This is a genomic window from Rhodococcus sp. MSC1_016, assembly GCF_023667485.2.
GTDB classification, from domain to species: Bacteria; Actinomycetota; Actinomycetes; order Mycobacteriales; family Mycobacteriaceae; genus Rhodococcus_F; species Rhodococcus_F oxybenzonivorans.
Genome location: NZ_JAMOZI020000003.1, coordinates 1 through 56,373, shown reverse-complemented (window position 1 = coordinate 56,373; position 56,373 = coordinate 1). Strand labels below are relative to the sequence as shown.

Genomic DNA, 56,373 nt, shown 5'->3' with positions numbered 1-56,373 from the left:
GGCGCATGCGGGTAATCACTCCTGACGACCAAGAACTCGCGAGTGTGATCGTCAACTTCACGCCCCTCGTAACTAACCAGAACCGAACGGGCGGGTCGAACCGCGGCCGAGACGAATCAGGCGTCCTCGAAGTCGAGATCATGTCCACGCTCACGCCGCCGTACATGATGAGGCAACGCTTCACTCGAGGACCCATCAACGGACGGTTCCCCGACGAGGTTGAGCAAGCTGTGGCATTCGTAGCGAATTGCCATCCGCCGAATCGGATCAGTGTTGAGGCAGTACGCGGGGCCCACCGGGCGGCAGTACAGGAGTGCCCCACCGACGCCGACTTCGGTGTGCAGAAGACGTTTCTCACCTATCTCCGCAATCTCCAAGTGATCCAGGAGCACACGAGCGAAGAGATTCGGATTCCGGAAGAGCTGGATGACGCGCATCTGGCCGACGTCCACCATGTCGCTCAGCTCCTCCGTCGCGAACCAGCTCGAGGAACATGGTCGCCATTTTCGATCACGGTGCACGACGGCAGCAACATCGTGGAAGATGAGGAGCGTCCGTACATTATCGACGCCCGCCTAGAGGTCTCAATCGGTGACGTATCGGTCGATCTCGGATTGCAGCGAATGCTGCTTGAAAGCGCCCGAATCGAAGACATCGTGCGAGATGATTCTGGTGAACCCGTTGCCGTGACCCTCACACCTGGAGAGTCAAACACCGCCCAGTTTGTTTGGCACGGCCCGACGTCGATTGGACAGCGAGACGGCTGAGCCGAAGGCGATTTTCATGAGACCGGCGTAATCGGCTAGGCCAACTGTCCGAGGGGGTGGCCGGTCGCGGTTCCTACTTACCTCTCGGTTCCAGTACGCGAACTGGGCTGCACACTACGGCTGTGGTCTCGTGGCGGATGGAGCCTTGCCGGAATCGGCGCGCCGGGCACCTTCCCAGGTGCGACAGGGAAGTCTGTTCCCGCCTGCCACTTCACCTCCGCCGTATCAGCATCGATGTCCATGATCGACGTCTCAGCCGGAAGGGCCTCAGTTGCCACAGCACTCGTCCCCATTCGAGGAAGCTGGCGGTGAACGGCGTCCAGTCGCGTACGTGCAAATGTTTCGAGTTCGGCTGCGCGGGACGCGTCACCCGCAGCACGGTGTGCGTCGGCGATCGCCTCGGTCGCCTTGATCAGCTGACGGAGCAGAAGTGTGTAGGCGACGGTCTTCGACAGATTGGGGCTGGCCTGCATGACGATCAGCGCGGCACCGCCGGCTGACATGGCGCCGGCCTTCTTCGGCCAGTGTTGGTGTGCTGGCACCTGCGCCGACCGGGCGAGCTGACGTGATGCTTCGGCAAGGGGTCCCGGCTTCCCCTCCAGTTGGTGCGACCATGCGGCGAACACGCCTGCGGTACGCCCCGCTGCGCGCGCCCACTGCGCGCGATCGGTGACCGGAATCGAGGTGAGGTACTTGTTCCATGCGGTGATGTCTCTTGCTGCGCGATCGAGCATCTTCGGGTCAGCGACGACCTTGGTTTCGCGTCCTGGTGCGACGGGCTTCTGCCCGCGGCGCGCGGCGTTCCACTCAGCTACAGCAGCGTTGGAGGCTTCCGGGGAGTCGGTCCATTCGTGCCGCAACCGGGGGAGGGTGAGGTCCTTCGCGAGGTGTCCTCCGCCGTAGAACACCGGCGCGGCGGCACGGTCCTTCGGCCGCACCGCCACCTTGTAGCCAACCACGACGTCGCTTCGTCCGGAAGCCATGCGTGGGCGCACGATCAGTCCTTGGCCGCGTAGTCGGCGCACGAACTCGGCTTCGTCGCGAGACGCGGTCGCGCACGCGCGGACCCGCCGCGAGAGCAGCTCCCTATCGAGTTCACTCGAACCCTCACGGGCGGCGCGATACTTCTCGGCGCGGTGGTAGCCGCGCTCGCCGGTCTTGGCATTGCGGGACTCGATGACCGCTAGTCCGTGCTTGCGTTCGAGCATGTTGACTGCTTCGCTGGCGCGCTTCCAGTCACGGTACAGGTCGACCTTAGTTCCGTCCTCGCGCACTGCGGAGGCGGCGATGTGGATGTGATCGTTGCCGTTGCTCGACAGGCCGTGGCGCACCGCGACCCAGCGAGCGGGGGAGCGTCCGGAGGACTCCGTAAAGCCCATCTCGTCCATGAACTCTTGCGCTATTGCACCCCACTGGTCGTCGGTGAGCTGGTCTTCGTCGGCGTGCAACGAGAGCGAGCAGTGCCAGACATTGCCATCGCGGAACGGGTCGATCGGGTCGCGCAGCTTCTTACCGTGTGAGTCCAGAACATCGGCACCATTCGCGTCGCGCATGTAGTTCGGAACCTTGACCTCGGTTCCGAAAACACGGCGGGGTTGGTCAATCTGACGGGCGATCTCGATCGCAGCTTCATGCGAGAGTTCGTTGTCGTCGTGCCACGCCATGATCGCTGAGTCACCGGCCACCAAGTGGGGATCGGTGTGCTCGTTCGCCCGGCCGGGACCCTGGAGATACGACAGGAGACCGGTCATCTTCTCACCGCGCACGATCTTCGCGATCATCCGGCATCGAACCCGTCGAGCAGACCGTCGATCCGCATCGCCAGCCGGCGCACCTCACCAAGCGTCACACCAAGCCCGTCGGGCAGCTCGCCGGTCGCGTTGGTGGCCTTCGCCATTTGGTTGATGTTGTTCGACAGCGCCGACAGAAACCGGAAGGCACCGAATAGCTGGATCGCCAGTTCCTGTCGATCCGTAGCGGTCTCACGGCCATCCGCCATCGCCGCCTCGACCAACAGTCGGGGCACGCTCACCCGCGCCTGCTGCGCCTTCGCGAGCAGCAGCGACTCTTCCTCCGGAGTGACCTTCACGATGTGCCGATGTTGTCGGCCGCCAAGGACGTTGGCGCGCCTCTCACGCCGAAGTCGGCGCGGACGTTCAGTCGATTCATCACTCAACGTCCTCACCTCTTTCCCGGCCCAGCGCAGCGCCCCCACCAATGTGGGGCTACGCGACAGTGTCTCAGATTCGGCGGGCACCGCCGAATCTGACACGCCGGATTAGGTCACCTAATCCACTATCTTGCTCCACCGGTGTTCGATCCGTTGGCACGCAGCGCCTGCGTCGTGTGCCCGCTTTTGAAAGAAGCACAGGACGAGCGCAGCGAGTTCCTTTGCCCGGTTTTCCGGCCGTCCCCACCTGTGGTGCGGACCCGATTGTGGGTGCCCGAGATCGAGCGGAGCGGGACAGGGAATCTCAGGCATCCACATGAGGACCAGGGCGCTCCACACTTGTGGTCGGCCGGCCCCGAACGGGCTGGCATAGGGCCGCGCTCCGCGCGTCCGACGCGACGTCACAGCGGGGGAGTTGTCCCCAAGTGGGTACCGGGCTTAACGGCATTGGGCACACACGACATCACTCCGCTCCGCTGTGTCGTGTGCACACAACGCCTACCCGGACACCCACCCGGGGACAACAGAATCCGAGCGCGCCGCACCTCACGTGGTTGGCCGCGTGTACGGCTCGAGATTCGCGCGCAACGCCTATACGATCGTGCCCATGGAAACCCAGCCACTGGAAACCGAATTCGCCGCTCTCGATGAACAGATCCGCCGAGAAGCCGAGAAGAAGATGCAGGCGATCCGCGTGGTCGCCACAGCACACAAAACTCTCGCCGACACCCGCGAAGAGTTCGCCCGCGCCGACACCGCGAACAAGAAGGCGTTGGCCGACGCACTCGCCGTCGCGCGCAGCGCCGGATTCAGCGAGTCCGATCTCAAGCGGTGGCAGACCGACGACAGCAAGCCGAGCCGACGCGGACCGCAACGCCGGCCCCGCAAGAGCACTCAGAAGGAACAGCAGGGGGCACCCACCAACACCGAAACGGTCGACGCCTCACCGCGACCGGGGGAGGAAGCCCTCGCCGCGTCGGCCTGACCGAGTAGTTCAAACCCGTGCCACTGACACCCCTGTCAGTGGCACGGTGCGTACCTCAGACGCTAGGTGTCGGCAACTCCGCCTACGATCCCCAAGTGAACGAAACTCCCGAGACTCTGCACCACTACACAACAGCAAGCGGCCTCCAGGGAATTTTTGCACCGAAGCCAATCAACGGCTTCCCCCGGGTTCCGACGGAACGTTCCCTAACACTATGGGCAAGCGATGCGCGGTACCTGAACGACTCACAAGAGTTGAGCTTCGCTGCCAACACACTGGCGGATGCGATGCTCGACTGCGTTGCACGCGACGATGCCAATCACAAAGACCGCATCACCAACCTTGCCGAACGGATTCGGGTTGGGAACTTTACTGACCCCAACCCCGGCATCGACCAAACCGCTCACACCGCATACATCACCAGCTTCTGCAGCAGAGCCGACCTGCTTAGTCAGTGGCGCGGATACGGCGCCAACGGATACTCCATCGAGTTTCCTGTAGACGTACTCAAGTCGTTCTTAGTCCCTGCGATGCGGGCAGGGAACGAGTCCATCGGCTATCTCGGCGCAAGCCAACTCTTCCCGGTCCACTACAAGCTCGACGAGTCGATCATTGAAGCCGCGGCCGAGGCGATCGTGCACCCTGCGAGCTATAGCGGCGCCGCCGTCGAGAAGGCCGTCGAATGTCTGGCACAGTTCAAGCACGACGCCTTCGAAGAAGAGCAGGAGTGGCGTCTGATCTACTCAGCTGGCCACCAGTACACAGCGTGTGACTTTCGGCCGTCGCCGACGGGGATGTTGATCCCATACATGCAGTTGCGCTATACACCGTTCAACCTGTACGAGCCCGAGAGAGACACTGCCTACCCCGGAAAACTAGTCGAGTCGGTCTGGGTAGGACCGAGCCCCGAACAAGAGCTTCGCGTCGAGTCAGTTACGCGGATGCTGAACCAACTGACATTCGGCGACATTCACGTCACACACTCACCCACTCCGTACCGCGGCTGAGGCGAATCCATTCGCCGCTGATCGACGGCCATCCACGCGCATCAAACGTGTCGGTCTCCACGCATACCCTCTCGGTAACAGCACTCAACAGCGATCGAGCGGAGAACACGTGGGCGTCACCGGCAGCGTTCCCGCGCTGCCCGGAATGCCCGAAACCCCGGTGGTTGCAGACGTCGAGCAACTCACCCTGATCGGTCAGCCACAACCGGTTCGCGTTCCGGCACAACTGTGGCGGTCCTGGCTCTCCGAGCCCACGATCGTGGCCCGCTTCGAGGCCAAACGGTATCGACGCAGCGGGAACCTGTGCACGCCATGGTTGGCCGGGGTCTCATCAACTGGGCACGGGTCCTTTCGGGCCGCGAGTCTCCCCGGTGCGTCTCGACGCGGCACCGTGCCCGCCCATCTGTTCGCCTATCAACTCGAATACGGAGTGATCCCCAGATTGGGGTGGTCGGGTGCCGATGACGCGGTGTTGTGTCATCAATGCGACTTCGCCGGATGCGTCAACCCGCACCACATGCGCCTGGGCACCAACGCCGTCAACCGCACCGAGTACCACCTGCGCCGACGAAACCTCGCGAGTCCACTCGCCGACGTCCGTGGTCCCGCCGGGCGCACCCGAGCTATCGCCGCCGCCGTCCGCGCCGGCCTCGCGAACGGCGACGGACCCGACAGCATCGAGTTGCGGATTCGCCGCGCCGAATCCGCCGGCCTGCCGCTCACTCTCTGGTGATCTCTGGTGATTCTCAGCGCGTCGCACAGCACGTCGTGCGCACAGACCGCTGTGCGCAGAGGGTGTTCGGGCTCGATGCCCGAACACCCTCCATGCTCTCCGGTCAGCGCCCCCGGAACTCCGTACTTCCGGGGGCGCAGTCCAGCTAAGTGATGTCGATGTCCTCGGGCCGCAGCTCGCCGCTGATCACCTTCTCCACATTCGAGAGGGTGTGACCGTTCTCGGTGAGCATCCCGAGGTACTCGCTCACGTACTGCGGCCGCGACCGCCATGCGTCCTTCGCCATCCGCGACTCCATCGCCGCGACGGTGACCGCGAACGTGAGCATCCAGGCGCGGGACTCACTGGCCGCCGTCGCGGCGGCCGCGATCTTCTTCTTCGCGTCGTATGCCGCCCAGGTCTTCTCACCCATCAACTCCGGCAGCAGATCGGACGAGTGGTATTCCGACAACTGGTGCGGTGCGAGCGCGATCATCATTGCCGTCCACGTGGCCGCGTTCTTCGGGGGCTTGGTCGCCGACAACATTTCGCGGATGAGCTCGCGGCGCACGTCGGTAGCGGACTCGGCCAACTTGTTCAGCTCCCGTACCCGGCGCCGCTGCACCCGCTTGGTCTCCTCCGCCGCCAGGAGGGCGGCCTCGCGGGCTTCCTCGTTCTCCGGCAACGGGTTGGCCGGGTTGAACCCGGCGAGTTGAATCGCCCGGTTGAACTGGTAGCGGCCGCCGTTGACCGGGACCAGCCCGGCCTCCTCGGCACGCAGCACGTCGAGGAAGTAGAACTGCGGCACATACACGTCGCGTTCCTCGACCGAGTTCGCGTGCCGCAGTCCTTCCTCAGGTTTGACGTCCGGGTCGTCGAAGGTGTCCCAATCGATGTCGCCCTCTTCGACCGGCTCTCCGGATTCGACGTCGACGTACATCGTGTCGGTGGTCACCCACACACCCCACAGGTCCGGCCGTTGCCGCACCTGCTCCTCGGTGATGTGTGCGCGCGGGTCCGCCTCGGCGTCCTCGGCGGTGGCGATGTACCGCCAGTGGATCTTCGAGTCATCCTGGTAGCCGGGTTCTCCGTCGAGCACGGTGAATCCGGCGTCGGCGTACGGGGCGGTGCGTTCGGCCCGGGTTGCTTTCTCCTGCCGGTCCGCCAGCAACGTGCGGGCCTGGTAGTCGAACGAGTTGCGATGGCATGACACCAATACCTGCACGGCCTCGGTGTCACCGTCCGCCTCGAACTTCGCCACGACCGCAGCCTGTTCGATCGTCAAGCCCTCCTCCAGGATCGCCCTCGCGGCCTCGCGGCGACCGACCGCACCGAGCAGCTTCACCGTCTTCCGCTTCACGCTCAGCTCCTTGGAGACCCGTTCCACCGGCACCCCGAGGTCGAGCATCTCGGCCACCCCGGCGGCGTTCTGCGCGGTCGTCAGGCCGGTGCGGTGGTTGTTCGAGTTCATCTGCTCGCTGATCCGGGCGAGTGCACGCTCGACCTCGTCGGCCGTGTCCTGCGAGCGCACCAACACCGGGATGGTGTCGCGGTCGGTAGCACGCGCGGCAAGCAGCCGCCGCTGTCCGTCGATCACCACCAGGACACCGTCCTCGCGGCGGTTCGCGGTGATCGGATGCAGCACACCGTGCTCGCGGATCGACGCCACGAACCCCGGTGTCGCGTCCAGGTCGACTCGGTCACGCACGTTCTTGCCGACGTCGAGAGTGTGTGGATCGACCTCGATCAGCTCGACGCCCACCGGTTGCTGTGTTGCGGTCATGATGTTCTCTCTCCTGTACTGTCTCGGGCGAGAACACCGGGCAGATAGTTGCTGCCCGGTGTTCTCTTGTTTCCGGGTGTGGTTCAGCGGAAGGTGATGGACTCGCGCGTCGGGTACACCCGCGTGAATCCGGCTCCCGCGACGGCGTAGGCGTAGGCGTAGGCGAGTTCGCCGTAGAACAGGACATCGCCCTTGCTCAGCGACCGGTTCCGCTCGGCCCGGTACCGGCGGACCACCTCGAACTGGGCCAGTCGGGGACCGGGTTCGTTGAGCGCCTCGAAAACTTCCTCGAGATTGGCCTCGAGGTCGCGGCGTGGGTCCATCTCGAACCGGATCACCTCGCGCAAGGGGTCGCCGTCGGTGTAGCCGATGAGCATCGCGTCGCGTGCCTCGTTGTGCAGCACCCGCATCGGCACACTCGGCGCTCCCGGTGTCACGTTCATCTGTGATTCCTTTCGGTGGTGATGGCGGGGCATTCCGGCCCCAACGTGTGTGAGTGGTGTCCGTCGTGTCGGTGGGAACCGGGCAGATAGTTGCTGTCCGGTTCCCACCGACGTTTCGGATCGGATTACTTACGCCGCCTGGGCGGGGCTGTGGCGGCTGTGGCTGGCGATCAGTGCCTCCGCGACCGGTTCAAGGATCGGTTCCGGGTTCTCGTCCCATCCGGCGACGAGAACGGCGCGGCCACGAATCGGGCGGTCGGTGCCCGGTCCGTACCGGCTCATGATCGCGGTGGCCACCGGGTTGACCGGGACAGCAGGCACACCCTGATGGTTCGCCCCCGCGAGCAGGCTCGCCGTGCCCTGGTGCGGGCCGCGCCCGAGAACGAACCCGGCCGCGCCGACGTCACCAACAGCGTCCAGGGCCGCACCGATACCGGCCGGGACACGCAGCCTCGCCCACAACGGGTCTACCGGCAGGTGCTGGGCGGTCATGGTGCCGTCGATCTCGATGACGATGGCGGAAAAGGTGGTGCGCATGCTCTGTCTCCTTCTGAAGATTGGGTGTGGTCAGAGGCCGAAGTCGGCCGGGACCAGCCGGATCTCGGCCGCTTGGATGTACGGGTCGTCGGGGACAAGACCGAAGACCATGCCCACCAGCTCGGCACGCATGTCCGTGCCCAGGTCGTCGAAGTCGGGGTCTTCCTCGACCCGAAGGTCGGCGTAGATCGCGCGTGCGACGGCGATGGGGTCGATGACCTTGTCGAGGACGATGGTGCTGCTCACATGAACCTCCGATGCTCTGCCGGACCACTTCCGTGGCCCCTGGCGTTCTTTTTGCCCTGCTGGCAAAGGAGAGTCGGATCGGCGGTATCAGGACGGGGTGCAACCCCTGGGCCGAGAAGTTTCTCAGCGAGCGAAGCGAGTACGGGTTGAGAAAGTTCTCGGAGCCTTGTGCCGGCGCTTGCGCCGCCAGGGGTTGTTCCCCGGCCGCCGTCGATCAGGATCGGAAGGCCAGCAGGTCAAAAGAACGATGCTCTTCAACAGAGCGGAGCGCAGCGGAGCATCTGTAGGGTCTCGAGAACCGTGGCGGAATCTCACGGTGAGTGGCGGGCAGATGGCGGATCCGCCATTGTCGTGAGACACGCCCACGCCGAATGTCGGGTCAGCGGATCACCAGGGTTGATGATTGATGGTGAAGGGCTGCGGTGGTGCGGCCCGCTTCGGTATCGAGGTTCCCTGATGGCCGTTGATCTTGATGCGCATCCGACCTCTGTTGTGGCGTGCGTCCGCCGTAAGGCGGATGGTGTTGAATCAGAAGTTGATTGGGGCGATGTCTCGCCGGAGGAGCTGGTCGATGCCGCTACACCGTGGCGAACGTTCCGCTGGTATCACGGTCAGAAGCACTATTCGGGCGCCTACTGGTCCAGTACGGAGCGGGCGCTGGTGATCTACGAGTCGCGGCTGGAGTTGGCTCGCCTGCTGCTGGCAGATTTCGATCGCTCGGTGCGGCGCATTCTCGCTCAGCCGTTCCTGCTCGAAGCTGACGTGGCGGGCGCGCACGACGGCACGTGCCGGACTATCTGCTGTTGAGCGATGCGGGTCCGGTTGTTGTTGATGTGAAACCCACTCGGCGGCTGGCGAAGCCGGATGTTGCGCTGACGTTTGCGTGGACGCGGCTGGTGGTGGAGTCGCGTGGTTGGCGCTACCAGATTGCCAGCGAACCGGCGGAGCCGGAGTTTAGCAATGTCCGATTCTTGGCCGGCTATCGTCGTGACTGGCTGTTCGACGAGGACTTGCTGGCGGGCCTGCGATCGGTCGACCTGCACGGCGTCACGCTGGGTGAGGCCGTCCGGTGCCTGCCCGAGCAGCCGGAACCTGTCGTGCGATCGGCTGTCCTGCACTTGTTGTGGCGACACCATTTCACGCTCGATTTGAGCAAGACCCTGAGTTCGTGCAGCGTGCTGGGAGTGCGTTCGTGACGGGCGCGGGTGTGCGGGTCGGTGTCGGGACACGGTTCCTCTACGACGGCGAGACCGTCGAGGTGGTGGAGATGGTGTCGACCGCGGCGGGGAACGAGGTCGTCGTCAAGGACGCATCCGGCCGGCAGTATCGACGCGTCGCGTTGAAGGAGCTCCTGGGGTGCGGGTGTGCCCGGGTGATCCCGGACGGCTCCGGCCCATCGAGCGATGACGATCAGGAAGTCGCCGCCGTGGTGCTGGCCCAGTTGACCACGGCCGAGCAGGAGCAACTCACTGTGCGAGCAGCCCATGTGCGCGAGGTGCTTACCGGATATCGGTCCGGAAACCCGCTAATCGCGGGCCCGAGCGAGCCGCGCCCCCAGTTCGGCGAGGATGTCGCGTTGTCGGACCGATATGCCGCCAAAGCGGCCGAGTTGGGGGTCGGTGTTCGCACAATCGAGCGCTGGGTCGGCAAGTTCCAGAAGTTCGGCGAGGCCGGGTTGGCGGTGCGGCGCGATTCTGGCACGAGTTCATCGAAAAAGGATGACCGGTGGGTGGAGACTGCCCTGGAGGTGATGGTCGAGCACACCGATCAGTCGCGGCCGTCACGGACGATGGTGATCGAGCGGGCAAACGCCCGGGTCGTGGCCCGGTTCGGTGCCGGTGTGGTGAAGCTGCCGTCGCGGGCCACCGCGTTCCGGATACTCGAGGATCTGGAGCGGGGGCATCCGACGTTCCGGTTGAGCACCAAACGGAATCGGGATATCGCTTCCCGCCCGGAGGGGCCGTACGGGAAGCTGCGGCCGACCCGGCCGGGTGAGTACCTGTTGATGGACACCACCCGGCTGGACGTGTTTGCCCTGGACCCGGTGACGTTGCGGTGGGTGCAGGCGGAATTAACGGTCGGGATGGATTGGTACACACGCTGTGTCCTCGGGATCCGGCTCACGCCGGTGTCGACGAAGGCGGTGGACGCCGCGGCCACGCTGTATCAGGCGTTCCGGCCGCGTCCGGCGGGCAAGGATTGGCCCGCGCACGCGGTGTGGCCCGAGCACGGGATTCCCCGGTCCCTATTGATCGACACCTCGGCGATCGACGGTCCGATGGTCGGGGCGGCGTCTCCGGCGCTGGCGCCGGAGACCATCGTGATCGATCACGGAAAGATCTACGTCTCCGAGCATCTGACCAGTGTGTGTCAGCGGATGGGGATCTCGATCCAGCCGGCCCGGTTGCGGACCGGTCGCGATAAGGGCCCGGTGGAGCGGTTCTTCCGCACCATCCGGGAGGACCTGTTGCAGGCGCTGCCCGGGTACAAGGGCCCGGATGTGCATTCGCGTGGGGTGGCGCCGGAGTCGGAGGCGTTCTTCTACCTCGACGAATTGGAGGCGATCATCCGGGAGTGGGTGGCGGTGGTGTATCACCACCGGCCGCACGAGAGCCTGCTCGATCCGCATCTGCCGGCGGTGAAGATGTCGCCGGCGGTGATGTTCGAGCACGGCATCGCCCGCGCCGGCTACATCGAGGTCCCCCGCGACCCGGACCTCGGGTACGAGTTCCTCAAGGTGGAGTGGCGCACCCTCCAGCACTACGGGTTCGAGGTGCACGGCCGCCGCTACCACGGCAACCTGCCGCCCGGGTGCCGCGACGGTGCCAGCCCGTACCCGGACCGGGGAAAGGGCAAGGGCCGGTGGTGGCCACTGCACGTCGACCCGGACGACATCACCCGAATCTACCTGCGGGATCCGACCTCCCGGCGGTGGTACCCGCTCGAGTGGGAGCACGCCCGGTCGATGCAGATGCCGCTCAGCGAGGACGCGTTGGCGTTCGCCCGCCGGTTGGCGAAGGCGAAGTACCTCTACCCCGACGACCGGATCGCGGTCGCCGACCTGCTCGAGCGGTGGAATCTCGGCCTCGGGTCGAGCATGACCGAGCGGCGCATGGCGTTGCGTATGGCACGTGAGGACGCGGCGCTCGACCTCGACCCGGACGGACCGACAGACCCGACCGGACTGCTATCGATGACGCGTCACGGCACACCGGCGACGGTCGACGCCGCGCAGACCAGCGAGGACATCGGTGATGACGACGCCGAGGACGAGCCGGACCGGCCCGACGACGGCGACGATTTCTACGCCGATGCGCTGGAGTACCTGTGACGATCGCACTGATCCGGCAGCACTTGCAGGACTACGCGCCGCTGGGCAATGTGGCGCTCTCCCGTAAGGAGGGGTGGCGCGATTTCGCCGACGCCCCTTCCCTGGTCGCCCCTCAGGTGCTGACCCGCCGACAGCTGCGGGCGCTCAGCGAGGGCGACGCCGAGGTCTACAACCATTTCCGGCAGCTGTGGCACGCGAATTTGGGGCCGATCCGGACCCCGCAACTGACCGCCCTGCACGAGCAGCTCTCGACCGTGGTCGACAGCAACCTCCAGTTCGGCGACAAGGCTAAGGGTGCGGTCGCGATCGACGCCTACCCCGGCCTGGGCAAGACGACATCGGTGCTGGCGTTCGCGAAAGCGTTCCACCGCCGCGAGATCCGGATCAAGGGCACCCACACCCGTGACGGGCACCAGCGGTGGCCGGTGTGCCGGGTCGGGTTGACCGGCAACACGGGCCTCAAGGAGTTCAACCGGGCGATGCTCGAGTTCTACGCCCACCCCGGGACCGCCCGCGGCACCAGCGCCGACCTGTCCCGCCGCACACTGGACTGTGTGACCTCCTGTGAGACAAGACTTCTGGTGGTCGATGATCTGCATTTCCTGCGCATGCACGCCACCAGCGGCGTGGAGATCAGCAACCACTTCAAGTACATCGCCAACGAGTTCCCGGTCACCGTGGTGTTCATCGGCGTCAAGTTGGCCGAACGCGGCCTGTTCGCCGAGGCGCAGACGGCGCGGCGCACCACGCTGGTGGGGATGCGGCCGTTCGTCATCGACACCGACACCGGCCGCCGTGAGTGGCGGACCATGCTGTTGGCGATCGAACAGGGGCTGGTGCTGGCCGACAAGTACCCGGGCATGCTCGCCGACGACCTGTCGGACTACCTGTTCGTCCGCAGCACCGGCCACATTGGGTCGCTGATGGTGCTGGTCAACCGCGGCTGCCACCGCGCGGTCGCCACCGGCCGCGAGCGCCTCGATGCCGAGGTGCTCGATACCGTCAGCAACGACGAGGACGCCGAGACCGCGCGGCGAGAACTCGCCGCCGCCCTCGACGCGCGGCGCATCACCACCCGGCCGACGCGTCGCCGCCGGTGACCGGGGTGCGGTCCCTGCCGATCCGGGTGGCCCCGCTGCCCGGTGAGGCAATCGATTCCTGGCTCGAGGCCATCGCGCACCGCACCGGCACGACGTTCGTCGACCTGGGCACGGCCCTGCACCACGAGGACCGGACTGCCGCGGAAAGGGTTCAGCGCCCGAGCATGTGGCCGATGCACCTGCCCCCAGGAGAAGTGGACACCATCGCCGCGGCCACGGAACTGTCCGCGGCCGCCGTCGAGGCGATGACCTTGGTCCGCTACGACGGCGTCGCGCTGTCGCTCAAGGTTCGGAAGGGACGGTCCGGGGGCTGGCCCTGGGGTAACGGGCGCCGATCCCGGTACTGCCCAGACTGTCTGGCCGAGTCCGGTGGACGGTGGCAACTCCACTGGCGGCTGGGGTGCGTCTTCGCCTGCACCGAACACCGCTGCCTGCTGGCCGACACCTGCCCGTACTGCGGGACCTTCCAGCGGCCGCGTCGTCGACCCAGTGGTGTGCTCGTTCCCAGTCCGGGCCGCTGCCCACACCCGAGTAGGGACACCGCTGGGCGGAGTCGGCTCGCCCGGTGCGGAGCCGACCTGGCCTCGGCACCGGTGATGCGGCTGTCGCCGGGGCACCCGGCGCTGCGGGCCCAGCACCTGGTGCTCGATGTCCTCGCGGCCGGGCACGGGACGTTCGGGGTGTACGCCGACCATCGCCATCCGGCCCGGGCGGTGCTGGCCGATCTGCACGCCATCGGCTCTCGCGTCATCACCTACGGCACCGCCGAGGAGATCGCCGACAGGGTTCCCGCCGACCTCGCCCATGCGCTCACCCAGCTTCGATCGTCCGCATCGTCGACCCCGGTGCCGGTACGAGGATCGTCGCAGCTGTCGGCGGCCGGCGGGGCGATCACAACGGCCGTCGCGGTAACGGCGGCCGCGGCCGTGCTGGATCGGCCCGACATCGCCGACGCCGGCGAGTCGTTGCGGTGGCTGGTGCACGGTGGCCGGCGACTGGGCCGGCAGATCGACGCCGGCGTCATGGGCGACTGGGGCAGCGCCACCAGCGAGAGATTGGCTGCCATCCAACTCGCCGCGTTGCGGCCGCTGTTCGTCCGCGCCGTCGATCAGCTGCGATACCGCAGCGCCGCCGCCGTCCCGAGCCGCCCCTCGGCGAACGCCACCGCGGTGGACGCCGCCGCCCGCCGCCTCCCGACCCGGCTCTGGCCGCAATGGTCGCTGCGGTGCACGGTGCCGCCGTGCAGCCCGGCGCAGGTCCGACCGGCACTGTCGGCGGCACTTCTGCTGGTGGGCACCCCGCTCACCATCGGTGAGGCCATCGACCGCTTGGGATCCGCGGTCCGTGCGGACGGGGTCACCCGCACACTGGCACACCTGCGGAACGCCCCGCACTGGGACGACACCCTGACCGCGCTGACCCGGCTGGCGGACCACCTCGGCGCCGAGCCGCCGCCGATCGACTACGACCGACGCCGCCATGTCGACTACCGCGGCCTGCTACCCGACGAACGCTGGCAAGAGATCTGCCGCCGGACCGGCACACCCCCAGGTGCCGGCCAGAAGGCGGACTTCGCCCGCTGCCTGCTGTTCGAACGACTCAGCGGGCTCCCCGCGTCCCGATCCCCATTCCTCCAGGGAGGCTACGACGTCCGCGCGAAACTGTCCGGATTCCCACGCACCCTCACCCCCGCCCAGGCCGCGCTGCTCAACCAGGAGGCCCGCCGCTTCCTCGACGACCAGGGGTTGGGCGCGGAACCGGTTGCCTGGCACCCACCCCTGCATCTGCTCGACGGGCTCGCCCTGCCCGGACCCGATCCCACCGCCGTGGACCTCGCCGCCCTGCATGGCCTGACCCGCGGCGAACACACCGCACTGTCGGAGATCGCGCGGCAACTGGGTACCACCCTCGACGTGATCCGCCACCTCCTCGAAAACCATCCCGCACCTGAATCACATACTGTTGCAGAACGACTCAGGCGGCGCACGGCCCAGACCGCCGCAGAGGAAACGTTGAGTCGGGCGCAGTTCGTCGAACTCTACTGCGTCCAACGCCGCACCCTCGCCGAGATCGCCGCGATAATCGGAGCCAGCAGGAAGGTGACCGGTCGGCTGGCCCGACACCACGGCATCACGCCGAGCGCCGGAGGCCCACCGGTCGATCCGGCATGGTTTCACCACCAGTACGTCAATCAGCGGCGAACCCTGCGGGACCTCGGACACGAGGTGGGGCGCAGCGTGTCGCGGATGAGCCGAATCGCAAAGGACTACGGCATCCCGATTCGGCCGCCAACCGACGCCGGCAACCCGCAGTCCGTAGCGATCAGGCGGCTGGCGCACTGATCGGTCTCGGCCGTCGTGCGGTGCACGCTCGAGTGGTGCACAGTGCAGGGCCCGGGCAAAACGTTGCCCGGAGAACAAGACCGCAGGTGACTGCGCCGCTGGTCCCGACGCTCGAACGCGCGTTTAACGTTGTGCGTTATTAACGCAGTACGTTATAGTGGTGAGGTGATCGAATCGTTCGCCGACAAGGAGACCGAGCGAGTCTTTCGCCGGCAGTTCTCGAAGAAGCTCCCGCAGGACATTCAGCGGATCGCGCGGCGGCGTCTGTTGTTGATCGAGGCGGCCACCGACGTCAACGACCTGCGCGTGCCCCCAGGCAACCGCCTGGAGAAGCTCTCCGGAGACCGGGTGGGCCAGTACAGCGTCCGGATCAACGATCAATACCGCATCTGTTTCATCTGGCGCGCCACCGCCGCATACGACGTGGAGATCACCGACTACCACTGACCACCCGGAACCGACACCTCCGACCACGGAAAGGAACACCGACAATGACTACAGACCTGAGCCCCATTCACCCCGGCGAGATCCTCCGCGAGGACTTCCTCGAGCCTTTCGGCATCACGCAGAACCGCCTGGCCACGATCATCGGTGTGCCGCCCCGGCGGATCAACGAGATCGTGCTCGGCAAGCGGTCGATCACCGCAGACACCGCGCTGCGGCTGGCCAAGGCGTTCGGCAACAGCGCCCAGTTCTGGCTCAACATCCAGGACCGCTACGAGCTCGACCTTGCGGCCGACAAGCTAGGCGACACCCTCGCCAAGATCACGCGCCTCTCGGCATAGATCGGCAGGTATCGGACTCGGTGCCCCGCGGACGATCCGGCGCACTCGCCGAGCTGCGGTTGCCCCAGCGCTTCACCGTTGGGGGCCACCGCTGGTGAGCATCAACGTTTGCGGGGTTCGATATCGAGTCGCCGTCGCGTGTTGTGGTTGCCGCAGACGAGTTCTGGAGTAGTGGTCCATTCGTGACGTTCGAGCCACGCCAGGACCGGTGAGGGTGGGTCGTCGCCGGAGGAGCCGGTGAGCAGCGGGCCGTCACCGCACCTCGAGCAGCTGACCACCACGACGTGGCCGTGCGGTTGACAGCGGGCACAGTGCCGCGCCTCGTGCAGGTGCTCGCGTTTGTCGAGGTGCAGCCAGACGGTGGCGAGGTCGGCGCGGTGCGGGACCAGTTCCCGACGCGTGGTGGGTTGATACCCGCAGGTCGGGCATGCCGATCCCGTCGTCGGGGGCGGCGGCGCCGCCGGATCCGGTGACGGCGAGGGCTTCTCCTCGTCCGGGTCGGTGTAGGCGGTAAGCGTCTCGGACTGTCGGGGCGGCAGATGCCGGTATAGGGTCGAGCGGGTCAGTCCGGTCTTCGCGGTGATCTCGGCGATGGTGGCGCCGCCCTCGCGTAGCTGGGTGGCGTAGGCGAGTTGGGCGTCGCTGACCACGCTGGGCCGGCCGGTGCGGCGGCCCTTCTCGGTGGCCACGGTGCGGGCGTGCGCGGCTCGCTCGACCGCGTACGTGCGTTCCATCTGCCCGAACAGCGCCAGCAGCACCACCGCCAGCTGGCCCATCGGGTCGTCCGGGTTCGTCGAGTCGATCCGGACCGGGTCGGCCAGATTGCGGAAGCCGATGTCGCGCTGGTGCAGGTCGTGGATCAGGTTCAGGGTGTCGCGGACGGTGCGGCCGAGCCGGTCGAGGGTGTGCACCACGATCACGTCACCGCCGCGGGCGTATTCGAGCAGCGCCTGTAGTCCGGGCCGTTCGGTGGTGGTCCCGGATTTCTTGTCCACGTAGATGTTCGCCGGATCAATTCCCGCCTTGGTGAGTGCGTCGATCTGCCGGGTGAGGTCCTGCTTGCTCGTCGACACCCGGGCGTATCCCAACTCCACACCCGGAGCGTACCGAAAGTAATGTTCGAACGGAACTTGTGACACACAATTATGGAATTAACTTCTGGGACACTCCGACGTGGGCTTCCACAGGATCCCGACGGGGTTTGGATGGCGTCCCATTTCCAGGGATGTGAAACGACGACACTTCCGCTCATCGCGGCATACGCTCCCCCGCTCGGAAGTGCACCGGACTCGAGTTCGACATCGCTGGTTGACACTCAGCGAGTCTGCTGACACTGCAGCAGGGTCGGGACAGCTCCCAAATTGGAGGGCACGCCATGCGCGGTGTTCAGATTCCTCGTTCGTCGGTCGCCTGGACCGTGGCAGCCGTGACCATCCTCACCGCACCGCTCGGCTCGTCCGCCTGGGCGAGGGCGAACCCGCCGTCGGTCCCGTCCGCGACGACCACAATGTTCCAGGCCCCAGTGACCTTCGTCTCCGCATGCAGCACGGTGGGGTTCAGGTGCTGGGTACCGTACCTGCTGTCCGCCGTAACTCCGTCAGCAACAACGAGCGCACCCGGCATGGTGACCTTTTCGGCAACGCCTCCGACCACCATCTCGATCACCACGCTCGACTGCATCGATGTGTCGGTGAACTGGCGAAACCTGAGCACCGGCGCCGCCGGCACCACCGTGCTCGAAGCGGTGCAGCCCGTCGACTTCAGTCGCCCCCGCACGTCAGACGAGTGGTGCCGATACACCCCCGAGACAGTGGCCACCGGCGGCGGCACGGTCGTCGCGACCGCCGACGTCAACGCCCACGTCCTCCCGCCCGCGAGCGACAGATGGCCCCAGGTACCGGTCAGTCCTGGGTTCGGATCCATCTCGGTTCCCTAGCTGGAGCGATCTCGAGATTAAGGGGACCCAGACAGGACACAGCAGCGTCAACTATCGAATTACCGTGACTCCAACGCATTTTCCAAGGATGGCTCATCGTGACAGGGCAGCGCCGCCATCTCCATTCTCAAGCGTCGGAGTTCGCTGCCGACGCGGCGGAGACCGGCTGTACACAGGACCGTCTGGGTACCCGATCGCAGGGAGGCGGTGATCGTATGACTACCCATGACTCCATCCGGCGCTGGGTTGCCGAACAAATGCACCTCGACCCCGACACGGCCGGGCCCGCCGACGTCGACCGACTCGACAACGTCACCGCGGCGGCCGAAGCGGGGTACGTCCGCGCACTGCTCCACCTGCGTGAATACCGCCCGCTGGTCGGATGAGGCAGGCCGATGGCTGGCCGGGCATCAGGGCGTGGGATTACCATTCGCACCGGGCTCTCCGTCACGCGCGATGTACGCAGTACCGCTGCGATCAACGGGGCGGTCCGGAATCTGGCGAAGAGTGTTCACGATCTTCCGCCATCGGGCTCGATCCGCAAGAAGTGCCCCGTGGGCTCCGCGTCGGAAAGCGATCGCCATTTCGGTACCAGTCTCTCCTGGGGCCTGCTCGCGGCCGAACCTGTCGATCTCGGCATCAGTCGCATCGATCTCAGTCTGGATTTCAGTGAGGACCTCGTCTGCAGCATCAGCAAGTTCCGACGTGATGGGAAGTGCCGCCGCAAAGCTGGCAGCAGCGGCCTGGAGTTCCTTGCTGTGTCCCTGCATACCAACAACCTCTCATACGCCGAGCCGTCGTCCCGATACCGTAAGCCCAACCCTCACCGGCGCTTCCCGATCGCGTCCCATGACTAGAACTCACTGACGTTGGCGAATTCGCCGGTCCTGCGGCAAAGGTGTTGCACGGAAGACGATTTCGTGTGTGGATGTCCAGGCCCTGCGGTGCCGCTTCGGTGCACGAGTTGGAATGTTGGCGTGCCGCCCGGTGAGTGAATTCCTACAAGGGCACGGAGCCGCCCTCGTCGCCGCGGGGTGCAGCTGTCCGTTACGCGGGATCGTCGTTGCTCGGTGGTGGTGTGGGCAGTCCGAGGTGGTCTTGGATGCGGTCGATCTTGCGTTCGATCCGTTCCATATCTTCGGCCTCGACCTTGAAGATCCAGTGCCGGGCACCCATCAACAAGATCGCCTGGAACACCAGTTGCAACCATTCGCTCTGCCAGTTCTCGAAGGTCGCGGCGAGGAATTCGGGCCAGTAGTCGGTCCAGCTGAACGACTGGCCGTGTGATTGCTGCTCGTTGCGGAAGCTGATCATCTGGGTGACGAACTGGGCAAGCCAGGACCCCAGGAACAGCACCACCAGCACGTACACCGCACCCCACCGTCGCACGTGCCGCACCACGACCACCTCCACCTCGGCGGGATCAGTGCTGCCCACGGTATCGGTCCGCGGCGGTGGGGTCAGTGAACCACGCGGGGCGTGGCGCGAAGTCTCCTCGGGTGTGAACCGATGCAATCGGGTACCCGACCGGTGTACTGGTCATCCGAGACGAGGAGGTTGTCATGCCGCGATCGTCGATCAAGGACGAGAAGGTGTACGAGGAAGTACGCAAGGACGGCGCATCGAAGCAGAAGGCGGCGCGGATCGCGAACGCCTCCGCGAAGCAGGGCCGCTCCGGCACCGGCCGAAAAGGTGGGAAGTCGCCGTCGTACGAGGACTGGACCGTCGACGAGCTGAAGAAAAAGGCCAAGGACGTTGGTTTGTCCGGCTATTCGTCGAAGCGAAAGGGTGAGCTGATCGACGCCCTGCGCAACCACTGACCGAACGCCCGGCCGTCCGTCGTGCCGAGGCAGTCGAGCAGTGTCGCACCCCTCGAAGTTTGTGGGGGCGTATGCCGGCCGCCGGCTGGCGTATGTGTCGTTGGGCTCGCGAGACCGCAACGTCGACCGTGCGCTCAGCGCCGGTCGGGGCCGAGTTCGACGATCTTCGTGGCCACGTCTGCCAGTGGTGTGTTCGAGTCCTGCGAGAGTTTGGTCAGCATCGCGAACGCCTGGGCGGCGTCGATCCCGAACCGCTCCATCAGCATGCCCTTGGCCTGCCCGATCATGTCCCTACTGGCCACCGCCGACAGTAATTGCTCTGCTGTGCGGGCCGCGGCGATCGCGATGGCCGCATGAGCTGCTAAAACTTCTCCGATCAGCACCGACTCGTCATCGAAGGCGTGCCGGGTCTTAGCGAACAGGTTCAGGGCACCGGAGGTGTGGTTACCGGTGTAGAGCTGGAAGGACAGGGTGCTGCGCACCCCGGCGTCGAGCGCGTGCCGGGTGAACCGTGGCCACCGGCGCTCGTCGGTGAGGTCATTGCTGCGGGTCATCCGTGCGTCGAGGGCGGCATCGACGCACGGTCCCTCACCGAGACGCTGCTGCAGGGCGTCCATCTGTTCCGGTAGATCGGAGGTCGAGCCGTGGGATTCGAACCTCTTACCGACGATCATCAGGATGTCGGCGCTGTCGGCGCCGGGGATCATCGACACCGCGGTGTCGGTGATTCCCCGCAGGGTGGTGTCGAGGTCGGACGACACAGCCCAACCCCGGGCGACGTCGGCCATCAATCGACCGAGGTCTTCGTGGTCGAGGGAAGTCATGTGCTGCGCCCTCCGAAATCTCGAGTGGTACGGGGCGCTCGCCGCGTCTCCGGGCCCAGGTGGGCGCTCGAACCGGCAAAGAACGAACCGAAGGCGTATGGCGACGCCTCTACTACCGACCCTACGTCGCCCAGGCCGATCCGCCCGCGATTCACCCGGGGAAGAATTCAACCGACGCGCCAAAGTTAGATCCACCACCTTCCCGTTCAACCGTGCTGCTCTTCGGCGCGGCCGTTGTCCACAGTCCGGATGGGCGCCGAGGGTGACGAGGGCGTCGAGGTCGCGGAAGGCCTCGAATGGGGTCGTCGCTGGGCGTCACCCAACCCAAAAAACAACCGATCATTCGTGCAGTTCACCACCCATTCGCGTTCGGACACGTCCGTCAGCGGTCAACCCGTTTTCGCGCAGCTCCCAGTACTGTGCGCTCATGCTGTATCGAGACGGTCCGTGAAGCATCGGGGGAACTGTGGCGCGCAAGGTGGTTGTCGAACTCGTCGACGATATCGACGGGACTGTGTTCGGCGAAGAAGGCGAGAAGATCACCTTCGCGGTCAACGGTGTCGAGTACGAGATCGACCTGAAGGACGAGCACGCCAGCGAGTTCCGCAAGCAGATCGGCTACTTCATCGAGCATGCCACCCGGGTGCGCGTGCCGAGGACTTCATACAAGTCTGCTACCACGTCCGGGGGTGCTATGACGCTTACGCAGTTCTCCGCCCGCTTGGACCCAGACTTGCTACAGCAGATGAAGATCGAAGTAGCCGCCCGTGGGACAACTTTGCAGGCGGCGACGGCCGAAGCATTCAGGTTGTGGCTGTCCTCGAAAGGTGAGGGTCCTCGGGGGATGCGGCCACGCGCACTGAGGTAGTAGCCCCATCGTCCTCCGGTGCTCCGATAGGCGATCCGCTTACGGGATCGCCAACCACTCCCGGTTGTGGGTGTCAGGGCGTCCTGATCGCCCGCCGCGGCAGCACCGGCACGGCCCGTCTCGCTTCGTAATGGCTGAGGAAACGCCAGGGAATTGAGACAGATTGCTTCGGCCATGCCGTGAGACAAGCAACAAGTCCGCAGTTCGCGGCGTCTCGAAATGCCGCCGGCAGCGAGACCCTACAGCATCCGCTTGGGGGACACCGAAGGTGGCCGACAACTCGTGGACTGGATCGAGCTGAATATGCAATGGACTGGAACTACTTCATCCATCCGGACATCTACCAGTGGATCTACTGGCTGGACGGCATGGGCCTGTTGTGGTGGTGACCGAGGTAGACACGTCAGGTACACCTTTGGTTGACCGCGAGCCGGTGTTCCGGCACAGGCTGTGTAGGTCTCGAGACTCTGGCCAAATCTCATCTGGGATGGCCACTCAGTGGCTCGCCGCCGTCTGAACCCGTTCTGGTGCGTGCGCGGTCAGCTCACAGGGTTTGGCTGTCCCGGTCTCGGAGAATCTGGTCACCCAGGCGGGTACACCGCCTCCTCGTCGGGGATCCCGAACCGGGTGGCACGCTCGCGTGCCGCGATGAATGCGCTCTTCGCCCTTGCTGCGTGTGGCTCTGTCAACTCGATCCAGGAACGCCTGGCGAACGCGACCTCATCTACGCCCACGACGGGCCTTCCGTGCCCGCCACTTGGAAGCCCAGACCGAACAAGCCTGGTGTTTGACCCTGGCCGTGAACGCTGTGATCGCCTGGACCGCAGAGCATTACGGGCTCGCGGCCCGATTGGATGCGCCGTCAGGGCCGCCGCATCGATGATGAGGTGCTGGCCCACACCTGCCCGGCGCGCAGCGCCAACATCAACTTCTTCGGCGGGATCGAGGTCGATCTCGACGCCGAACGCGCCGCGCTCGGTCCCACCGGGTACCGGCCGCTGCGGGTCCGCGACACTCTGTTCCGACCGCGCGGCCCGGGTCTGCGGTTACGGCGTTCCGCCCTCGGCCGGGGGGGTTGCTGCCGTGCCTGTTCGGTGGGTGGTGAGGAAGTTGTCGACGAGTCGGGCGCAGTCGTCGTGGTCAATGGTGCGCAGTCCGGTGAGGCGGGCGAAGACGATCGGGCCGAGGAGTTGGATGAGGGCGAAGGTGGTGTCGAGCTCGCCGAGCACGGCGCGGGCGTCGGGGCTGGTGAGGATGTGGTCGAAGGGCTGGCGGTATTGCTCGATGACGCGGGCGCGTAGCGAGGTGACCGCGGCCGGATCAGGCTGGCGGCGGTCTGGGTCGGTGTGGTCGTCGCCGAGGGATCCCATAGCCAGCCAGGCCAGGGTGGTCATCTGTACCGGGGCCTGTTCGATGAGGTCGGCCTGGGTGGTGAGCAGCGCGATGAGCCGCTCGCGCACGGGTCCGGTGCCGGTGGGGGTCTCGACGCGGGGGAGCAGCCGTTCGAAGGTCGCCGCGAGCAGGTGGGTGGTGCTGCCGAAGTGCCGGTAGAGGGTGGCGCGCGCGACCTTCGACACGCGGGTGACCGCCTCGACGGTGACCGCCTCGACACCGCCGGTGGACAGCAGATGGGTGGCCGCGTCGAGCAACCGGTTGCGTGAGCGTGCCAGCCGCGGATCGGCCTGCTCGGCGGCCGCGGTGAGTGGGTCGGTCGCTGCGGGGTCGGGGTCGGTCATGGCCGCGCTTTCCTCCGATTCGTGTCGTTCAGCCCTGGGTGTATGTGTGGACCCTATCCCACGCCCCGACCACTATGATACGAATGGTCTCGTACCGAGACCGTTGGTCTTTAAGTCGGGAGGTGGCGGTGAACACACCCGGGACGGACACTGTCGAGATCGCCCGGTGGACCAGGGCCCAGTGGTGGATGCTGACGGTGTCGTGCCTGGCGGTGGCGCTGGTGGTCGCGGCGATGGCGGCGTTGTATTCGGCGTTGCCGCAGATCGCGGTCGCGACCGGGGCGACGCAAGCCCAGCTGACCTGGATCGTCGACGGCTACACGCTGGTGCTGGCGTGTCTGGTGCTGCCCGCCGGAGCCATCGGTGACCGTTACGGGCGCCGCGGTGTGCTGGTGGCGGGGCTGGCGGTCCTCGCTCCCGGCCCCACCACCCGCCGCTCGCGCGCACCACGTCCGCAGGCCTTCACCGCGTCCCCCTGAGAGTGCATCTGGCAAACTCCGGTTCCGGTCACGCCGTGCGGGCGAGTCGGCGCCCGACCTGCAAGGCCTAAGGAGAGGCCGCGCGCTGACGCTGTGATCCCGATCGTTCGCGGTGGTTCGGTCGCGGGTTCAACTCCCACTCACTCCCGGGACCTTCGAGCCCTTCTGGTGGGGTAGTGCAGGACTACCCGACTCATCCGGTGGCCACCTTTAAACTCGACAGCCCGCGGAAGGACAGCCCGGTACGCCAGCGAGGCTGCTCGACGAGCCCGAGACCGGGAAAACGGGCCACCAGGAGCGGGAACAGTATGGATCCTTCGAGCCGGGCCAGCGGCGCGCCGAGACAGAAGTGGATGCCGGCGCCGAACGACAACGGCGGGACCCCGGTTCGGGTGATGTCGAGCCTATCCGGGTCACAGAATCGGTCCGGGTCTCTGTTGGCCGCCCCGAGCAGGGTCAATACGACCTGACCGGGATGTAGATCGACTCCTGCCAGCCGTGTCGGCTCGAGCACCGTGCGCCCGTTGGTCTGGACGGGGGAGTCGTAACGCAACAATTCTTCGACGGCATTGCTCGCCAATTCGGGCCTGGCACGCAGTTGGCGCATTTGGTCGGGGTGAGCGAGCAGCGCGGCGACGCCGTTGCCGATGAGGTTTGTGGTGGTTTCGAACCCTGCGGCGAACAACAGAATCGCGGTGCCGACGCATTCGTTGTCATCCAAGACGTCGTCGCCGTGCGCGACGGCGAGTCGGCTGAGTAGGTCATCGGCGGGGCGGGCGCGTTTGACCGCCAACAGGTCAGCGAAATACGTGGCAAGGTGGTCTTCGGCTTCACAGGCGGCGGTCAGAGCCTCAACATTGGCTCCGGGTTCCAGCGAGGCGAGCAGGGCACGCACCAGGGGCGCGGCTACTGCCCGATCGGCCATGGGAACCCCCAGAAGTTCGCCTATCACATTCACAGGCAGCGGGAGCGCCAGATCGGTGATGATGTCGACGAAGACCTGTTCCTCCATGACGTTGAGCAGGTGATGGATCTGTGTGATGACGCGGCTGCGCAACTCGTCAATGTGCCGAGGGGTGAACACGTCGGCGACCAGCCGACGCAGCCGGTGGTGGTCAGGGGGGTTGCGGAACAGCATGGTGCGCCGGAATCGATGCATGGCCCGACGTTGCAACTCTTCGGGGATCTCGGACAAGCCGAAGCCCAGCGACTCGTCGGCCTTGCCGAGGCTGCGGTCGCGGAGCGCCGCCGCGCAGTCGTCGTAGCGACTCAACACCAGTACCCCCGATCGTGTAACCAAGACGGGTCGCGTCTCCCGCAGTCGTCGGAACGCCTCGTAAGGTCCGGCTGCGCCGTGATCGGTGAGCAAGGCGTCCAGGAGCAGTTCCCTCTCGGTCGGTACGGTCATGCCTGCCTCCTGGCATTCGCCTGCGACTGCAGGAAATGTTCGACCTCGACCACGATGAACAGGGCGGTCGCCGTGGCGACCGAGCGAGCCTCTATATCCTCGATCCTGGCCGCGAGATTCAATTTCCGGCCATCGCGAGACCGTATATCGGCGTGCAGGGTGTAGGGAGTGGCGAGCAGAACCGGCGCGAGATAGTCGAGGTCGAGCCGGCGCGTCACGGCGAGTTCGCCGACCGTGTAGAGCAGGAAGCCGAACAGGTCGTCGATTACGGTCGCCACCGCGCCGCCGTGTGCTATCCCGGGCGCTCCTACGTGACGCTGGTCGAAAAGGTGGTGAGCAACGACGCCGTCTCCGCAACGCCGTACCGACAGGGCATGCCCGTGCGGGTTCGCCGGCCCGCAACCAAGACAGTTGGGATGGTGGGGCGGCAACTCAAGCGAGCCAGATTCCAGGAGCCGGAACGAGCGCACCCAGTCCTCCATGTCGGGGTCGGACGACCCGCCGACCGCATCCGAAGCCTTGCCCATGGTCAGACCTTCCTGTCGATGAAACCGCGCCCAACACCGGTCTCGAGTGTGACCGTTATGCAAATACCCCTGGCGCACTCCGGGGAGCGCGGTGGCAGCCTGTGGGCCCAACTCCACCTTGGCCAGGGCGAGGTGTGCCGCCCACCGGGAGATCACTGCCCCATCTCTCCTGGGCGTCTCCTTCACCGGTGCCGTGGTGCGCGCGATGGTCGTGAGAACTTCCCGCCCCGCGTATCAATTTCTCTGCTCCGTCCTACCCAGATCTGCGGCTGGAGAGGATTCCTAGATTTCGATGACGGCCAGCTCTCCTTCGGCGTGCAGGGAGCGCAGGCGCTTCTTGTCGAACTTGCCGACCGAGGTCTTGGGTACCTCGGAGATGAAGCACCATCGCTCAGGCAGCCACCACTTGGCGACCTTGCCGTCGAGGAAGTCGCGCAGATGAGCAGGTGTGGGCTCGCGACCGTCACGTACGACGATCACCGCGAGGGGACGTTCTTGCCACTTCTCGTCCGGCACCCCGATCACAGATGCCTCGAGCACGTCGGGGTGACCGGCAAGGAGCAGCTCGAGCTCGACCGAGGAGATCCACTCCCCGCCGGACTTGATCACGTCCTTGGTGCGGTCGGTCAGCGTGACGAAACTGCGTTCGTCGATCCGCCCGACGTCGCCGGTGCGCAACCAACCTTCCTGAAACTTCTCACCGTGATGCTCCTCGCCGACGTACGAGCCGGTGATCCAGGGTCCACGCGCCTGCAGCTCACCGACCGCTTCGCCGTCGTGCGGGAGCTCATTGCCCGCGTCGTCGACGATCCTCAGCTCCACTCCTGCAACCGGACGGCCCTGGGTGGCGCGCAGGCGCCACCGCTCCTGCACGTCGAGCGATGCCGGCGGACGAGCGATGGCGGCCAGCGGCGAGGTTTCGGTCATTCCCCACGCCTGGACGACCTGCACGCCGTACTTTTCCTCGAAGGCCTTCATCAGGTGAACGGGCACTGCGGAGCCACCGCAGGCGACCAGGCTGAGAGAGGAGACGTCGTAGCTGGGGTTAGCCTCCAAGAAGTTCAAGACGTCGTTCCAGATCGTCGGGACCGCGCCTGCGACGGTTGGCTTCTGGGCGTCGATGAGCCGCACCAGCGGCTCGGCCTGTAGAAACCTGTCAGGCATCAGCAGGTCGGTGCCTGCCATGAGGGCGGCATAGACCAGTCCCCAGGCGTTGGCATGGAACATCGGCACGATGGCGAGGATCCGGTCATCGCAGCTGACTCGCAGTCCGTCGGCGGCGCAGGCCGCCATCGAGTGCAGGTAGGTCGACCGGTGGCTATAAGCGACACCTTTGGGGTTGCCGGTGGTGCCGGAGGTGTAACACATGGCGGCTGCTGACTGCTCATCGAGGTCGGGCCAGTCGAACGTCTCGGGCTGAGCGGAGATGAACTCCTCGTAACCCACGACCATGAGCCCGTCACGGTGCAGCGGGGCGAGGTCCACCTCGCCGGTCACGACGACGGTGTGCACGCTGGTGAGCTGCAGCAGCACGGGGGTCAGCAGGGGGACCAGGCTTCCATCGAGAATGACGACCCGGTCCTCGGCGTGGTTGCCGATGTAGACAAGTTGGTCTGAGGTGAGACGTAGGTTGAGGGTGTGCAGCACCGCGCCCATCGAGGGCACCGCACAGTATGCCTCCACATGCTCCTGGTTGTTCCACATAAAGGTCGCAACACGCTCATCGCCTGTGATCCCGCATCCGCGCAACGCGTTGGCCAACTGGGCGGCCCTCCGTCCGACTTCGGCGAACGTGCCGACCTTCACGCTCCCGTCGGGCTGCAAGGTCCGCACGGTCGCCGAGCCATGCACACTCGAGCCGTGGCTCAGAATCGCCGCAGTTGTCAACGGGACGTTCATCATCGTGCTCTGCATAACATTCCTTCATTCAAGAGTGCCTTCGAACGAACAGCGATCCGGAGATCGATTCGCCGTGCGTCCCGGGGACTAGTGGGCTGTCACCGATCTGCAGCCGTCAGCGAGCTTGAAGCGAACTCCAGGGACTCGACCAGGTCCAACTCGAGTTCCGGCAGCCGGCTAGCCGCCATGGCCACCCCGGCCAGGCGAGCTCGCACATCTACGTCGCGCTGGATCCCGGCACGTGCAGTCTCGGTCCATGCCTGCGCACAACGGCTGGCGGCGACAGCGAGGTCTGCGGTGGCGAGGTCACCGGTCAGACGTGCGACATCCGCGCAGCCATCGGCGAGCAACCGGCGGAACAGCCCGCCGCCGGTGCCTGCCTTCTCGATGAAAGCGCTCAGGCTGAACAGGAGGATCTCGAGGTCGCCTACCGGAAGGTCGGCCCAGGTCCGAACGTCGGCCGCCAGCTGCGCGACCGCAGCTAAGCCCTCGGCCCCGGCCGTCGCTGTCGTGAGATCGACGATCCCCGGCTGCGACGGGCGGCGCATGCTAGCCGCGGACTGGCGAAATGCCTCTGCCGCCACTCCTGCCACGTCCGGCAGCGCGCCCGGCCAGGTGATGCGGTAGGTGCAGTGGCGCGTCGGTTGTGGGAAGGACGTCGAAGACCGCGCCCGAGCCAGGGCATCGAGCGGGACCTCCTGCACCTCGGCGCGGTCATTGTCCACGACAAAGGCAATCCCCTTGGCCTCGTCGTAGCCGATCACCACGATGTCGTGGCGACTCATCTGTAACTGGACCCGCAGGTACGGCAGCTCGGCGATGTCGCCCCACACCAGGCTGGGTCTGCCTGCGTCGATCTCGTCGAGAACCCACGACCAGCCCTCGCGGGGATCGTCGGTGGTGAGAACGTGGACCTGTCCGCCGAGCCGGCGGGGTAGATCGATTTCGAAGTCGGCGCCTCGTCCCACCAGGTACAGCGGTGGAACGAGGTCGCTCGATGGGAGGTACGCTAGCCCCAGCGCGCCGCCGAGCGCGAACACCAGACCTTCATCGGGCGGTCCGTCCCACCCCAGACCCTGCCAGTGCAGAAGATCCCGCATCGCGCCCGAACCACAGTGCCCCCCTATCTGATGGGGGTAGTCCTTGATCAGGGTCCTGCGGGGCATGTTGCTTCCTCTTCGAGTGGAGGGGCGGACGATGGGTTCGACGACTAGGTCAGTTGTTCCGGATTCTGTCCAGGTAGGCCTGGCGGGCCCCCATGTCGACGTCGTCGAGGAACACCGAGTCCGTGTCCAGGGCCGATCCGAGCCTGGCGGCCAGCCGTCCGGGGACGAACTTCATCGCCGCGACCATGCCGCCTGCGAGGCGGGTGACGCGCACGAAGGGACGCGGGTTCTCGATTAGATCGGCTGTCACTCGAGCGATCTCCTCGGGCTCGGCGTTGCGCAGTCCCTTGGCTCCAGCTGTCCCAGCAACGAGCTCGGTGTTGGTGAACGTGGGCCGGACGGTGGACAGCTGGACCCCGGACTTGCGGTATTCCAGTCGTGCTGCCTCCGTGAATCCGATGACCGCGAACTTGGTGCCGCAATAGGTCGCCAGACCGGGCACGGCGAGCTCGCCGGCCAGTGATGCGGTGTTGATGATGTGCCCGGCACGCCGCGGCAGCATCCGCTGAAGGGCGAGCTTGGTCCCAAAGATGACTCCCAGGACGTTGATCTCGACCTGCCGCCGGGTCACCGCGTCGTCTTCCTCGTGGACGTGCCCGGTGGGCATGATGCCCGCGTTGTTGATCAGCACGTCGAGGGGGCCGAGGTCCCCCTCGACCAGGTCGAGAAAGTCTCTGAACGAGTCAGGGTCAGTGACGTCGAGGCGGGTGACAACCTTCACCCCGAGCTCGGCGGCGGTCTCCTTGGCACGTGCCTCGTCGATGTCGCCGATGGCGACGCGGTGGCCTCGTCGGATCAGCTCCTTCGCGGTCTGGTAACCGATGCCGCGGGCTCCACCTGTGATCGCCACGGTCTTGGCGGCGGTGTGGGGGCTGTGCGTCGTCACTTGCTGTGCTCCTTGTTCAGACCGAGGCGTTGCCGCAGGCCGCGACCGGCTGCCGCGCGCAACACTCTTCCGGCGATGGCCGCACGCCGGGAGGTGTACGGGTACCACGTGAGTTCTCGTGCCAGGACAGGGATCCGCGGCTCGGTCACCGCCTGGACCCGGCAGTACTTGTGCAGCCCGTAGGCGCCGCCGAGCCGCGCACCGATACCTGAGGCCTTCCATCCACTGTGCGGCAGTGTGGTGGCGAAGAGGTTGCTGAAGACGTCGTTGATGTTGACCGCACCCGCATCCAGCCGTCGCGCGATGCGCTGCGCACGAGCATGGTCGCGGGTCCACACCGTCGCAGACAGGCCGTACGCCGAGTCGTTGGCCAGGCGGATGGCCTCGTCCTCATCCGCGACCCGCATCACCGGGATCGTGGGGCCGAAGGTCTCCTCGGTCATGCAGGCCATCGTGTGGTCGACGCCGACCAGGACGGTCGGAGCGTAGTAGTTCCCGACCGCACTCCGGGTTCCGCCGGCCAGGACCCGCGCACCCGCCGCCACTGCCTGGCTGACGTGGCGATCGGCGATCTCGACCTGCCTCGCAGTGACCATCGCACCCACGTCGTCACCTGCCGCCGCACCCTGGGTCAGGGACCGCACCCGGTGCGTCAGCCGGGCCACGAACTCGTCGTAGATCTCAGAGACCACATACACCCGCTCGACGGAGATGCAGACCTGCCCCGCGTTGAACAGACCGCCCCACGCGATCCCCTCCACCGCACGAGCAAGGTCGGCGTCCTCCAGCACGATCGCCGGATCCTTGCCGCCCAGCTCCAGGCTCACCGGCTTCAAGTGCTCGGCACAGCGGATCGCGACCGCCCGCCCGGTGGCTGTCGAGCCGGTGAACTGCACGAAGTCAGCGGCGTCCACCACCGCCGCACCCGCTTCGCCAGCACCCACAACATGCGCCAGAACCGGAGGGGCGCCGATCTCGTGCCAGCCCTCCACGACCCGCGCACACGTCAGTGGCGTCTCCTCCGAGGACTTCGCCAGGACCGCGCATCCGGCAGCCAACGCGGGCGCTGCATCCATGAGGAAGAGGGTGATCGGGAAGTTCCACGGCGTGATGAGCCCGACAACCGGGTACGGGTGGTAGGTCTTGGACAGCCGCTTCGGCAGACTCAGCAGACCCGAGGACCTGACCTGCTCGCCAGCGAGAAACTTCTCGGCATGGTTGGCGTAGTAGGTGATGAACTCACACGATGCTGCCGTCTCCACCAGGGCGTCAGGGCGCACCTTGCCCGTTTCGGCTTGCAGCAGGTCGGTGAGCTCGTCGGTGTGAGCCAGGATCCAGTCCCGCCAGCGATGCAACCATCTGGCGCGGTGCCGCGGGCCTGCTTCGGCCCACCCGACCTGAGCGCGGCGGAGGTCAGCCGCGATGCCGTTCACGGTCTCGCGATCATCGACGGGGACGGTTGCGACCAGCCGGCCGTCGGCCGGGTTACGCACGTCCAAGGCGTCCGCTGTGGCTGCCGTGCTCATCGGGCCTCCAGGGGTGAGTGGGGCCCGCGGGAGATCCCGTCGGGCTGGGCGCGGCTGGCGGGTGTGTCGGTGAAAGCGTCAGCGATCACGTGAGCGCACTTAAAGATCAGCGGTCCATAGGTGTGCCGAAGCTCGGTCAGGATCGCGTTCAAAGGCAGGTCGTCGAAGACGCCGCGCTCGCGGACGTACTCCATATGCTGGGCTCCGTCGGCGGTGAAGGCGTGCAGGGGGGCGTCGCGATCGCCGTCGAAATCCACCGGCGGTACACCGAAACGCGCACACAACTCGGTGTTGAACGCAGGCGTCGCCTTCAACCACCGGCCGTCGATGTAGAGATGGCTGTAGCCGTGATAGACGAACAGGTCTGTGCCGCCCATGAGCGCTCGCAACGTTTCGGTCTGCAAATGATTTCGGACGTCGGCAAAGCCCAGCAGCGCCGGAATCCCTGCCGCACGGCACACCGCGGTCAAGAGCACCGCCTTCGGGACGCAATAGGCGCGCCCGGTCTCGAGGACGAAGCTCGCTCGATAATGGGCGGGATCGTCCGACACCGTGTAGGGGTCGTACCAGATCTGGTCGCGGACGGCGGCGAAGAGGCGCTTCGCCTTGTCCCGGTCGGTGCTCGCATCCCCAACCGCGGCGGCGGTGAACGCCCGGACGGACTCGTGCTCGATGTCGAGGAAGTCGGTCGCCCCCAAGTACGCCACCGGTGCCTGATTCATCTGCGCTCCAGGGTGATCGGCAACCCGTCGACCGGAATGGGGAGCGAGGTGTTGTCCCACCTCGCTTCATACTGGTCGGGGACCGTCCAGGTGTAGGTGCGCAGCATGTGGTGCAGAATCGCCTTGACCTCGAGGGTGCCGAAGTGCAGACCGATGCACTTGTGTACCCCTCCTCCGAAGGGGATCCACCCGAGGCGGTGATTCTGGTCCTCACGCCGCGGTTCGCTGAAGCGGTCAGGGTCAAAGGTGTCGGGGTCGGTCCAGCACGACTCGTCGAAGTGGTTCACCGACGGAGCCACGGCCACCAGGGTGTTCGCCGGGATGTGGTGTCCGGCAATCTCCACGTTCTCGACCGTCTTGCGCATCACGATCGGCACGGGCGCCACTAGACGCAGCGTCTCCTTGATCACCAGGTCGAGAGTCCCCAGCGAGTCCAGGTCGTCGATGTCCGGGCGGCGTCCACCGAGTTGGTCGGACTCGGCCCGCGCCCGTTCCTGCCAGGCCGGGTGCTTGGCGAGGAAGTAGGCGGCAGCGGTGGTGGTGATGGTCGATGTGTCGTGGGCCGCCATCATCAAGAAGATCATGTGGCTGACGACGTCCTCATCGGTGAACGCCTCACCGTCGGCCGTGCGCGCATGGCACAGCCCCGCAAAGAGGTCGCCTCCCTGGCCACTTCGAGCCGCCGGCAGGTGCCGGGTGAAGTAGTCCTCCAAGAGCGCGCGCCCACGGACTCCGGCTCGCCAACGAGTCCCCGGCAGCGGGAAACGGATGAGCGAGCTGGCTGCACGCACGGTGGCCACGAAGGCGTCGTTGATGGCGTCGGTGTCCTCGCTTCCCCCCCGACCTGCCATGAAGACCTTCGTTGCGACGTCGAGAGTCAGGGCCTTCAGCAGCGGGTAGATGCGCGTGGATTGGCCCGCTGTCCACCCGGGGATTCTGGTCTCCAGCGTCGGGCCGAGCTGGTCGACGTAGCCGGCGAGCCGGTCACGGGTGAACGCCTCCTGCATGATCCGCCGATGCATCCTGTGTTCGTCGAAGCTCATCAGCATCAGGCCCCGGTGAAAAAAGGCATCGATGAGATAGGTCCACCCGTCCTGGGAGAACGACTTCGCCTTGGCCGTCAGCACCTCCTGTGTGGCATCCGGGCCGGCCACCGCCACTATTTTCGTGCCGAAGGCGCCCATCCACGAGACAGGTCCTAACCGCTGGTACCTGGCACGGGAGAAGTTAGAGCCGAACCGGATGTAGTCCAGGGTGTGACCGAGCAGAGGCAAGCCGGCGGTCCCTAGGACCGGCTCGAGGCCCGACCCCGCCGGGGGCGGGGCGAGCTCACGGACAGGCCACCGGTCACTGGCCCCTAGCAGGGCCGCGTCGACCCGACTCGGCAGTGGCACCATGAGGACCGACGAGAGCCGCTCACGACCCTTCGCCAGCGGGAGATGGATGACGTTCGTCACTGATGTTCCTTTCCGAAACGCGGTCCGCACTCGCAGTCGTCGTACCCATCGCCCAAGGACCCGTCATCTCAGGCCGAGCCGGCGAGCACCAATTCGGCCCGGTCAATGGGGAGTTGCTGCGTGATGACCCGCTTGCTGAACATGAAGTCGCGGGGGCGTTTGATGCAGTCGGCGGCAATGAGCTCGCCGGCACGGAGGTAGAAGCAGGTGAAGTCGCGGTCCCGGGTGGGGTCGCCGCGGAGGACGACTTCGTCGTACCCGGTGTTGAGACCGGCGATCTGGAGCTTGAGATCGTATTGATCTGACCAGAACCATGGAAGCGCCGCTATCTTCTTGGACTTCCCGCAGACGGTCGCGGCGGCGACCTTGGCCTGCTCGCCCGCGCTCGGCACGGACTCCAGGCGTATGCGACGGCCGTAACGGGCCATGTCGTGACTGGCGCAGTCCCCGGCGGCGACGATGTCGGGGTCGCTGGTCCGGGTCTGGTCGTCGATCACGACGCCGTTGTCGACGACCAGACCGGCGGCGGCGGCGAGCTCGGTGTTCGGCTCAACGCCGATGCCGACAATGACGAGGTCGGCGGGAATTGATTCGCCACTGGCCAGGATCACTTCGCGGACCCTGCCGTCGCCGGACAGAGCCTCGACCCGCGCGCCCGTCCGGATGTTCACGCCCTCCTCCCGGTGGATCCGGTCGAAGAACGCCGATACCTCCGGGGCGGTGACCCGCTCGAGGACGCGCCCGGTCGCCTCGAGCACGGTGACTTCCAGGTCCAGTGCCCGCAGCGAGGCGGCCGTCTCCAGTCCGATGTAGCCGCCCCCGACGATCACCACCCGCCGCCCGGGGGTGGCGGACGTGCGGATCATCTCGACGTCTGCGGCGGTCCGAAGGTAATGGACCCCGGCGAGCTCGGCCCCAGGAACTCGGAGCTGACGAGGGCGGGCTCCCGTGCACAGCGCGAGCTTGTCGTATGTCAGTGTTTCGCCGGTGCTCAGAACGATGTGCCCAGCCGAGCGGTCGATCGCCTCCACGTGCGCGTCCAGAAGCTGGATTCGCTGCTTGGAGTAGAAGTCCGCACTGCGGATGGTGATCTCGTCGAGTACACGTTTGCCGGCCAGGTAGGCCTTCGACAACGGGGGGCGTTGATACGGAGCCGCCGACTCGTCGCCGATAAGGACGATCTCACCGCTCCACCCTTCCTGGCGCAGACTCGCTGCGAGCTGGGCTCCGGCATGGCTGGCACCGATGATGAGGGCTCGCTGCGATGTCATGTGCCGGATTTCGGAGTGAGGCGCACCATCATCTTGCTGATACCCCTCACGAAGTTGGACTGCACGTACTCGGGTTCGCCGACGACCTCGATGTTCTCGAAGCGGGGGAGCAACTCCTCCCAGAGAATTCGCAGCTGCATCTCGGCCAGTCGGTTGCCCATACAGCGGTGTACGCCGAACCCGAAGGCGATGTGGTTGCGGGCGTTGGCCCGGTCGATGATGAAGTCATCGGGTCGCTCGAACACACGCTCGTCGCGGTTGCCCGAGGCGTACCACATCACTACCTTGTCGCCCTTGCGGATGAACTGCCCGTTCAGCACGGTGTCGGCCTTGGCGATCCGGCGCATGTAGGCCAACGGTGTTTGCCACCGGATGATCTCCGAGACCATATTGGGGATCAGGTCAGGGTTCGCCTTCAGCTTCTCGAACTGGTCAGGGAACCGGTTCAACGCGAGAACACCGCCGCTCATCGAGTTCCGCGTCGTGTCGTTGCCTCCGACGATCAGCAACACAAGGTTGCCCAGGAACTCCATCGGTCGGTCGATCAGATCCTTGGTGTCTTCGTTGCTCTGCAACAGGGTGATCAAGTCGAAGCCGGGTTCCTCCCCGGCAGCTGTCCGGGCCGCCTTGTCATGCCAGAGAGCGCTGAGACCTCGCGCCATGTCGCGCATGCCGCGGAACACCTCGTCATTGTCCGAGGGACCGCCGTTGGCTTGCTCCATCGAGGATGCGAGATCAGACCAGTAAGCGAGCTTGCGACGCTGCTCGTACGGAAAGTCCAGGAGGGTCGCAAGCATCCGAGCGGTCAACTCGACCGAGACGCTCTGGACCCAGTCGAACGGCTGATCCACGGGCAGGTTGTCCAGCACCTCCTGGACGCGCGATCGAATCAGACCCTCCATCTCACGCAGGTTCTTCGGCGCGACCACGCCTTGGACAGCGGACCGCTGCGCGTCGTGGCGTGGCGGATCCATCGCGATGAACATCTCGATATCAAGAAAACGAGGCGGGACCCCGATGACGATCAACGGCTCGGCGGAGAAGACCTCATGGTTCTTGTCGACGGCCACGATGTCGGCATGCCTCGTGACGGACCAGAACGGACCGAACGGACTGTTGGGCTGATAGTGGACCGGAGCCTCGTTGCGCACGCGCTCGAAGTACGACTGCCAGCGCCCCTGTCGATAGAGAAAAGGGTTACTGAGGTCGATGTCGGCGAGTTCGACGTCCTCCACCGGCGGGATGGGGCTCTCGACAAAGAGCCTCTCTCCATTCGTTCCGGTCACCCATCGCCGGGTCTTGTCGTACAGCTGTGCGCCCTGGATCTGCCGCTCCATCGGGATAGTCGACTGAACCTTGGCGGCGATTGCCTCAGAAATCTTCATCGCGTCTTATCCGTCTCTCTCGTCGTCACATCTGAAACTCAGGCATTCGGACGATCAAGCCGTCCCACGCCTGGGAGACCGGCATCTGGCAGGACAGTCGAGAGGTCGGCTGACGCTCAGGGTTCATCGCGAGCATCTCCTCCTCATCGGCGCCGGAGAGGCCCACCTCCTCGGACCACTGCGGATCGACGATCACATGGCAGGTGCCGCACGCGGCCTCGCCTCCGCAGTCGCCGTCGATGCCGGGCACCGCGTTGTTGGTCGCGACCTGCATCAGCGACTGACCTTCCTCGAAAGGCGCCTCGTGCTTCTCGCCGTCGTGGGAGACAAAGGTGACAACTGCCATAGCCAACTCCTGATACGTTGTCCTCGGCTTGGGAACTTGGTCAAAGTGTTGTCGAGGATGAGCGCGGCGGCTATGTTCGGCGGAGTCAGAAACTTGTGAATTCGGCTCAAAGGGATCATGGTGAGCCAATGATCCTCAATGACGAGGGTGTGCCCCCGCTTCTGTTCGTGCAACTGCTCGAGCGCCAAGCGCTCGACCCAGACGCCCTCGCGCGGCTTCGCAACATCATGTCTCGCGAAGGAACCGACGAGGCGACGCTGATCCAGCATGACGTCCAGGCCCCGATACGGTGGTTTCGGGAGGTCTACCCCGAACTCGACGTCGACCAGGCAACCCTGCTCGGCTTCGCGTTCGCTGAACAGGCCCAGTTGACGTCCTTCGGCCCGTTGAGTTTTCCGCTGGTCAGCGCAGGCTCGGTAGCCGAGATCGTGGAGCTGCTCACCTATCTGCCGTTGATCTCGACAGCCCTCAGTCCACAGTTCCATCCAAGTGAGCACGGCCTCACCGTCGGGTTCACCGCACACACAAGCGATCCGGCCCTGGACTGCCTGGTCGTCACCTACTGCGGGTCGGCGCTACTGCGACTGCTTGACATGCTCGCCGGCGACATGCCGACCGTCACACTCCACCTGAGTTGGCCAGCGCCGCCCCTCCTGACCAATCATGAGGACGTACTAGCCGGGCGCCTGTTCTTCGACGCTCCGATGTCGTTCCTCCATGTTCCCGCGGACACGCTCAACGAGGTTTGCCGGTTCTCCGATCCCCTCACGTACCGACTCGCCATCGGCGATCTGCAGCGAACTCTCGACCAGCGGGGCAGAACCACGTCGTTCTCGGAGAAGGTGAGACGGCTGCTGGAGAAGGATCCCGGACAGGGAAGTAGCCACTGGGTCGCACACGAGCTGTCGATATCCACCAGCACACTCAAGCGGCGCCTCTCCGAAGAGGGGACCACCTTCCGCGAGTTGCGCCAGTCATTCCTGCGCGAGCGCGCGATGCTGCGGCTACTCGACCGATCAATGTCGGTGAGTGAGGTCGCCACGGAGCTCGGATACAGCGACCTCACCAACTTCTCACACGCCTTCAAGCGATGGACCGGCCGCTCTCCGAACGAGTTCCGGCACCCATAACCCTGAGCCGTCCCGTCTCCGACGGGTTGAAGGGGCTGCCGGATGTGCTAGAGACGTGTGGGTCCGTCCCCAGTGCGTGAGACCAGTGGCACAGGTCCAGGGGACCGACCAAGGTTTCGGTCCGACATGGTCTTCCCGAGTCTCGGGGTCACCACGACGGCGCGACCAGTGGTGGAATCCGCATCGACCTGGGCACTTTGCAGCCAGGCCGAGTGGGCTAGGGCCTGCGGCATGGGCATGTACTCGGGCATGATCACCATTCTCGGAAAGGGACAACTCCGCATGACAACCCACATTCTCCGGATCGAAGGCAGGCACTGCGGCAGTTACGCACTGCTCATCGACGACACCCTCGAGGACCTGCACAACATGGCCAACACGCACACTTCGATGAAGAAGGGCCGCAGCGCCTGAGATTCCCACGCTTCTCCGGAGACTTTCCATCAGGCTCCGACGAGCTCGGGTTCGATGATATCTGCCTCCTGTCCGTCTGGTCGGTCGTAGTAGGCGCGTTCGTATTCGTCGGATGACAGTCCGCGCAGGCCGGCCTGAATCCTGCGCGGGTTGTACCAACCATCGATGTAGCGGAACAACGCCGCCTCCGCCTCGGCTCTGGTGTCGAATATTATTGCGGGCCAGTAGATAAGCTCGATCTGGGGTGTCGACCGCAGGTTGTCGGCGAGCGCATTGTCGAAGCTGTCCCCGATGCCTCCGGTAGACGGGGCGATGCCCGCGTCGACGAGCCGCTGGGTGAACCGAACCGCCGTAAATTGACGGCCCTTGTCTGTGGAAAATCAACTCCCCGCCCGGACATCGCGGGAGAACAGGGCACAGTCGAGCGCCGAGAGCACCAGGTCGGTGTCCGCCCGCGGGCCGGATCGCCAGCCGACCACCTTGTTCGAGAACGCATCGCGCACACTCGCCAACCACAACGCCCCCTCCCGTGAGGATCCGCGTCAGGTCGGCCACCCACTTGGTGTTGGGCGCGGTCGCCCGGCCGCGTCGAGCAACCGGTTGCGTGAGCGTGCCAGCCGCGGATCGGCCTGCTCGGCGGCCGCGGTGAGTGGGTCGGTCGCTGCGGGGTCGGGGTCGGTCATGGCCGCGCTTTCCTCCGATTCGTGTCGTTCAGCCCTGGGTGTATGTGTGGACTCTATCCCACGCCCCGACCACTATGATACGAATGGTCTCGTACCGAGACCGTTGGTCTTTAAGTCGGGAGGTGGCGGTGAACACACCCGGGACGGACACTGTCGAGATCGCCCGGTGGACCAGGGCCCAGTGGTGGATGCTGACGGTGTCGTGCCTGGCGGTGGCGCTGGTGGTCGCGGCCATGGCGGCGTTGTATTCGGCGTTGCCGCAGATCGCGGTCGCGACCGGGGCTACGCAAGCCCAGCTGACCTGGATCGTCGACGGCTACACGCTGGTGCTGGCTTGTCTGGTGCTGCCCGCCGGAGCCATCGGTGACCGCTACGGGCGCCGCGCGGTGCTGGTGGCGGGGCTGGCGGTGTTCGCCGCCGCCTCAGCGCTGCCGCTGCTGCTGGCCGACCCGGTGTGGCTGATCGCGGCGCGCGCGCTGGCCGGGGCGGGCGCGGCGCTGGTGATGCCCTCGACGCTGTCGATCCTGACCGCGGGGTTCGCCCCTGCTCATCGCGGCCGGGCGGTGGGGGTGTGGGCCGGGGTCGCCGGGTCCGGGGCGGTGCTGGGCATCCTCGGTACCGGGGTGTTGCTCGAGCGGTGGTCGTGGCTGTCGGTGTTCGTCGGGTTGACCGTGGCCGGGGTGGTGCTGGCGGGGTTGGCGTGCACCATCGCCGAGTCCCGCCAGCGTGAGCATCCGCCGGTGGACTGGGTCGGTGCCGCGGCGGTGGCCGTCGCGGTCGCGGCGATCGTGTTCGCCGTGATCGAGGTCCCCGCGCACGGCTGGGCCGACCCGCTCGTCGCCGCCACCGCCGGGGTCGGTCTGCTCGCGACGGTGGTGTTCGTGGTCGTCGAGCTGCGCTCCTCGGCACCGCTGCTGGACGTGCGGTTGTTCACCCACCGCGGTTTCGGTGCCGGCTCGCTGTCGGTGACCATCCAGTTCCTGGTCACCTTCGGAGTGTTCCTGCTGCTGGTGCAGTACCTGCAGCTGATCCTCGGCTACGGGCCACTGGCCTCGGCACTGGCGTTGGCGCCGATGGTGGTGCCGCTGATCGTGATCTCGGTGATCGCGCCGTGGCTGTCGAGCCTGGTCGGATTGCGGGCGATGACCGTCACCGGCCTGCTCACCATCGCCGCCGGACTGGTGCTGGTGAGCCGGTTCACCGTCGCCGCGCACTACCCCGACCTGCTGTGGCCGCTACTGATCACGAGCGCGGGCCTGGGATTGTGCACCGCCCCGGCGACCTACGCCATCGTCGCCGACACCCCCGAGGCCAAACACGGGGTCGCCGCCGCGGTCAACGACGCCGCCCGCGAGATCGGCGCCGCGATCGGGATCGCCGTGGCCGGCAGCGTGCTCGCCGCCGGCTACACCCACCACATCCAGCCCGCCCTGCCCCGGCTGCCCGAGCCCGCCCGCGGCCCGGTCGCCGATTCCCTGGCCGCCGCCCTACAGGTCGCCGACCAGGCCGGACCGGCGGCCCAGCCGCTGGCCGAGTTCGCCAAGGCCGCGTTCGTGCACGGCAGCAGCCAGGCCGCGCTCGCGCTGGCCGCCCTCACAGCCGCCGGGGCGATCGTGCTGGCGGTCCTCGCTCCCGGCCCCACCACCCGCCGCTCCCGCACACCACGCCCGCACACGTCCACCCCGTCCCGCTCGAACACCCCCTTCTCGTGAAAGAGGCCCGTCATGACGGCCTACCGCACGATCATCGTCGACACCGACGGATCCGACCGCTCCTACCGCGTGGTCGACCACGCCGCCGAACTGGCCCACACCACTCACGCCCAACTACTGATCATCAGCGCCCGCCACGACATCGACGAACGCGCGGTCGGCACCGACCTCGACCGGCTCGGACCCGACGCCTACCTGCTGCGCGGCACCGCCCCCACCGACGCCATCTTGCGCACCGCCCACCAGCACGCCCTCGCCCACGGCGCCACCGACATCGAAACCCACATTTTGCCCGAACCCCTCCTGCCCGCACTGCTGCACCTGGCCGCCACCGCCGCCGCCGACCTCATCGTCACCGGCAACCCCCACCCGTCATCACTGCTGGCCCGGCTGCTGTCCATCCCACCGATCGAGCTTGCCCGCAAAATCCCCTGCGACATCCTCATCGCCGCCACCCGGTAGACAAACCCACAGAAAGCACTCATGACCGAGGACACACCCCGCACCGGCACACACGAGCCCGGATCCGAACCCTGCGAGGCCGAGGACTCGATCCCCACCTTCCCCGTGGTCGCGTCCGAATCCGCCGACCTGCCGCCTCACCACGACCACTGCCTCGGCTGCGGACCGGCCAACCCCCACGGCCACCAGCTGCGCGTCCGACGCGACGCACACGGCGTCCACGCCCACCACCGTTTCGACGCCCGCCACGTCGGCGCCCCAACGATCGCCCACGGCGGTGCGGTCGCCACCGTCCTCGACGACCTGTTCGGATTCCTGCTCTACACCGTGGGAGAACTCGCCGTCACCCGCCACCTCGCCATCGACTACCTCGCCCCGGTCCTGCTCGACACCCCCTACACCCTCCGCGCCCACATCCACGCCCGCGACGGCCGCAAACTGCACCTGCGAGCCACCATCGAAAACGACCACGCCCACGTGGTCACCACCGCCACCGCCGTGTTCCTCATCGTCGACATCGACCACTTCCTGACCCCACGACACACCACCCCCCACACCGATAACGCCCCGGCGGCGACCACGCCCACTGCACACGAAGACCAACAACGCCCGCATATGGACAGACCCTGACGTGTTCCGCAAGCCGATCGCTGACGGGCGGCATCCTGCATCATCGGGAGATGACTTCACGGGGCGTTGTCCGGTTCTGGAGGAGAGAAGGGGGGTGGGGCGCGGCAGATCCGGCCTGAGACTCGCCAACTTGTGGTGTCGGTCGTCGCCCCTATGCTCGGTTCGATACGCGAGATTCCGGGCTCGTCTCTTGCGACCTTGGCAGACAGGACACGGAAATGCCTGACACGGGCTCAAGCTACGTTCACCCGAAGTGTTACGCGAACACGAGAGGCGGCTGCTCGACCACTATCTCGGGCGAGCACTACATATCTCACGCGCTGATCCGCCTCTACACATTCGACGACCCCGGCGTCCGGATCCAACCGAATTACCGGATTCCCGTCGGCATCCAGCCAAGGAGATTCGTCGCTAATGTGCTCTGCACGGCGCACAACAATGGACTCAGCGATGCGGACGGAGCAGCGCTCGCCTTCGCGACCTTCCTGCGCAGCATCGCTCTCCGGTACATGAACGGAGCTGGCACCTGGGGTGAGCCGGACGAGTTCGAGGTGTCAGGAGACGACTTCCAGCGATGGGTGCTCAAACTACTGATCACTCATGCCGCCGCGGACGTGTTCACTGAGAGCAACGGCGAGCGCGTAACGACTGTCGTCTCCGATGAGGCGATCGACCTGTTGCTCGATCGCGCGGGCTGGCCCAGCGCATGGGGGCTCGGTGTGACAGGCGATCTCTCAAACGCACATCTGTCGTTCGATCCGTTCACCCGGATCGAGACGGTTACGAGCGACTGGTGGTCGGCCGCACCACTCATCAAACACGATCCGAGATTGCTGTTCGGCGGGGTCGTCGACCTGGCGGGTGTCAGCTTCACGCTCTGCCTGTTCAACCAGTCCGAAGCACTGCTGCACGATGACGAAATCAATCCACTTCACAGAGTCACGCAGCGCCCGAGTTCGCTTTCCTGGGTGCTGAACGGAGTACCGAAGACGATACGGTTCCGCTGGTCAGATCCATGGGAGCATGTTCCGGTCACCTTCACGATGCGACGTTAAGTTGGAGGGCATCCGGCCCACCCCTTCTCCGAAGAGCCTGACCTCGCCTGCCAGAACTGCGGGCTGTCGGCCAACCAGTTGTGGCTGACCGCGCCCGCCATCGCTACCGTTCTTGACCTGTGTCGCGGCCGCGTTCGGCTCGCAGGCCGGGTGGGAGCCGTTCGATCGTGGTGGTGTTCGTGGCGGTGGCCGCGGTTGCGTGGGTGGGGTAGTCGGACTGGACCAGCCGCATGACTTCTGCCAGCTCCGTGTCGGTCACCGTTTCGGCGGCGGCCGAAGGCTGGGCGCCGTTGGCGTGCGTCTCGGTCAGCGCGGCGTGGTCTCGTTCCCAAACCGCTACCGGTGGGATGGCGGCTTCTGTGAGTGCGGTTCCGACTGCTTTCTCGGCGGCGGAGATCGCGGCGTCCCGGGTGGGGAAGGTGCCGCTGTCGAGGATTTCCCGATCGTTGTGGGCGGACCAGTACCAGTCGCGGCCGGTCCACTTCACCACGGCGCCGGGATCGCCGGTGTCGCGGTCGAATCCGGCGGTGAGCTCGGAGCCGATCTCGTCACCGTGCTGCCACCGTGGGGGTTGCGGGTTCTCCGCCATTTGGGCTTTGCGTTCGGCATGCTTCTGGGCGGCCGCGACCATCCGGGCCGGGGTGGCCGCCCGCAACTGGTCCTGGGTCATGCGCTGGTTGTCGGCGTGGCCGCGGGTGGGGTTGAGGTCGCGGGTCCAGCCGCGGTACATGCCGGCGGCCGCCAATCGTTCCTTGGTCGCCGCCTTTTCGGCGAGCGCTTCGGGGGAGTTCTCCCGGGCGGCGAGGTCGGCCCGCATCTCGTTGTAGGTGTGTGTGAGGCGGGTGATCTCCTCGGTCTTGGCGAACGGGACCCCCAGCTTGTCGGCGAGCTGCTCGGTCTGGGCGGCCATGTAGTCGCGGTCCTTGACGTTCAGGTCCATCGCGGCGGGCAGGTCGGCGGCCATGTTGGTCAGCCGGGTCACCATCCCGGATCCGCCTTCGGCGCTGGCGAGGGCGAGGTCGACGACCTCGGCATCGACGGTGCGGACGATGCCACCGGTGAGCCGGAATGCGTATCCGCCGACAGGGAGCCGGCCCATCGAGATTTCGGCGCCGGCGATCTCGGCCACCAGGTGCTGGCCGTCGGGTTGGCGTTCGAGGTCACCGGCGATGTGCGCCAGCCGGGTTTGCACCGCCTTGCGTACCTCCGCCGGTTCGGCGAACGAGACGGCGCGGCCGCCCACGGTGAGGGTCCGCTGTTTGCGGGGCAGTTCATTCCAGGTGGTGAGGGCGTCTGCGACCTCGCGGCCTTCCTCGATCTGCTTGGTCAGGATCGGCAACCGGGTGCGGTTGTCGTGCAGCTGCCACTTGATTCGCTCTTGATCGGAGCGGTGGGCGCGGGCTTCGGCATTGAGCTTGCGGAGTTGCGTTTCGAGTTCGACGACCTCGACGTAGCGGGGATCGCCGGTCGCGGCGGCCTTGGTCGCGGCCATCGAGGAGGTCATGTCGTCGCCGCCGATGTCTTCGGCCTCGGAGAAGTCGAGCACTCCGCGGCGGAGTTGCTCGATGTACGCGGATTTCTTCTCCACGGTCTGCCATTTGGTGGTGTCGTAGGAGCGTTCCCCGACGATGTTGATGATCTCGACTGTTTTGTTCTGGTTGCCTTGCCGGATGATCCGGCCCTCGCGTTGTTCGAGGTCCGCGGGCCGCCAGGGGCAGTCGACGTGGAAGAGCGCGGTCGCGCGTTTCTGCACGTTCATGCCGGTGCCCATCGTCTCGGACGAGCCGATGAGCACCTTCACCTCACCGCGTCGGCAGGCGGCGAACAACTCCCGCTTGTCCTTCGGTTTGGGGTAGTCCTGGATGAACTGGACCGCCCCGGGGGACATGCCGCGGGCGACGAGGTCGGCGCGGATGATGTCGTAGAGGGTGTCGTCGCGGCCGGGCTTGGGGGTGCCGCGGTCGAGGAACACGATCTGCAGACCGCCGGTGCGCGGTTCCGGGTTGCCGGCGTCGTCGTAGTAGACGGTGTCGGCGGTGCGTTGCTCGATCTCCCAGAGCTTGTTCACCAGCAGGTCGACCCGGCCTTCGCCCGCGGGGGGTGCGTCGAGGCCGCCGAGGCGGGGGTCGAGGGTGACGTTGGCGCCGTCGCTGCCGATTTTGAGGGGGTTGTCGATGTGCGCGGTCTTGCCGGTGTACATCTGCATCCGCTCGTCCAGGTCGATCATGAAGTCGCGGACCTGTTGCGGCATTTCGAAGGTCAGGTTCTGGCGGGCGCCACCGGCGATCTCGGGAAGGGTGGCGGGGACCTGTTCGCGGACGACGATGTCGGTGAACTGGGCGTTCATTGACATCAGGGCGGGTAGGTTGACGAACTTGCCGATCCTCGACACCGATCGCAGTTCGGTGCCGGTGATGTTCATTTCGACCGATTGGCGCATCGCGGCGAAGTTCGCCGCCCAGGCGTCGATGTTCTCCATGCCGCCGGCCTCGAGCAGGTCCGGGCGCAGGTACTTCGTCATCACCCACAGTTCGGACATGCTGTTGGCGACCGGGGTGCCGGTGGCGAAGGTGACCACTTTCTCCGGAACGGGTTTGCGGCCCTCGACGGCGGCGCGTTGGCGGTATTTGCGCCGCAGGTAGGACAGTTTCATGTCCAGGTCGGTGGCCCGGCTCGATCCTTCCCGCAGCGCCAGGTCGGCGTTGTTGGACTGGCGCGAGAGGTTCTTCCACATGTGCGCTTCGTCGAGAAACAGGTAGTCGCAGCCGGTTTGCTCGAAGGAGAAGCCGACGTCCTTGGAGTCGGCGTTGATTTTCTTCTCGAGCTTTTCCTGCCACCGCTTCTTGGCCTTCTCGATCTCCTTGATCGTGTTCTGCCCGGTGGCGGTTTCGCGGGCTTCCTCGAGCCGGGTTATTTCGTCGGCGATGTAGGCGGCCTGGGTGTCGACCGAGCACTGCATCTTGGTGAAGGCGGGTTCCGGGACGATCACCAGATCCCAGTCCTGCGAGGCTGATTGCGCCATGAACAGTTGCCGGTCGGCGCGGGACTTGAAGTCGTCACCGACCAGCACCCGGGCACCGGGGTAGGCGTCGGCCACCTCACGGGACCACTGGTCGACCAGGTGGTTCGGGACCACCACCCAGGGCTGTTTGATCTGACCGAGGCGGCGCATCTCCATCGCGCACATCGTGATCGACCAGGTCTTGCCGGTGCCGACGGTGTGATCGAGCAGCACCGCCGGTTCGTTGATCTGCCGCACCGCGACCGCCGCCTGGTGCGGGTGGGGTGTGATCCGCAGCCCGGGGAAGGTGCGGCCCTGCCCGTTGTAGGAGGGGTCGACGAAGGAGTTGAACCGGTCGTTGAACGCCCGGGTCAGCTTGGCGGTGCGGGCCGGGTCGGCGAACAACCATTCCCCGAACGCCGTTTCGAGCATCTCGGCCCGCTGTTGCAGTTCCTCGGTGAGCTCTTCGTGGAACCGCGGCTTGGGGGAGTGTTCGAGTTCGGCTTCGGTCTTGAAGACCCGGATGGGCTGGTTGTTGGCGATCTTCTCGAGCAATGACAATCCGTCGACGCCGCGCCTGTCCCCGGCCGTTTCGTACGGCAGCCCGTAGGGGTCGGTGTACTGGTCTCCGGCGATCGTGAAGTCCCAGGACGCGGTGATGGGGGAGTACTCGACCGCGATGCGGGTGTCCGGGTGCACCGAGAACGATTCCCGGATGAACTGCTCGTACAGCGGGACCGGTACCCAGTTCGCACCGGGGCGAACGGTGATGTTGGTCGGATCCAGATCCGTCGGGATCACCTGCCGCAGTGCGCCAACCGCTCCGGCGTAGAGCTGCGGGTTCTGCCGTGCGGCGGCTTCGGTGGCCGCCAACTTCTGCCGCACGTTTCCGGACAGGAACCTGGGGGCCGGGATCAGCTCGGTCGGGTCTTCCGGGTCGGGGAAGACCAGCCCGTCGAGCTGGGTTCGTGCGGTCTCGGGGTCGATGCCCACCAGCCCGGCGATCCGGTCCAGGTCGACCTGCCCGGTCTCGTCCAGGCTGACCGCCAGCGCTTCGGCGATGTCCTGGGCGGACTGCGCCCGTTGCGGGGCGGTGATGACGTCCTCGGTGAAGATCTTCGACTTACGCGCCTGCTGGGTGTCCTCGTCGAAGAGTTCGATGCTGCGGACCAGCTGGATCGCCGGGTCGTAGCGGATGGCGCCCTCGAGGTGCCGCATCTTCTTCCACGCCGGGTTCGGCTCCGATGCCTCCGCCAGCAGCCGGGCGGCGACGTCCTCGGGAAGACCGCCGGTGACCGGGCCGGTCTCGTCGCCGTTGTTGGCCCGCCACTTCTTCTCCAGGTCGGTGAAGCGTTTGTCGATCACCTTCTGGTTGGGCGGAGCGGGGGTGACCCAGGTGAACCTGTTCAGCGGCCCGTACTTCCGCGTGTACGCGTCGTACTGGCGGTTCAGTTGGGTGCGCAGCCGGTTCTTGATGTCGGCGTCGCCGCCGGTGCGTTGGGCGTCGATGAGGTCGGTGACGGTGCCGGCCATGGTGAGCATCGATTTCCACTGGGCGGTGCGGGCTTTGTCGATCCGCGAGGGCACCGGCGCCCACCGCCCGCCGAGGGAGAGCTGCTCGAACAGGTCGATCTCGTCGTTGTAGCGAACCGATCCCGGCACCTCGGTGATCGCCGCTTCTTCCGCGGTGACCAGCCCGGCCCGATCGAGCATCGGATCGGCGGCCGGCTCTTCCGCGTCCTGCCCGAGTCCCGTGTTCTTCGCGGTGTCGACGATGGCGGTCAGCCGGTCACGGACCTGGGTGGCCAACGGTAGGGACGGGTCGGCGGTCACCTTCAAGGTGGCCGCCGAGTACATGCCCGACCCGACCCCGAGTTCGCCGAGCACGTTCTCCGGGTGGGCCAGGAAGTAGTCGTTGACCTGGATCTCACCGCCTGGCAGTTCAGCTTTCGAGGTGGTGATCCACTGCTCGGTCTGCGCTGACGGGACGCGGCCGGCCTCGCGGCGGCGGAAGATCAGCAGGTCGGTGACGACATCGGTACCGGCCTGCCGGTCGAATGCCTTGGTCGGCAACCGCAGGGCGCCGACCAGGTCGCCGAGTTCGGCGATTTCCTCGCGGGCCTTGGTCCGCTGGGCGTCGGAGGTGAAGGCGCTGGTGATGACTGCGACGTAGCCGCCGGTTTCGGTGAGGGCGAGGGACTTGCGGATGAAGTGGTTGTGGATGGTCAACCCGGACGGGTTGTGCAGGGGGTCGCTGACCGCGAAGTTGCCGAAGGGGACGTTGCCGATCACCGCGGTGAAGGCGCCCTCGTCCGGGGAGAACTTCTCGAATCCCTGACCCCGGACCTGGTGCTGCGGGTAGAGGTGGTGCGCGATCCGGGCGGTCATCGGGTCCAGCTCCACCCCGACCATCCGGGTGCCGCGCGGGGCGTGACCCATGAAGTTGCCGGCCCCGCAGCCCGGTTCGAGGACCCGGCCGCCGGTGAACCCGGCTCTGCCCAGCGCGGACCACATCTCGGCCGCGATCGCCGGGTCGGTGTAGTGGGCGTTGAGGGTGGAGGCGCGGGCGGCGGCGATCTCCGGCGGTGTCAGCACCGCGGCAAGGTCGGTGCGCAGCTCGTCCCACTCGGGTTTGCGCTTGTCGAAAATGTCCCCGGCCGCACCCCACCCGGACCAGGCGGCGAGGATCCGCTGTTCTGCCGGCGTCGCTGCCCGGTTATCGTCGCCGAGCTGGTGCACCAGGCGGATCGCGTCGATGTTGGCCCGGGCCCGGGCCTTCGCCCCGGATGGTGCCAGCACCTCGGACCCGAGGACGAAGTTTGTTGCCGTCACCTCCGGCCGGTCCGCCGCCGGCGGTGCAACCTCGACCTCGACCTCGGCCTCGGCCTCGTTCTTGGTGGAGGGGGAGCGGGAGGGGTTCTGACGGTCGCGTTCTGGGGTGTCGTGCTCCCCGGTGATGCTCGCGACGGCCGCGGCCGGCTCGATGTGCTGCCCGGTGCGGGCGGTGGTGATCGCCTCGGCGAGGGTTGCCGTGATGACCGGTTCGGCGTCGCCGCGGCTGACCTGCCAGTCCGTGGTGCGCCACCGGTAATTGACCTGGGTTCGGTCCTGGCCGGGTGCGCCGACGAGGTATTCCGAGGCCCGCAGGGCCTCGAGGTCGGCCGGTCCGGTCGCCGCGGCGAACAGGTCGTCGGGTTCACGGGCGCTGGTGTGCAGGGTGTCGAACACCTGGCTGGCGATGTCCAAGCGCAGCAGCTCCGAGGTGTCGAGTCCGTGGGCACGGCAGGCTGCCGCCAGGTTGCGGTGCTCGCGCTCGAACTCGGTGAGCACGCGCCCGCGTAGCTCTCGGGATGCCTGGGAGGTCAGGAATCCGGTGCGGTTCAGACTCGGGTGCAGCGATGTTGCGGCCGCGGCGAATACCTCGTCCTGGCGCAGTGCCTGCCCGGTGATCTCGGCGAACCGGCCGCGGGCCTGTTCGGCTGTAAGGCCTTCCCGGATCGGGCCCGAACTGGTGCCGGGAGTACCGACCGTGGCGCGGCGCACCGCGGGCAGGTGGTGCCCGCCCCACAGCTCCCTGCTTTCGCCGCCGTCGGTGGTGACCTCCCACACCGGGGTGCCGGTGTGCAGGGTGAACCGGTGCACCTGGGTGCGGGGACGGTTGGTCTTGACGAACGTGTGGGCATCGCGGGCGAGCCAGTCGGTGGCCTTGTCGCGGTAGGTGTCCTCGAGTGCGGCCAGCAGCGGGCCGCGAACCTCGGCGGTGAGCCACTGGTGACCGCCGTGGTCATCGATGACGGCGGCGAGGTCCGGGCGGTCGGGAAGGCGGTCGGTGAGGTCGGTTGCGGCGGCCTCGAGGACGACGCTGGTGCGTTTGGTGACCAGGGTGCTCGCCGCCAGGGCAACCACCAGCGGGTCCTGCCGTAGCTCGCCGAGAGCCCAGTCCCGCCACTTCTCGACGTCGGCGGCGCGGTCGTCGATGCTGCCGGCCGCCTGCCAGGCGCGCAGGCTGGCGTCCGGGATCAGCGCCCGGGCGTCGTCGGCGGACCGTTCGGCCTCGGCCACGACGGCGGCGTCGGCGCCGTCGAGCATCAGTGCGATGTGCACCCGCTGGGCGTCGAGCCAGGTGTGGATCTTTCCCCGGTCCGGGATCTCGTCACCGGACTCCACCTCGGGCACCGCGGCGGCCGTGACGTCGGCCGTGACCTCGGCCGTATCGACGGTCGGTGCGGTCTCCGGTGTGGGCGCGGCCAGCTCGGGGGAGGTTCTGACCGCTTCGTGGACCGTGTCGAGGGTGGTGGCGATGTTGTCGTGCAGCCAGTGCGCCGCCGCCTGATATTGCGGGTCGCCGGAGTCGACGGAGAGCAGCCAGTCGCTGACGGTGTGGTTGAGCAGCCGGTGGCGGCCGACGCTGAGGTGATCCTCGGGTCGTCGCCGCAGCACCTGCAAGCGGGGGTGGGTGACCATCTCGGCTTGGAGGTCTGCGAGGACCTCGTTCTCGCGTTCGCGTGCCCATTCGGTCCGGGCGCCGTTCCAGCCGCGGTTCCAGTCGGTGAAGATCTGCTCGGTGCGTGGATCACCGACGGGGACGCCGTCGAGCGCGGCGCGCACTCGCGGGTCGGCCGCCGCAATGGGGGCGCCGCCACCGGGGCCATGTTCGGTCCAGGCGTCGCGGCCGACCTGCCGCCAGTCCACCGGGTCGGTGCGGTGGCTGTTGGCGTGCACCCGGGTCAAGGTGTCCTGAACCAGTTGCTGCCGCTCGGTTTCGGTTTCGGGGCCGGCGGTGGTGACGGCGGTGTCGAGTGCCTGCTGCACCGGCGGAGCGGCAGTGAACTGCTCGGCCGGGCCGGTGGCGGCGTCGGCGACGGCGGGGTCGGATTCGAGGGCGGTGACCGCGGCGTCGGCTACCGTGCGGTCGCGATGGTGCTGCGCCCAGATGCGGGCGGGCAGCTGTGCGGCGGCCGCTTGCCAGTGCGCCGGGTCGTCGAGGGCGGCGCGGGCGACGGCCGCGGTCTGTGGGTCCTCGCTCACCGCCTGCTCGACCAGGCCGGCCTGCACCTCGTCATGGGCGCGGCGCATGGCCCAGGACGTGAACTGCTCAAAGGTGTTCGCCGGCGATCCGGCGGCCAGGTTGAGATCCTCGTCCGCCATCACCTGCCCGGTGATCTCGTCGAGCAACGCCGCGGTGTCGTCGGCGGGGGCGGTGGGTTCGCGCTGGGCGGTGAACTCGGCGACCAGCTCCCGCAGCGGCCGTCGCCCCGGGGCGGTTTCTGTGTCCGGTGCCGGGGTGGGCGTTTGCGGGGGTCGGTGCTCTCGATCCGCCTTCTGTGCTGCGAGTTGGTCGCGGATCAGTGCGGAGCGCTCACGTGCCTGCCCCGGCGACAGTGGCGGTCCGGTGTGCTCGGCGCGCTCGTCCCGCGCCCGTTGCGTTTCCGCTTCGGCCAGGATGCGGGCGATCTCCGGATCGGAGGCGTCGGCCACCTTCCCGGACCGGGTGCGCAGCATCTTGATCTGCTCGTCGGCGCGGCCGATCGTCAGGTCGTCGGGCAGCCGCACCGGCAACCCACGCTGACGACGCAGGGTGCGCAGATACGACTGCTGACGGTCGGTGGCGGGCCGGTCCCGCCAGGTTCGGCGCGGCGGCCGTACTCGGCTGACCGCGGCAACGTCCACCCCGTCGACGTCGTAACCGGCATCGGTGCACACCTGCCGGGCCCGCTCGGCCGCGTCGCGGGCCTCGTGGGCATCAGCCGAGACCCTCTCGACCCGGGCCGCCATCCGGTCCGCGGTCGTACTCAGGTCCTCGATCAGTTCCGGATCGGTTCCCAGCAACGCGGTTTCGGCAGCCTGGACCTGGATCTGCTGTGCACCGCGGATCAGAGTGGACAGCTTGCTCTCGACCTCGTCGAGATGTCGGGCGGCCTGCGCATAGGCCACCAACTCCGGTGGAGCTACACCACTCGATTCCCCGCGGCCTTCGATGCCTTGATCTGCTCGTCGATCATCTGCGCCAACTCGTCGGCCAGCGGATCCGCCGCCGTCAGCGGCGTCTTCACGTTGTCCTCCATCCGTTGCGCGATCAGTGATTCCGCGTACGTTCGAAACGTCATCGCCTCGCTCGGCCACACCCTGCGGACCACCTGCCGGGCCAGGTCCGGCACCTCGACCATCCCCGTCCGCCATCGGTCGGGGTCGCGGGCCTGACGCCTCGCCGCGATCTCCGCCTCGATCCGTTCCTCGATCTTCAGCTCCCGGGCGATCTGCTCCTCGCTGATCTCCGGCACCTGCGAGTACAGCTCCTCGGTCAGCACTGCCTCCCGGCTGTTGTGCTCGGCCTGGGCGATCAGCTGATGGGTCGTCATCACGTCCGGATCCTGCCCCGGATGCTCGGCCTTCCAGTTCCGCATCAGATACCCCTGGCCGCCCCCGACTCGCTGCAACACCAGCTCCGAGAGCCGCGCTGCCTCCTCGTCGAACTGCGCCGCCAGCTCTGTCTCCGTCGCTGCCGGGTCCACGCCCAGGTGCTCCCGCCAGATTCGCTCCACTTCCGCGCGAATCGTCGGATCGAACTCCGCCATCGTCATGTCCTTCCTGAGTGAATTGTTCGCCGGTCTCGCGCATCTCGCTCATCGGCGACCTCCGCGCAAGACGCGTGCGTAGCACGCGCTTTGGGGGTCGCCCACAGACGCCATGAGGCGAAACAGATGGGAGGGGTGTGCGGTGATCGTCCTGCGGGCCATACGGACCTTCCCTGCGTGCGGTGCATCGACCGCCGCGGGGCATGACTGACCACGGCGGCAATGCTCACGTCACGCTCAGGCGCCGTCCCGCGCTCAGCGTACGAGCGATTGTCGCTTCGATAACTCAAGATCATCATTCATCCCACCCCGATCGCGCCACTCGAGTGTGGCGCCCGACACACGAAAGTCTTGGTTCGGTGCTCGGTGAGACTGTTACCGTGCCGGGCCGCTGCCGTTGCCGCTACGCAGAGAAGGCGTCGTCGGGGTGGTAACTGATCGAGTTGCGGCTGGTATTCGGGGTGGGGAACGGTTGCCCGACCATCGGATGCCCCTCGATCACATCGCCTTCGACGGCTCGGCGATCGCCATGCTTGGACACCGCGGTCACCCGGGCCACGGCGCGCACGATCCAGTCCGGATCGACCACGACCGCAAGGTCCTGCTCCAGGGCCCGACCCTCTTTCAGCTTCCACACTCCCCGTGAGCGGTTCCAGCATTCGGCCGCGTCTAATCCAGGCCGGTATCCGACCTGAGTCCGGCCGAGGGGATCCCCAGGGCCGAGCGGTTCCTCGTCGCCCATCCGGAACACGATCACAGGCCAGCCCCTTCCGCATACTTGGTACTGGGACCAAGTATGGACGACCGTGGGAGGACTCAGCCCATCCCCGCCGCCGAGGGCCTGTCATCGCAGCAGCGCTTTCACGCGTTGGCGGCGCTTTGCCGTGCGGATCGCTTCCATGTTCACCCCGCCCCAGACGCCCCACTGTTCGCCGGCGGCCAATGCCTCGGATAAGCACTGGCGCCAGACCGGGCAACCCGCACATACCGACTGTGCGGCGCGGAGATCCTCGCGTCGGCTCGTTCCGTCGCCTTTGACCGGAAAGAACAGATCTGGGTGTACCTGCGTGCATACCGCGATGTCTCGCCATGACGCCCCTGTGTCCGATGCGCTTCGATCTTCCACCGCCCTCACCTCCATACTTTGTACTAGTTAAAAGTATGAACCATGCAGGGCTGTGTCAACCCCGCATGCTGTTTGCGACGTCTCTATTTGGTGGTTAGATTCTGGTTCCGGTTCGGTAACTGACCCGCACGAGACCTCAAACGCGGGAGAGTCCCCGGCCATGGGCCTGGGACTCTCCTCATACGGATTTCCGCCTATCCGTATTTCCGCATTTCCGTTCCTGCGGTTCTCATGTGCGGCTCGGACGGTCGCGGGTGTCATCCTCGACGACGGTTGCGGCAAGCCGACGGAGATCGGGGCCGTCTTGCCAGAGGTCCCCGGGTTGCTCATCGTGCAGGCCTCCACCGTTGTGCAGCATCAGCGTGGTGATCACGACGCCGGCGAGGACAACGCCGCCTGCGATCAAACCGGCAAGCCACGGGGGGCCGGGACTGATGGTGGAGTCGATCCCGTAGAGGCCATCCCAAATGAGTGACACGAGCACGCTGAAGATCGCCGCGATCGCGAGTTGGATGAGCACGGTGTTGCGCATGAGCCGGGTCATAGTTTCGCCGCTGTTGTACGCGGAGGCCGGCATCAGTTCGGCTGCCGTTGATGCCTCCTTCGGCGGGCCTGCCGCCAGCCAGTGTGCAGGATGGGCCGACATAGGCTTCGGCTTCGTCGCCCGCATCAGAACAAGGCGCCCTGGTTCTCTCCCGCCGCTGCGTCGGTGCGCTGCCGGTAGGCGGAGGCGAATGCGCGGGCCGCGGACTCGGTGCAGCCGATCTCCCGGCCGACCTGCGTCCAGCTGAGCCCAGCTTCGTGGAGGTTCCACGCGTCACGTTCGTCGTCGGTGTGTATGCCGTTGGCGTAGATGGTCACTGGCCTTCTCCTCTGAGATGGTTGAGACGGTTGGTGGCGGCTCGCTGTTGGCGGCCGAGGGCGACCATGTGCCCGAAGAGCTGGTCTTCGGGCAGCTGCTCGGCGGCTTGAGCGAGGGACTGGGCGGCGGCGCGGAAGCTGCGCCGGTATGCCTGGCTGACGACGGTGCGGGTGTAGTGGTCGACGGCGATGTGATCGGCTCCGCGGGTGGTGATGTTTGCCAGGTAGCGGGACCGTTCGGAGCCGTGGTGGCCGGCGAGGTTTCCGGTGCGTTCGAGTTCGGCGGCGACCATCGTGGTGTCGTGGGGTTTTCCGGCGCGCACGAGTCGGGCAATAACGGTGAACAGTTCGCGGTGGATGGGTCGTTCGAAATCTTCGGCCTCGAGGGCGGAGACAGCTCGGGCCGCAGCCTCGCTTGGCGCCCACAAGAGAGCGCACAGGCAGAGGGCCTCGACGTCGGTATGAGTGTTGGTGTCGATGTCGCCGACCTGAATCTGGTCGGTGTCGATGGCGGTGTCATCCGGGACGAGCGCGAGGGCGGCGGCGGTCATTGAGCGGTCCTTTCGGGGTGGCATGTTCGGCGGCCCGGGTCGGTGGGTGGGATTCAGGCAGCCGCGAGGGCTTTGATGCGGTCAGGACGGAAACCGCCCCAATGCTGGTCACCGGCAATGACGACCGGGGCCTGGCTGTAGCCGAGCGCCCGAAGAGCGTTCACGGCGTGAGGGTCGCCCTCCAGATCGATCACGGAGTACTCGATCCCCTCTTTATCGAGGGCCCGGTAGGTGGCATTGCATTGCACACACGAGCTTTTGCTGTACAGCTGAACCGACATTTTCAATCCTCCCCGTTTACACTGCTTCTACAATTCTTATTGTAGTCGAAATTGGAGATATTTCTACATATCCCGGATAGTTTTCGAGCAATTTAGAGCCTTTCTTTCGTCCGCCTCTAGTTCGCCACGACACTTCGCCACCGTGGCGATTACCTGCACTTTCATCTAATTGACTCGCGGTTTAGCGCATGGGGGGACGGCGACGTATTTCGCCCCAGGAGAAGCAACTTCCCGGAATTCAATTTGCCTCAGGAGCGGTATATACCTGTTCGAATTATCGAATCCCAAGAATTAGAACAGGCAATTCAAACCTCTTTAGAAATGGCGTGAGAATAGAATCGGCCGCACTCGGCGCGGGGCCACACCCATGCCCGATGTTCGGAAATCCTCCTAGTTCCGTCCGGTGCGAGATTCTCATCGGTCGCACCGGACAGGTGTCTAGCTATCCGCGGGTACACCCTCGGCACTCCCAGCGGCCACGCACCTTCGTGCAGGTCCGGCGTTCCTCGCACAACCAGCACCACCTCTGAGCCCGCTTGAGCTCGTCAGTGCTGGCACTGGAGGTCCGGCTCGTCCTGTTCTGCTCCGAGATGCCAGCAGAGTGCGCGGGATCGAGCTGCGGTGAAACGCACGGTGCTGCGGATCGGGCTTGCAGCATGTGGCCAAACGCATCCAGGCATCCGGTGCACACTTCACCGGATTCGATGACTGGGGTTTCGCAGGTGGGGATGGCGCATGGAGTGAAGAGGTCGAGCTGGGCGAGTTGGTGTCTCGGCTCGGTCATGGTGGTTGCTCTGCCTTGTCCTTGGTGCGGGCACACCGGGCAGATAGCTGCTGCCCGGTGTGCCCGTTGGGGGCCGATCTACGTGGTCAGGACGTGTCCGCCATGCACTGCATCAGCGGGCTTGATCCGGTGTCAGACTTCGGCGACCTGGGCGCTGGCCGCGGCGGCGGCGACGTCGATCGTCACCTTCTCCAGCGCGGTGCGTGGCACATTCCAGTACCGGCCGTCGTCGCCGCCCAACTCGGCGATCTTCACCTTGGCACCGTTCGAGAGGACCACGAACAGCGTGGTCGGATCGATATTCCGGGCCTGCTTCACCCGCACCGTGGACCCGGTCGACAAGGGCGCGACCGCGACGATCGGTTTCGCTAACAGTTCCTCGGGCGCGGGCATCAGCACTTCTGGCTGTGCCCTCACCCCGGGGCCGATACCGTCGAGTGGCTTGAGCTCGTAGTTCACCTTCAACTGGCGAACCACCTCGAAAACGCGCCCCCTCATGTCCTTGTTCGCGACCACGGGGTCGATGATGACGCGATCGCCAGGCTGGAAGATGTTCTTCGACATAGTCTTTTGTTCTCCTTCGGTAATGGGTGTTGCGTTTGTTGTTGGTGGTTATGCGGGGATCCAGATCACGCCCTGGTCCC

56 protein-coding genes and 2 pseudogenes (1 of these 58 only partly in view) are annotated in these 56,373 nt (G+C 66.2%); 24 read left to right on the top strand and 34 right to left on the bottom strand.

Going from position 1 to position 56,373, the window contains the following annotated elements; genetic code table 11:
• Positions 1 to 767, top strand: the final stretch of a protein-coding gene (locus L1080_RS37460; protein ID WP_250775808.1) for a hypothetical protein. It extends 967 nt beyond the left edge of the window; the window shows 767 of its 1,734 coding nt (coding positions 968-1,734); the start codon falls outside the window, past its left edge; it ends in the stop codon at positions 765 to 767.
• A 77-nt stretch (positions 768 to 844) separates the two neighbouring features.
• Here L1080_RS37460 and L1080_RS37455 read toward each other — a convergent pair whose 3' ends face one another.
• Together L1080_RS37455 and L1080_RS37450 are read right to left on the bottom strand one after the other, a co-directional pair.
• The gene (locus L1080_RS37455) at positions 845 to 2,548 is read right to left on the bottom strand and encodes a relaxase/mobilization nuclease domain-containing protein (protein ID WP_250775806.1); all 1,704 of its coding nucleotides are present in this window, start codon (positions 2,546 to 2,548) and stop codon (positions 845 to 847) included.
• Entirely contained in the window at positions 2,545 to 2,982 is a 438-nt protein-coding gene (locus L1080_RS37450) for a plasmid mobilization protein (RefSeq protein ID WP_250775804.1), read from the bottom strand. Before L1080_RS37450 ends, L1080_RS37455 begins: the two co-directional genes overlap by 4 nt.
• Positions 2,983 to 3,544: 562 nt before the next feature.
• Between L1080_RS37450 and L1080_RS37445 the strand changes: the two genes are divergently transcribed.
• The 3 genes from L1080_RS37445 (at position 3,545) to L1080_RS37435 (ending at position 5,662) form a co-directional block, all read left to right on the top strand.
• The gene (locus tag L1080_RS37445; RefSeq protein WP_250775800.1) at positions 3,545 to 3,922 is read left to right on the top strand and encodes a hypothetical protein; all 378 of its coding nucleotides are present in this window, start codon (positions 3,545 to 3,547) and stop codon (positions 3,920 to 3,922) included.
• A 95-nt stretch (positions 3,923 to 4,017) separates the two neighbouring features.
• Positions 4,018 to 4,929 (top strand): DUF2971 domain-containing protein, encoded by a 912-nt coding sequence (locus tag L1080_RS37440; RefSeq protein ID WP_250775798.1) that lies wholly within the window; start codon positions 4,018 to 4,020, stop codon positions 4,927 to 4,929.
• A gap of 145 nt (positions 4,930 to 5,074) precedes the next feature.
• Complete coding sequence (locus L1080_RS37435; protein WP_250775975.1) at positions 5,075 to 5,662, top strand: hypothetical protein; 588 nt, start codon at positions 5,075 to 5,077, stop codon at positions 5,660 to 5,662.
• Positions 5,663 to 5,807: 145 nt separating this feature from the next.
• Here L1080_RS37435 and L1080_RS37430 read toward each other — a convergent pair whose 3' ends face one another.
• The 4 genes from L1080_RS37430 to L1080_RS37415 form a co-directional block, all read right to left on the bottom strand.
• On the bottom strand, positions 5,808 to 7,424 hold the full coding sequence (locus tag L1080_RS37430) for a ParB/RepB/Spo0J family partition protein (protein ID WP_250775796.1): 1,617 nt from the start codon (positions 7,422 to 7,424) through the stop codon (positions 5,808 to 5,810).
• A gap of 83 nt (positions 7,425 to 7,507) precedes the next feature.
• Positions 7,508 to 7,867 carry a hypothetical protein gene (locus L1080_RS37425; RefSeq protein ID WP_250775793.1) on the bottom strand — a complete coding sequence of 120 codons (360 nt, stop codon included), beginning with the start codon at positions 7,865 to 7,867 and terminating at the stop codon, positions 7,508 to 7,510.
• A 129-nt stretch (positions 7,868 to 7,996) separates the two neighbouring features.
• Complete coding sequence (locus tag L1080_RS37420; protein ID WP_250775791.1) at positions 7,997 to 8,404, bottom strand: hypothetical protein; 408 nt, start codon at positions 8,402 to 8,404, stop codon at positions 7,997 to 7,999.
• A 30-nt stretch (positions 8,405 to 8,434) separates the two neighbouring features.
• Positions 8,435 to 8,650: a hypothetical protein gene (locus tag L1080_RS37415; protein WP_250775788.1), complete on the bottom strand. Its 216-nt coding sequence runs from the start codon at positions 8,648 to 8,650 to the stop codon at positions 8,435 to 8,437.
• Between the two features lie 456 nt (positions 8,651 to 9,106).
• Between L1080_RS37415 and L1080_RS37410 the strand changes: the two genes are divergently transcribed.
• The 7 genes from L1080_RS37410 to L1080_RS37380 all read left to right on the top strand — a co-directional run bounded on the left by L1080_RS37410 (position 9,107) and on the right by L1080_RS37380 (position 16,208).
• On the top strand, positions 9,107 to 9,457 hold the full coding sequence (locus L1080_RS37410; RefSeq protein WP_250775785.1) for a hypothetical protein: 351 nt from the start codon (positions 9,107 to 9,109) through the stop codon (positions 9,455 to 9,457).
• The gene (locus tag L1080_RS37405) at positions 9,436 to 9,846 is read left to right on the top strand and encodes a TnsA-like heteromeric transposase endonuclease subunit (protein ID WP_250775783.1); all 411 of its coding nucleotides are present in this window, start codon (positions 9,436 to 9,438) and stop codon (positions 9,844 to 9,846) included. Before L1080_RS37410 ends, L1080_RS37405 begins: the two co-directional genes overlap by 22 nt.
• Complete coding sequence (locus L1080_RS37400; protein ID WP_250775972.1) at positions 9,843 to 11,981, top strand: transposase; 2,139 nt, start codon at positions 9,843 to 9,845, stop codon at positions 11,979 to 11,981. The genes L1080_RS37405 and L1080_RS37400 overlap by 4 nt, the downstream gene beginning before the upstream one ends.
• Positions 11,978 to 13,081 carry a TniB family NTP-binding protein gene (locus L1080_RS37395; protein ID WP_250775781.1) on the top strand — a complete coding sequence of 368 codons (1,104 nt, stop codon included), beginning with the start codon at positions 11,978 to 11,980 and terminating at the stop codon, positions 13,079 to 13,081. The genes L1080_RS37400 and L1080_RS37395 overlap by 4 nt, the downstream gene beginning before the upstream one ends.
• 5 nt (positions 13,082 to 13,086) lie before the next feature.
• Positions 13,087 to 15,423: a TniQ family protein gene (locus L1080_RS37390; protein WP_250775779.1), complete on the top strand. Its 2,337-nt coding sequence runs from the start codon at positions 13,087 to 13,089 to the stop codon at positions 15,421 to 15,423.
• 165 nt (positions 15,424 to 15,588) lie between these two features.
• Positions 15,589 to 15,870: a type II toxin-antitoxin system RelE/ParE family toxin gene (locus L1080_RS37385; RefSeq protein ID WP_003943404.1), complete on the top strand. Its 282-nt coding sequence runs from the start codon at positions 15,589 to 15,591 to the stop codon at positions 15,868 to 15,870.
• Between the two features lie 44 nt (positions 15,871 to 15,914).
• A complete protein-coding gene (locus tag L1080_RS37380; protein WP_250775777.1) occupies positions 15,915 to 16,208 on the top strand; it encodes a HigA family addiction module antitoxin in 294 nt (97 codons plus the stop codon).
• A gap of 101 nt (positions 16,209 to 16,309) precedes the next feature.
• Here the strand turns inward: L1080_RS37380 and L1080_RS37375 are convergent, their stop codons facing one another.
• Both L1080_RS37375 and L1080_RS37370 read right to left on the bottom strand, forming a co-directional pair.
• Positions 16,310 to 17,302: a recombinase family protein gene (locus L1080_RS37375; RefSeq protein ID WP_250775775.1), complete on the bottom strand. Its 993-nt coding sequence runs from the start codon at positions 17,300 to 17,302 to the stop codon at positions 16,310 to 16,312.
• 292 nt (positions 17,303 to 17,594) lie between these two features.
• Positions 17,595 to 17,888, bottom strand: a complete 294-nt coding sequence (locus tag L1080_RS37370) for a hypothetical protein (protein ID WP_250775773.1) — start codon at positions 17,886 to 17,888, stop codon at positions 17,595 to 17,597.
• A 10-nt stretch (positions 17,889 to 17,898) separates the two neighbouring features.
• Between L1080_RS37370 and L1080_RS37365 the strand changes: the two genes are divergently transcribed.
• The 3 genes from L1080_RS37365 to L1080_RS37355 all read left to right on the top strand — a co-directional run bounded on the left by L1080_RS37365 (position 17,899) and on the right by L1080_RS37355 (position 19,001).
• Positions 17,899 to 18,144, top strand: coding sequence for a hypothetical protein (locus tag L1080_RS37365; RefSeq protein WP_250775771.1), 246 nt, complete (start codon positions 17,899 to 17,901; stop codon positions 18,142 to 18,144).
• Between the two features lie 215 nt (positions 18,145 to 18,359).
• Positions 18,360 to 18,530 carry a hypothetical protein gene (locus L1080_RS37360; RefSeq protein WP_250775770.1) on the top strand — a complete coding sequence of 57 codons (171 nt, stop codon included), beginning with the start codon at positions 18,360 to 18,362 and terminating at the stop codon, positions 18,528 to 18,530.
• Between the two features lie 168 nt (positions 18,531 to 18,698).
• Positions 18,699 to 19,001, top strand: a complete 303-nt coding sequence (locus tag L1080_RS37355) for a hypothetical protein (RefSeq protein ID WP_250775768.1) — start codon at positions 18,699 to 18,701, stop codon at positions 18,999 to 19,001.
• A 190-nt stretch (positions 19,002 to 19,191) separates the two neighbouring features.
• Here the strand turns inward: L1080_RS37355 and L1080_RS37350 are convergent, their stop codons facing one another.
• Positions 19,192 to 19,581, bottom strand: coding sequence for a DUF6766 family protein (locus tag L1080_RS37350; RefSeq protein WP_250775766.1), 390 nt, complete (start codon positions 19,579 to 19,581; stop codon positions 19,192 to 19,194).
• Positions 19,582 to 19,706: 125 nt separating this feature from the next.
• Here L1080_RS37350 and L1080_RS37345 point away from each other — a divergent pair, with 125 nt between their 5' ends.
• The gene (locus tag L1080_RS37345; protein ID WP_160093651.1) at positions 19,707 to 19,964 is read left to right on the top strand and encodes a DUF7218 family protein; all 258 of its coding nucleotides are present in this window, start codon (positions 19,707 to 19,709) and stop codon (positions 19,962 to 19,964) included.
• A 134-nt stretch (positions 19,965 to 20,098) separates the two neighbouring features.
• Here L1080_RS37345 and L1080_RS37340 read toward each other — a convergent pair whose 3' ends face one another.
• Entirely contained in the window at positions 20,099 to 20,788 is a 690-nt protein-coding gene (locus L1080_RS37340) for a GAF and ANTAR domain-containing protein (RefSeq protein ID WP_250775764.1), read from the bottom strand.
• 466 nt (positions 20,789 to 21,254) lie between these two features.
• On the opposite strand from L1080_RS37340, the gene L1080_RS37335 reads away from it, so the two are divergent.
• On the top strand, positions 21,255 to 21,656 hold the full coding sequence (locus L1080_RS37335; RefSeq protein ID WP_250775762.1) for an Lsr2 dimerization domain-containing protein: 402 nt from the start codon (positions 21,255 to 21,257) through the stop codon (positions 21,654 to 21,656).
• 713 nt (positions 21,657 to 22,369) lie between these two features.
• Positions 22,370 to 22,678, top strand: a pseudogene (locus L1080_RS37330) (Tn3 family transposase); the annotation flags it as partial.
• A 24-nt stretch (positions 22,679 to 22,702) separates the two neighbouring features.
• On the opposite strand, the gene L1080_RS37325 reads toward L1080_RS37330, so the two are convergent.
• Complete coding sequence (locus L1080_RS37325; RefSeq protein WP_250775969.1) at positions 22,703 to 23,392, bottom strand: TetR/AcrR family transcriptional regulator; 690 nt, start codon at positions 23,390 to 23,392, stop codon at positions 22,703 to 22,705.
• 128 nt (positions 23,393 to 23,520) lie between these two features.
• Here L1080_RS37325 and L1080_RS37320 point away from each other — a divergent pair.
• Positions 23,521 to 23,808 (top strand): annotated as a pseudogene (locus L1080_RS37320) (MFS transporter); the annotation flags it as partial.
• A 256-nt stretch (positions 23,809 to 24,064) separates the two neighbouring features.
• Here L1080_RS37320 and L1080_RS37315 read toward each other — a convergent pair.
• The 11 genes from L1080_RS37315 to L1080_RS37265 form a co-directional block, all read right to left on the bottom strand.
• Positions 24,065 to 25,279, bottom strand: coding sequence for a cytochrome P450 (locus tag L1080_RS37315; RefSeq protein ID WP_250775966.1), 1,215 nt, complete (start codon positions 25,277 to 25,279; stop codon positions 24,065 to 24,067).
• Positions 25,276 to 25,806: a PaaI family thioesterase gene (locus tag L1080_RS37310; RefSeq protein ID WP_250775963.1), complete on the bottom strand. Its 531-nt coding sequence runs from the start codon at positions 25,804 to 25,806 to the stop codon at positions 25,276 to 25,278. The genes L1080_RS37315 and L1080_RS37310 overlap by 4 nt, the downstream gene beginning before the upstream one ends.
• Positions 25,807 to 26,088: 282 nt before the next feature.
• A complete protein-coding gene (locus tag L1080_RS37305; RefSeq protein ID WP_250775961.1) occupies positions 26,089 to 27,720 on the bottom strand; it encodes a fatty acid--CoA ligase in 1,632 nt (543 codons plus the stop codon).
• 83 nt (positions 27,721 to 27,803) lie between these two features.
• Positions 27,804 to 28,871, bottom strand: a complete 1,068-nt coding sequence (locus L1080_RS37300) for a BtrH N-terminal domain-containing protein (protein WP_250775958.1) — start codon at positions 28,869 to 28,871, stop codon at positions 27,804 to 27,806.
• Between the two features lie 49 nt (positions 28,872 to 28,920).
• Positions 28,921 to 29,757, bottom strand: a complete 837-nt coding sequence (locus L1080_RS37295) for an SDR family oxidoreductase (protein WP_250775956.1) — start codon at positions 29,755 to 29,757, stop codon at positions 28,921 to 28,923.
• On the bottom strand, positions 29,754 to 31,283 hold the full coding sequence (locus L1080_RS37290; protein WP_250775954.1) for an aldehyde dehydrogenase family protein: 1,530 nt from the start codon (positions 31,281 to 31,283) through the stop codon (positions 29,754 to 29,756). The genes L1080_RS37295 and L1080_RS37290 overlap by 4 nt, the downstream gene beginning before the upstream one ends.
• A complete protein-coding gene (locus tag L1080_RS37285) occupies positions 31,280 to 32,005 on the bottom strand; it encodes a transglutaminase-like domain-containing protein (protein WP_250775951.1) in 726 nt (241 codons plus the stop codon). The genes L1080_RS37290 and L1080_RS37285 overlap by 4 nt, the downstream gene beginning before the upstream one ends.
• Positions 32,002 to 33,462, bottom strand: coding sequence for a cytochrome P450 (locus L1080_RS37280; RefSeq protein ID WP_250775948.1), 1,461 nt, complete (start codon positions 33,460 to 33,462; stop codon positions 32,002 to 32,004). The genes L1080_RS37285 and L1080_RS37280 overlap by 4 nt, the downstream gene beginning before the upstream one ends.
• A 68-nt stretch (positions 33,463 to 33,530) precedes the next feature.
• Positions 33,531 to 34,733, bottom strand: a complete 1,203-nt coding sequence (locus L1080_RS37275) for an NAD(P)/FAD-dependent oxidoreductase (protein ID WP_250775945.1) — start codon at positions 34,731 to 34,733, stop codon at positions 33,531 to 33,533.
• Positions 34,730 to 36,118, bottom strand: coding sequence for a cytochrome P450 (locus L1080_RS37270; protein WP_250775942.1), 1,389 nt, complete (start codon positions 36,116 to 36,118; stop codon positions 34,730 to 34,732). The genes L1080_RS37275 and L1080_RS37270 overlap by 4 nt, the downstream gene beginning before the upstream one ends.
• Positions 36,119 to 36,143: 25 nt before the next feature.
• Positions 36,144 to 36,464: a 2Fe-2S iron-sulfur cluster-binding protein gene (locus L1080_RS37265; RefSeq protein WP_005560908.1), complete on the bottom strand. Its 321-nt coding sequence runs from the start codon at positions 36,462 to 36,464 to the stop codon at positions 36,144 to 36,146.
• Positions 36,465 to 36,592: 128 nt separating this feature from the next.
• On the opposite strand from L1080_RS37265, the gene L1080_RS37260 reads away from it, so the two are divergent.
• Both L1080_RS37260 and L1080_RS37255 read left to right on the top strand, forming a co-directional pair.
• The gene (locus L1080_RS37260; protein ID WP_250775939.1) at positions 36,593 to 37,594 is read left to right on the top strand and encodes an AraC family transcriptional regulator; all 1,002 of its coding nucleotides are present in this window, start codon (positions 36,593 to 36,595) and stop codon (positions 37,592 to 37,594) included.
• A 126-nt stretch (positions 37,595 to 37,720) separates the two neighbouring features.
• Positions 37,721 to 38,008: a hypothetical protein gene (locus L1080_RS37255; protein ID WP_250775936.1), complete on the top strand. Its 288-nt coding sequence runs from the start codon at positions 37,721 to 37,723 to the stop codon at positions 38,006 to 38,008.
• A gap of 29 nt (positions 38,009 to 38,037) precedes the next feature.
• Here the strand turns inward: L1080_RS37255 and L1080_RS37250 are convergent, their stop codons facing one another.
• The 3 genes from L1080_RS37250 to L1080_RS37240 all read right to left on the bottom strand — a co-directional run bounded on the left by L1080_RS37250 (position 38,038) and on the right by L1080_RS37240 (position 38,691).
• Entirely contained in the window at positions 38,038 to 38,220 is a 183-nt protein-coding gene (locus tag L1080_RS37250; protein WP_308202195.1) for an IS3 family transposase, read from the bottom strand.
• A gap of 168 nt (positions 38,221 to 38,388) precedes the next feature.
• On the bottom strand, positions 38,389 to 38,511 hold the full coding sequence (locus tag L1080_RS37245) for a hypothetical protein (protein ID WP_284708704.1): 123 nt from the start codon (positions 38,509 to 38,511) through the stop codon (positions 38,389 to 38,391).
• 39 nt (positions 38,512 to 38,550) lie between these two features.
• The gene (locus L1080_RS37240; protein WP_250775931.1) at positions 38,551 to 38,691 is read right to left on the bottom strand and encodes a hypothetical protein; all 141 of its coding nucleotides are present in this window, start codon (positions 38,689 to 38,691) and stop codon (positions 38,551 to 38,553) included.
• A 128-nt stretch (positions 38,692 to 38,819) separates the two neighbouring features.
• Between L1080_RS37240 and L1080_RS37235 the strand changes: the two genes are divergently transcribed.
• The 4 genes from L1080_RS37235 to L1080_RS37220 all read left to right on the top strand — a co-directional run bounded on the left by L1080_RS37235 (position 38,820) and on the right by L1080_RS37220 (position 42,550).
• Positions 38,820 to 40,403 (top strand): MFS transporter, encoded by a 1,584-nt coding sequence (locus L1080_RS37235; protein ID WP_250775929.1) that lies wholly within the window; start codon positions 38,820 to 38,822, stop codon positions 40,401 to 40,403.
• A gap of 12 nt (positions 40,404 to 40,415) precedes the next feature.
• Positions 40,416 to 40,865, top strand: coding sequence for a universal stress protein (locus L1080_RS37230; protein ID WP_250775927.1), 450 nt, complete (start codon positions 40,416 to 40,418; stop codon positions 40,863 to 40,865).
• Positions 40,866 to 40,886: 21 nt separating this feature from the next.
• Entirely contained in the window at positions 40,887 to 41,495 is a 609-nt protein-coding gene (locus tag L1080_RS37225; protein WP_250775925.1) for a PaaI family thioesterase, read from the top strand.
• 551 nt (positions 41,496 to 42,046) lie between these two features.
• Positions 42,047 to 42,550, top strand: a complete 504-nt coding sequence (locus L1080_RS37220; RefSeq protein ID WP_459032654.1) for a hypothetical protein — start codon at positions 42,047 to 42,049, stop codon at positions 42,548 to 42,550.
• 103 nt (positions 42,551 to 42,653) lie between these two features.
• Here L1080_RS37220 and L1080_RS37215 read toward each other — a convergent pair whose 3' ends face one another.
• The 9 genes from L1080_RS37215 to L1080_RS37175 form a co-directional block, all read right to left on the bottom strand.
• The gene (locus tag L1080_RS37215; RefSeq protein WP_250775985.1) at positions 42,654 to 51,485 is read right to left on the bottom strand and encodes a DUF3072 domain-containing protein; all 8,832 of its coding nucleotides are present in this window, start codon (positions 51,483 to 51,485) and stop codon (positions 42,654 to 42,656) included.
• Positions 51,486 to 51,499: 14 nt separating this feature from the next.
• The gene (locus L1080_RS37210; protein ID WP_250775920.1) at positions 51,500 to 52,126 is read right to left on the bottom strand and encodes a hypothetical protein; all 627 of its coding nucleotides are present in this window, start codon (positions 52,124 to 52,126) and stop codon (positions 51,500 to 51,502) included.
• 403 nt (positions 52,127 to 52,529) lie between these two features.
• Positions 52,530 to 52,868, bottom strand: coding sequence for a hypothetical protein (locus tag L1080_RS37205; protein WP_250775917.1), 339 nt, complete (start codon positions 52,866 to 52,868; stop codon positions 52,530 to 52,532).
• 102 nt (positions 52,869 to 52,970) lie between these two features.
• Entirely contained in the window at positions 52,971 to 53,267 is a 297-nt protein-coding gene (locus L1080_RS37200) for a WhiB family transcriptional regulator (protein ID WP_374435288.1), read from the bottom strand.
• A gap of 214 nt (positions 53,268 to 53,481) precedes the next feature.
• A complete protein-coding gene (locus L1080_RS37195) occupies positions 53,482 to 53,898 on the bottom strand; it encodes a hypothetical protein (RefSeq protein WP_250775914.1) in 417 nt (138 codons plus the stop codon).
• Between the two features lie 23 nt (positions 53,899 to 53,921).
• A complete protein-coding gene (locus tag L1080_RS37190) occupies positions 53,922 to 54,113 on the bottom strand; it encodes a hypothetical protein (protein WP_250775912.1) in 192 nt (63 codons plus the stop codon).
• On the bottom strand, positions 54,110 to 54,664 hold the full coding sequence (locus L1080_RS37185; RefSeq protein WP_250775910.1) for a DnaB-like helicase N-terminal domain-containing protein: 555 nt from the start codon (positions 54,662 to 54,664) through the stop codon (positions 54,110 to 54,112). The genes L1080_RS37190 and L1080_RS37185 overlap by 4 nt, the downstream gene beginning before the upstream one ends.
• A 53-nt stretch (positions 54,665 to 54,717) precedes the next feature.
• Positions 54,718 to 54,945, bottom strand: a complete 228-nt coding sequence (nrdH, locus tag L1080_RS37180; protein ID WP_250775907.1) for a glutaredoxin-like protein NrdH — start codon at positions 54,943 to 54,945, stop codon at positions 54,718 to 54,720.
• Between the two features lie 916 nt (positions 54,946 to 55,861).
• Positions 55,862 to 56,293 carry a hypothetical protein gene (locus L1080_RS37175; protein ID WP_250775904.1) on the bottom strand — a complete coding sequence of 144 codons (432 nt, stop codon included), beginning with the start codon at positions 56,291 to 56,293 and terminating at the stop codon, positions 55,862 to 55,864.
• Positions 56,294 to 56,373 lie beyond the last annotated feature (80 nt).

What these genes read in the sequence shown, in the direction of transcription:
- L1080_RS37310 (WP_250775963.1), bottom strand. Translation starts at nt 25,806, where the DNA reads ATGGGCAAGGCTTCGGATGCGGTCGGCGGGTCGTCCGACCCCGACATG.
- L1080_RS37380 (WP_250775777.1), top strand. Translation starts at nt 15,915, where the DNA reads ATGACTACAGACCTGAGCCCCATTCACCCCGGCGAGATCCTCCGCGAG.
- L1080_RS37255 (WP_250775936.1), top strand. Translation starts at nt 37,721, where the DNA reads ATGGTCTTCCCGAGTCTCGGGGTCACCACGACGGCGCGACCAGTGGTG.
- L1080_RS37340 (WP_250775764.1), bottom strand. Translation starts at nt 20,788, where the DNA reads ATGACTTCCCTCGACCACGAAGACCTCGGTCGATTGATGGCCGACGTC.
- L1080_RS37285 (WP_250775951.1), bottom strand. Translation starts at nt 32,005, where the DNA reads ATGAATCAGGCACCGGTGGCGTACTTGGGGGCGACCGACTTCCTCGAC.
- L1080_RS37455 (WP_250775806.1), bottom strand. Translation starts at nt 2,548, where the DNA reads ATGATCGCGAAGATCGTGCGCGGTGAGAAGATGACCGGTCTCCTGTCG.
- L1080_RS37370 (WP_250775773.1), bottom strand. Translation starts at nt 17,888, where the DNA reads ATGCAGTCGAGCGTGGTGATCGAGATGGTGGTCGGAGGCGTTGCCGAA.
- L1080_RS37260 (WP_250775939.1), top strand. Translation starts at nt 36,593, where the DNA reads ATGATCCTCAATGACGAGGGTGTGCCCCCGCTTCTGTTCGTGCAACTG.
- L1080_RS37305 (WP_250775961.1), bottom strand. Translation starts at nt 27,720, where the DNA reads ATGCAGAGCACGATGATGAACGTCCCGTTGACAACTGCGGCGATTCTG.
- L1080_RS37225 (WP_250775925.1), top strand. Translation starts at nt 40,887, where the DNA reads ATGACCGAGGACACACCCCGCACCGGCACACACGAGCCCGGATCCGAA.
- L1080_RS37195 (WP_250775914.1), bottom strand. Translation starts at nt 53,898, where the DNA reads ATGTCGGCCCATCCTGCACACTGGCTGGCGGCAGGCCCGCCGAAGGAG.
- L1080_RS37425 (WP_250775793.1), bottom strand. Translation starts at nt 7,867, where the DNA reads ATGAACGTGACACCGGGAGCGCCGAGTGTGCCGATGCGGGTGCTGCAC.
- L1080_RS37325 (WP_250775969.1), bottom strand. Translation starts at nt 23,392, where the DNA reads ATGACCGACCCCGACCCCGCAGCGACCGACCCACTCACCGCGGCCGCC.
- L1080_RS37210 (WP_250775920.1), bottom strand. Translation starts at nt 52,126, where the DNA reads ATGGCGGAGTTCGATCCGACGATTCGCGCGGAAGTGGAGCGAATCTGG.
- L1080_RS37420 (WP_250775791.1), bottom strand. Translation starts at nt 8,404, where the DNA reads ATGCGCACCACCTTTTCCGCCATCGTCATCGAGATCGACGGCACCATG.
- L1080_RS37360 (WP_250775770.1), top strand. Translation starts at nt 18,360, where the DNA reads ATGACTACCCATGACTCCATCCGGCGCTGGGTTGCCGAACAAATGCAC.
- L1080_RS37345 (WP_160093651.1), top strand. Translation starts at nt 19,707, where the DNA reads ATGCCGCGATCGTCGATCAAGGACGAGAAGGTGTACGAGGAAGTACGC.
- L1080_RS37265 (WP_005560908.1), bottom strand. Translation starts at nt 36,464, where the DNA reads ATGGCAGTTGTCACCTTTGTCTCCCACGACGGCGAGAAGCACGAGGCG.
- L1080_RS37270 (WP_250775942.1), bottom strand. Translation starts at nt 36,118, where the DNA reads ATGAAGATTTCTGAGGCAATCGCCGCCAAGGTTCAGTCGACTATCCCG.
- L1080_RS37430 (WP_250775796.1), bottom strand. Translation starts at nt 7,424, where the DNA reads ATGACCGCAACACAGCAACCGGTGGGCGTCGAGCTGATCGAGGTCGAT.
- nrdH (WP_250775907.1), bottom strand. Translation starts at nt 54,945, where the DNA reads ATGTCGGTTCAGCTGTACAGCAAAAGCTCGTGTGTGCAATGCAATGCC.
- L1080_RS37315 (WP_250775966.1), bottom strand. Translation starts at nt 25,279, where the DNA reads ATGACCGTACCGACCGAGAGGGAACTGCTCCTGGACGCCTTGCTCACC.
- L1080_RS37185 (WP_250775910.1), bottom strand. Translation starts at nt 54,664, where the DNA reads ATGACCGCCGCCGCCCTCGCGCTCGTCCCGGATGACACCGCCATCGAC.
- L1080_RS37300 (WP_250775958.1), bottom strand. Translation starts at nt 28,871, where the DNA reads ATGCCCCGCAGGACCCTGATCAAGGACTACCCCCATCAGATAGGGGGG.
- L1080_RS37445 (WP_250775800.1), top strand. Translation starts at nt 3,545, where the DNA reads ATGGAAACCCAGCCACTGGAAACCGAATTCGCCGCTCTCGATGAACAG.
- L1080_RS37240 (WP_250775931.1), bottom strand. Translation starts at nt 38,691, where the DNA reads ATGACCGACCCCGACCCCGCAGCGACCGACCCACTCACCGCGGCCGCC.
- L1080_RS37410 (WP_250775785.1), top strand. Translation starts at nt 9,107, where the DNA reads ATGGCCGTTGATCTTGATGCGCATCCGACCTCTGTTGTGGCGTGCGTC.
- L1080_RS37230 (WP_250775927.1), top strand. Translation starts at nt 40,416, where the DNA reads ATGACGGCCTACCGCACGATCATCGTCGACACCGACGGATCCGACCGC.
- L1080_RS37175 (WP_250775904.1), bottom strand. Translation starts at nt 56,293, where the DNA reads ATGTCGAAGAACATCTTCCAGCCTGGCGATCGCGTCATCATCGACCCC.
- L1080_RS37205 (WP_250775917.1), bottom strand. Translation starts at nt 52,868, where the DNA reads ATGGGCGACGAGGAACCGCTCGGCCCTGGGGATCCCCTCGGCCGGACT.
- L1080_RS37200 (WP_374435288.1), bottom strand. Translation starts at nt 53,267, where the DNA reads ATGGAGGTGAGGGCGGTGGAAGATCGAAGCGCATCGGACACAGGGGCG.
- L1080_RS37435 (WP_250775975.1), top strand. Translation starts at nt 5,075, where the DNA reads ATGCCCGAAACCCCGGTGGTTGCAGACGTCGAGCAACTCACCCTGATC.
- L1080_RS37275 (WP_250775945.1), bottom strand. Translation starts at nt 34,733, where the DNA reads ATGACATCGCAGCGAGCCCTCATCATCGGTGCCAGCCATGCCGGAGCC.
- L1080_RS37290 (WP_250775954.1), bottom strand. Translation starts at nt 31,283, where the DNA reads ATGAGCACGGCAGCCACAGCGGACGCCTTGGACGTGCGTAACCCGGCC.